Genomic DNA, 57671 nt, shown 5'->3' with positions numbered 1-57671 from the left:
GGCGATACCGCGGCGTTGCCGCCGCGGCTTCGCCTGTGTGCGTCAGTCGGCCTGCTTGCGCAGGAAAGCCGGAATGTCGTACGTGTCGACACCCTTCTCCTGCAGCGCCTGCACGTGCGATGCCGCGGTTTCGCGCGAGTTGCGCCACACCGCCGGCGTGTCGAGCGCGCCGTAGTCGGCCGTGCTGACGTGGTGCGGCTGTGCGTAGCCGTGCGAGACCGCGTTGACCGGCTGGTTGTCGGTACCGGTGCGCAGCAGCGTCATCGGTGCCGACTGCTGCTTCTTCGCCGCACGGCCCAGACCCGTCGCCACGACCGTCACGCGCAGCGCATCGCCCATCGCGTCGTCGTACACCGCACCGAAGATCACCGTCGCGTCTTCCGCCGCGTAGCTCTTGATCGTGTTCATCACTTCGCGCGTTTCCGACAGGCGCAGCGAACGGCTCGACGTGATGTTGACCAGCACGCCGCGCGCGCCCGACAGATCGACGCCTTCGAGCAGCGGGCTCGCCACGGCCTGTTCCGCCGCGAGGCGCGCGCGATCGACGCCGGCGACCGTCGCCGTGCCCATCATCGCCTTGCCCTGCTCGCCCATCACCGTCTTCACGTCTTCGAAGTCGACGTTCACGAGACCGTCGACATTGATGATTTCAGCGATGCCGGCAACCGCGTTGTTCAGCACGTCGTCCGCGCACTGGAAGCACTTGTCCATCTCGGCGTCGTCGCCCATCACGTCGAACAGCTTGTCGTTCAGCACGACGATCAGCGAATCGACGTGATCCTCGAGCTGCTGCGAACCGGCTTCCGCGACGCGCATCCGCTTGCCGCCTTCGAACTCGAACGGCTTGCTGACGACGCCAACCGTCAGGATGCCCATCTCCTTCGCGATCTGCGCGACGACCGGTGCCGCGCCCGTGCCGGTGCCACCGCCCATGCCGGCCGTGATGAACACCATGTGCGCGCCGCGCAGTGCGTCGGCGATGCGCTCACGCGCCTCTTCGGCGGCCGCACGGCCCATTTCCGGCTTCGCGCCGGCGCCGAGGCCGGTGTTGCCGAGCTGGATCACCGACGGTGCACGCGCACGCGACAGCGCCTGCGCATCCGTGTTCATCACGATGAAGTCGACGCCCTGCACGCCGCGGTTGATCATGTGCTGCACGGCATTGCCGCCAGCGCCGCCAACGCCCACCACCTTGATGATGGTGCCGTTGGTTTCGGTTTCCAGCATTTCGAATTCCATTGTTGCCTCCGTCAAGAAAATAACTGCTACTCGGCCGTTATTCGGCAGGAGATCGGGCAACCCCCTGTCGCGCGCCAGCCGCCGGCACCGGCGCGAATTTCGATTCGGTTCGTCAGAAGTTGCTCAGGAACCATTCCTTCATCCGCGAGAAGATCTGCCCCGCGTTGCCGGACTGCACGGCGACCTTGCGGCCGCGCATGCGCTGAGCACTGCCTTCGACGAGCAGGCCCATCGCCGTCGAGTAGCGCGGATTGCGCACCACGTCGGCGAGGCCGCCTGCATATTCCGGCGCGCCGATGCGCACCGGTTTCAGGAAAATGTCTTCGCCGAGCTCGACCATGCCCGGCATCATCGCGGCTCCGCCGGTAATGACCACGCCGGAGCTCAGCAGTTCTTCGTAACCCGACTCGCGCACGACCTGCTGCACGAGCGAGAACAGTTCCTCGACGCGCGGCTCGATCACGGCCGCCAGCGCCTGGCGCGACAGCGTGCGCGGGCCGCGCTCGCCGAGGCCCGGCACCTCGACCATCTCGTCCGGATCGGCGAGCGCCTGCTTGGCGATGCCGTAGCCGACCTTGATGTCTTCCGCATCCGGCGTCGGCGTGCGCAGCGCCATCGCGATGTCGCTCGTGATCTGGTCGCCGGCGATCGGAATCACGGCCGTGTGGCGGATCGCGCCTTCCGCGAAGATCGCGATGTCGGTCGTGCCGCCGCCGATGTCGACCAGCACCACGCCGAGATCCTTCTCGTCTTCGGTCAGCACCGCGAGCGACGACGCGAGCGGCTGCAGGATCAGGTCGTTCACTTCCAGCCCGCAGCGGCGCACGCACTTGACGATGTTCTGCGCGGCGCTCACCGCGCCCGTCACGATGTGCACCTTCACTTCCAGCCGGATTCCGCTCATCCCGATCGGCTCGCGCACGTCTTCCTGGCCGTCGATGATGAATTCCTGCGTGAGGATGTGCAGCACCTGCTGGTCGGTCGGGATGTTGATCGCCTTCGCGGTCTCGATCACGCGCGCGACGTCCGTCTGCGTGACTTCCTTGTCCTTGATCGCGACCATCCCGCTCGAATTGAAGCTGCGGATATGGCTGCCCGCGATCCCCGTAAACACGTTGGTGATCTTGCAGTCGGCCATCAGCTCGGCTTCCTCGAGCGCGCGCTGGATCGACTGCACGGTGGCCTCGATGTTGACCACCACGCCTTTTTTCAGACCCTTCGATTCGCTCTGGCCGAGACCGATCACCTCGTAATGGCCCTCGCCCTTCAGCTCGGCAACGATGGCCACCACCTTCGACGTGCCGATGTCGAGGGAAACCAGCAGATCCTTGTAGTCTTTGCTCATAAAGTGCTCTTGCGTGTGATCTCTCGTTACTTCTTGCGCTTGTCGGTATCGGTCAGGAACCGCATGCCTGCCGCGCGAATCGCGAATCCGTTCGGATAGCGCAGGTCCGCGTACTCGATGTCGTTGCCCCAGCGCTCCGTGACGGCCGGCCATGCGGCGACGAGGCGCTGGCTCCGGTCATGCAGCGTGTCGCTGTTGCGCTCCTTGCCCAGCTCGACCTGCATCCCGTTCGACAGCTTCACCGTCCACGCGTAGCGCGCCGACAGCGTCACTTCTTCCGGCGCCGCCTTCAGCGGCGCAAACCATGTCGTGAAGTCGCGGTAGCGCGTCACGACTTCCTTCGCACTGCCCTCCGGGCCGTCGAACGCGGGCAGTTCGCGGTCCAGTTCGCCCTGGTTCGCGGTGAACAGCTCGCCGTCGACGCTCACGAGCTGGTCGCTGCCCCAGGTCCCGAGCGGTTTGTACTCCTCGAGCGTGACAGCCAGTGCATTCGGCCAGACCCGCCGCACGCTCGCGTGACGCACCCACGGCATCTGCTCGAACGCGGCCCGCGCCGTGTCGAGATCGACCGTGAAGAAATTGCCCTTCAGCCGGCCAACCACGCCGGCGCGCACCGTCGGCGTGTTGATGTGCTCGGTGTCGCCGTCGATCCGGATCTCGCGCAGCGCGAAAGTCGGACGCTGGATCAGCCAGTAGCAGCCGGCCGCCGCCAACACGAGCAGCAGCAGCGCGTACAGCGCGCTGGCGGCAAGGTTGAGTTGGCGAACGTTGTTCCACATACGTCGTTCCGTTCCTGCGTCAGTCGTTGAGCGTGAGCGACAGCACCTTCACGACCAGCTCCGAATAACTGATGCCGACCGAGCGCGCGGCCTTCGGCGGCAGCGAATGGTCGGTCATCCCGGGGGCCGTGTTCACTTCCAGGAAATACGCATTGCCGGCGGCGTCGAGCATGAAGTCCGCGCGCCCCCAGTCGGTGCAGCCGAGCACGTCGAACGCGCGACGCGCGATGCGCTTCAGTTCCGCTTCCTGCACGGCCGGCAGGCCGCACGGGATCAGGTACTGCGTGTCGTCGGCGACGTACTTCGCGTGATAGTCGTAGAACTCGCCGGCCGGCACGATCTTGATCAGCGGCAGGTCGAGATCGCCGGCGATGCATGCGGTGTATTCGCCGCCGCCTTCGATGCTCTTCTCGACGATCACGATCCTGTCGTGCGTCGCGGCTTCCGCGAGCGCAGCCGGCAGCGCGTCGGCCGTCTTCACCTTCAGCACGGCGACGCTCGAGCCTTCGCTCGCCGGCTTCACGAACAGCGGCAGGCCGAGCTTCGCGACGATCTCCGTCGCGCGAGCCGCGTAGTCGTCGCCGCGCAGCACCGTCTCGAACGGCGGCGTCGGCACGCCCGTCTGCTGCCACACGAGCTTGGTGCGGAACTTGTCGAGGCCGAGCGCCGAACCGAGCACGCCGCTGCCCGTGTAGCGGATCCCGTAGAAATCGAGCGCCCCCTGGATCTGGCCGTTCTCGCCGTAGCCGCCGTGCAGCGCGATGAACGCGCGCTCGAAGCCTTCGTCCTTCAGCGCAGCGAGCGGCCGCTCGGCCGGGTCGAACGGATGCGCGTCGATGCCCGCGTCGCGCAGGCCCTGCAGCACGAGGCGGCCCGAGGTCAGCGACACCTCGCGCTCGGCGGATTCGCCGCCGAACAACACCGCCACCTTGCCGAAACGTTTCGGATCGATCCCGCTCATGTCATCCCTTCTGTTGCGTGTTCTGCGCGACCTTCGCCGGCACCCCGCCGATCGAACCCGCGCCCATCGTGATCACCACGTCGCCGTTCTGCGCGACCTTTGCCAATGCGTCCGGCACCTCGTCGACGCTCGCGACGAACACCGGATCGACCTTGCCCGCCGTGCGCAGCGCGCGCGACAGCGCGTCGCCGTTGGCGGTCGCGATCGCCGCCTCGCCGGCTGCATACACTTCCGTCAGCACCAGCGCATCGACCGTCGACAGCACGTTGACGAAATCGTCGAAGCAGTCGCGCGTACGCGTGTAGCGGTGCGGCTGGAACGCCAGCACGAGGCGGCGGCCCGGGAACGCGCCGCGTGCGGCCGCGATCGTCGCGGCCATCTCGACCGGGTGATGGCCGTAATCGTCGATCAGCGTGTAGTGGCCGCCGTCCGCGCTCGGCACTTCGCCGTAGCGCTGGAAGCGCCGGCCGACGCCGTTGAATTCCGCGAGCGCCTGCTGGATCGCGTCGTCCGACACGCCGAGGTCGGTCGCGATCGCGATCGCCGCGAGCGCATTCTGCACGTTGTGCAGCCCCGGCAGGTTCAGCACGACCGCGAGCGGCGCGCGCCTTTCGCGGATCACCGTGAAATGCATGCGGCCGTCGCGCGCGTCGACGTTTTCCGCGCGCACCTGCGCGTCCGGCGACAGGCCGTAGCGCACGACCGGCTTCGAGATAAACGGGATGATCTGCCGCACGTTCGGATCGTCGACGCACACCACCGCGCTGCCGTAGAACGGCAGACGCTGCGTGAATTCGATGAACGCCTGCTTGAGCCGCGCGAAATCGTGGCCGTAGGTGTCCATGTGGTCGGCGTCGATGTTCGTGATGACTTCGATCACCGGATACAGGTTCAGGAACGACGCGTCCGACTCGTCGGCCTCGGCGACGATGAAGTCGCCGGTGCCGAGCCGCGCGTTCGCGCCGGCGCTGATCAGCCGCCCGCCGATCACGAAGGTCGGATCGAGCCCGCCCGCCGCGAGCACGCTCGCGACGAGGCTCGTCGTCGTGGTCTTGCCGTGCGTGCCGGCGATCGCGATGCCCTGCTTCAGGCGCATCAGTTCCGCGAGCATCACCGCGCGCTGCACGATCGGCACGCGCTTCGCGCGCGCGGCCAGCACTTCCGGATTGTCCGAGCGCACGGCCGTCGACACGACGACCGCGTTCGCGCCCTCGATGTTCGCCGCGTCGTGGCCGATCGCGATCCGCGCGCCGAGCGCCTGCAGGCGATCGGTCACCGCGTTGCGCGACAGGTCGGAGCCGCTGACCTCGTAGCCGAGGTTAACGAGCACTTCGGCGATGCCGCTCATGCCCGCGCCGCCGATTCCGACGAAATGAATGTGTTTGACGATGTGTTTCATTGCAGTTCTTCCAGGTTCGCGCCGGCCACCTTCGCGCATACGCGCGCGACTTCGTCGGTGGCCTCGGGCTTTGCCAGCGAGCGCGAACGCTCCGCCATGTCCGCGAGCGAGGCTCGCGACTGGCCGCGCAGCCAGTCGGCGAGCAGTTCCGCCGACAGGTCGCGTTGTTGCACCAGTACCGCCGCCCCTGCCTCGGCGAGGAACGCGGCGTTGGTCGTCTGGTGATCGTCGACCGCGTACGGGAACGGCACGAACAGCGCCGCCACGCCCACCGCCGCGATCTCCGACACCGTCATCGCGCCCGAGCGGCAGATCACCAGATCCGCCGCTGCATACGCGGCCGCCATGTCGTCGATGAACGGCACGAGCCGCACGTCGTCGCCCGCCGCGAAGCCGGCGGCTTCGTAGTTCGCCTTCAGCGCCTCGATATGCTTGGCGCCGGCCTGATGCACGACGCGCGGCCGCGCGTCCGGCGCGAGCAGCGCGAGCGCGCGCGGCACGACTTCGTTCAGCGCGGCCGCACCGAGACTGCCGCCGACGACCAGCACGTTCAGCGGACCGCTGCGCGATGCATAGCGTGCTTTGGGCGGTTCCGTGCGCGCAAGTTCCGCGCGGATCGGATTTCCCGTCCATTCCGCGTGCGGCAGCGCGCCGGGGAACGCGACGAGCACGCGTTTCGCGAACTTGGCGAGCACCTTGTTCGCGAGGCCCGCGATCGAATTCTGTTCGTGCAGCACCAGCGGCCGTCCCGACAGCGCGGTCATCACGCCCGCCGGGAACGTGATGTAGCCGCCCATTCCGAGCACGACGTCGGGGCGCACGCGGCGCAGCGCGGCAAGGCTCTGCCCGCATGCGCGCAGCAGGTTGAACGGCAGCGTCAGCTTGGTCTTCAGACCTTTGCCGCGCAGTCCGCCGAAACGCACGTATTCCATCGGAATGCCGTGCTTCGGCACGAGCGTCGCTTCCATCCCGGCCGGATTGCCGAGCCATACGACGCGCCAGCCCGCCGCTTCCATCCGATGCGCGACCGCGAGCCCCGGGAACACGTGGCCCCCGGTGCCGCCTGCCATCACCATCAGCGTGCGTCGCGACGCGGTCATACCTTCCCTCCCCGCATCAGCACCCGGTTCTCGTAGTCAACGCGCAGCAGCACCGCAAGCGCGATGCAGTTCAGCAGAATGCCCGAGCCGCCGTAGCTGACGAGCGGCAGCGTCAGACCCTTGGTCGGCAGCAGGCCGAGGTTCACGCCCATGTTGATGAATGCCTGCGCGCCGAACCAGATGCCGATGCCCTTGGCCATCAGCCCCGCGAACGTGCGGTCGAGCGCGAGCGCCTGGCGGCCGATCTCGAACGCACGGCGCACGATCCAGTAGAACAGCAGGATCACGACCAGCACGCCGACGAAACCGAGTTCCTCACCGATCACCGCGAGGATGAAGTCGGTATGCGCTTCGGGCAGGTAGTTCAGCTTCTCGACGCTGCCGCCGAGACCGACGCCGAACCACTCGCCGCGGCCGAACGCGATCAGCGAGTGCGTGAGCTGGTAGGCCTTGCCCTGCGCGTAGCGCTCGTCCCACGGATCGAGATACGCGAAGATCCGCTCGCGGCGCCACGGCGACAGCCACACGAGCATCGTGAAGGTGCCGACCGCCGTCGCGACGAGGCCGCCGAACAGCTTGCCGTTCACGCCGCCGAGGAACAGCACGCCCATCGCGATCGCTGCGACCACCATGAACGCGCCCATGTCGGGTTCGAGCAGCAGCAGCGCGCCGACCAGGCCGACCGCGAACGCCATCGGCAGGAAGCCCTTCGCGAAGCTCTGCATGTATTCCTGCTTGCGCACCGTGTAGTTCGCCGCGTAGATCGTCACCGCGAGCTTCATGATTTCCGACGGCTGCATGTTCGTGATGCCGAGCGGAATCCAGCGGCGCGCGCCGTTCACGCCCTTGCCGACGTGCGGAATCAGCACGATCACGAGCCCGACCAGCGCGATCAGGAAAAGGTGCGGCGCGTACTTGTCCCAGGTCGACACCGGCACGCGGAACGCGATCACCGCCGCAATGAACGCGACGACGAGCGACACGACGTGGCGCATCAGGAACGCGTAGTCGTGATACTGCGCGTACTTCGGCGAATCGGGCATCGCGATCGACGCCGAATACACCATCACGACGCCGAGCCCGAGCAGCGCGATCGCGACCCACAGCAGCGAGTAGTCGAAGTCGAGCATCCGCGAGCGGCTCGGCCGCACGCCGTTGACGACGCTGGCCAGCCCGCCCGTCGCGGCGCGCGTGGCCGACGCGACGCGCCCGCCCGCGGCATTGCCGCCGGTGTCGCGCCGATCGTTGAAACGGGAGACGAGGCGATCGGACCAGCTCATGGCGTCGCTCCTTTGTCGATGGCGATTTCATCCACCGCCGCACGGAACACGTCCGCGCGGTGGGCGTAGTTCCGGAACATGTCGAGGCTCGCACACGCCGGCGACAGCAGCACCGCGTCGCCCGGCTCGGCGAGCGCGGCCGCCGCGTGCACCGCGCCTTCGAGCGTCGCGTGGTCGGCGAGCGGCACGCCGGTTTCCGCGAGCGTGTCGCGAAGCGCCGGCGCATCGCGGCCGATCAGCATCACCGCGCGGCACCAGCGCGCGACCGGCGCGACCAGCGGCGCGAAGTCCTGGCCCTTGCCGTCGCCGCCGGCGATCAGCACGATCTTCTGCGCGAGCCCGTCGAGCGCGGCCACCGTCGCGCCGACGTTCGTACCCTTGCTGTCGTCGACGTAGTCGACGTCGTCGATCGTCGCGATCACTTCGACGCGATGCGCTTCGCCGCGGTATTCGCGCAGCCCGTGCAGCAGCGGCGCAGCAGGCAGGTCGATCGCGCGCGCGAGCGCGAACGCGGCCAGCGCGTTCGCGGCGTTGTGCAGCCCGCGGATGCGCAGCGCGTCGGCCGGCATCAGGCGCTTCTGCGCGATGTCGGGCGTATGCGCGGCGTCGCGCTTGCGGCGCCGGCCGGTCGTCGCCGTTTCATCCGGCGCGTCGCGATCGACGGCTTCCACCAGCCATGCGATGCCGTTGTCGCGCGACAGCCCGTAGTCGCCGTCCTGCGTCGGCTCGTTCAGGCCGAACGTGATCGTGCGCGGCGCATCGGCCGCGCCTGCCGCCGGCGCGAACTTCATCACGGCGGCGTCGTCGCGGTTCAGCACGCGCGTCGTCGTCGCGCCGAAGATCCGGCCCTTCGCGGCGGCATACGCGTCGAAACTGCCATGCCAGTCGAGGTGGTCCTGCGTGATGTTCAGGATCGCGGCCGCGTCGGGCGCGAAGCTGCGCGCGGTCTCGAGCTGGAAGCTCGACAGTTCGAGCACCCAGACGTCGGGCAGCGCGGTGTCGTCGATCGCACCCGCGAGCCGGTCGAGCATCGCCGGGCTGATGTTGCCCGCGACCGCGACCTTCTTGCCCGCGCGCTGGCACAACAAGCCGGTGAGGCTCGTGGTCGTGGTCTTGCCGTTGGTGCCCGTGATCGCGAGCACCTTCGGCTGGTAGCCGCTCGTGCCGAGCGCGCGCAGCGCCTGCGCGAAGAATTCCAGTTCGCCCCATACCGCGATTCCGCGCTCGTTCGCGGCCGCGATCAGCCCCGCGAGCGCCGGCTCGAGCGGCGACAGGCCGGGGCTCAGCCCGACGATCTCGACGCCGCCGTCGAGCAGCGCGGGCGTGAACGCCCCGCCGACGAATTCCGCATCGATGCCTTCGGCCTGCAGCGCGGCAAGGTTCGGCGGCGCCTCGCGGGTATCGGCAATGCGTAGCCGGCACCCGTGCCTCGCGCACCACCGCGCGATCGCGAGACCCGATTCGCCGAGCCCCAGCACAAGCACCATCGGCCGTTGCCGATCTCCAAACATCTCGCCAGACATCCTTGTTACCTTTCCTTTACCGCAGCTTGAGGGTGGTCAGACCGAACAGGCACAGCATCAGCGTGATGATCCAGAAACGCACCACCACCTGCGTTTCCTTCCAGCCGGACAATTCGAAATGGTGATGCAGCGGCGCCATCTTGAGCAGGCGCCGCCCTTCGCCGTAGCGCTTTTTCGTGTACTTGAACCACGAAACCTGCAGCATCACCGACAGCGTTTCCGCGACGAAGATGCCGCCCATGATGAACAGCACGATTTCCTGGCGCACGATCACCGCGACCGTGCCGAGCGCGCCGCCGAGCGCCAGCGCGCCGACGTCGCCCATGAACACCTGCGCGGGGTGCGTGTTGTACCAGAGGAACGCGAGCCCTGCCCCGCCCATCGCGGAACAGAAGATCAGCAGTTCGCCCGCGCCCGGGATGTGCGGGAACAGCAGGTATTTTGAATAGACCGCGCTGCCCATCACGTACGCGAACACACCCAGCGACGCGCCGACCAGCACGACCGGCATGATCACGAGACCGTCGAGGCCGTCGGTCAGGTTCACCGCGTTGCTCGCGCCGACGATCACGAAATAGGTCAGCACGATGAAGCCCCACACGCCGAGCGGGTAGCTGATCGACTTCAGGAACGGCAGCATCAGGTCCGCGCGCGCCGGCAGCCCCATCGACAGGCCGCTGCGCACCCAGGCCATGAACAGGTCGAACACGCGCACGTTGTTCGCCTCGGACACGCTGAAAGCCAGATAGACGGCCGCGAACAGGCCGATCACCGACTGCCAGAAATACTTCTCGCGCGACGACATGCCGCGCGGATCCTTGTGGACGACCTTGCGATAGTCGTCGACCCAGCCGATCACGCCGAACCCGAACGTGACGAGCATCACGATCCAGATGAAGCGGTTCGTCAGGTCGCCCCACAGCAGCGTCGCGACCGCGATGCCGATCAGGATCAGCACGCCGCCCATCGTCGGCGTGCCCGACTTGACGAGGTGCGTCTGCGGACCGTCCTTGCGCACGGCCTGCCCGACCTTCATTTGCGTCAGCTTGCGGATCACCCACGGTCCGCACACGAGCCCGATCCCGAGCGCGGTGATGGTGGCCATCACCGCACGGAACGTGAGGTACGTGAACAAGCGCAAAAAGCTTGCGTCTCCTTGCAGCCATTGCGCCAGGGCCAGCAGCATGCTTCCTTCCTTCTACTCAGTGTGCGGCGGGCGTCGTGCCCGCCGCGGGTTGGTTCGTCAGCGCGTCGACCACGCGCTCCATCTTCATGTACCGCGAGCCCTTCACGAGCACGGTCGCCGCTGCGTCGTAGCCGCTCGCGAGCAGCGCTTCGACCAGCGCGCCGACCTCGCCGAAATGGCGGGCCGTGTCGCCGTAAGCCGTGCAGGCGTCGCGCGACGCATCGCCGAGCGCGAACAGCGCGTCGACGCCGCGTTCGCGCGCATACGCGCCGATCTCGCGATGGAAGGCGGGGCCTTCGTCGCCGACCTCGCCCATGTCGCCGATCACCAGCACGCGCGGCGCCGGTTGCCCGGCGAGCACGTCGATCGCCGCGCGCATCGAATCGGGATTCGCGTTGTACGTATCGTCGACGACCGTCGCGCCGGCCAGGCCGCCGACCGTCGCCCGACGGACCTGCAGACGCCCCTTGACCGGCTCGAACGCCTCGAGGCCCTGCTTGATCGCCGGCAGCGCGACGCCCGCCGCGAGCGCCGCGGCCGTTGCCGCCAGCGCGTTGCGCGCGTTGTGCTCGCCCAGCGCACGCAGCCGCACCGTGACCGCGCCGGCCGGCGTATCGATCGCGAGCTCGCCGCCATGCAGGCGGCCCGTCACTTGCGCGTCGGTCTGCCGCTGCGCGTCGTTCAACGCGAAATCGAGGATCCGGTTGCCGGTCGCCGCGACGCGCCAGATGCTCGCGTACGCGTCGTCGGCCGGGAACACCGCGACGCCGTCCGGCGTCAGCGCATGAATCACGGCCGCATGTTCGAGCGCGACGGCTTCGACCGTCGCCATGAATTCCTGGTGCTCGCGCTGCGCGTTATTGACGAGCGCGACCGTCGGCGCGGTCAGGCGCGCAAGCACCTCGGTCTCGCCCGGATGGTTCATCCCGAGCTCGATCACCGCGAGACGGTGCGCGGCCGACAGGCGCAGCAGCGTCAGCGGCAGGCCCACGTCGTTGTTCAGGTTGCCGGCCGTCGCGAGACGCGCGTCGGCGCCGACCGCCGCCGCGAAGATCGACGCGATCATTTCCTTCACGGTCGTCTTGCCGTTGCTGCCCGTCACCGCGACGAGCGGCAGCGCGAATCGCTTGCGCCAGCCGTGCGCGAGCGCGCCGAGTGCCGCGCGCGTCTCGCCGCCGACGATCAGCGGCATCGCGAGGCCCGCCGGCGCATGCGCGACGAGCGCCGCGGCTGCGCCGCGCGCGGCCACGTCGCCGAGAAAGTCATGCGCGTCGAAGCGCTCGCCTTTCAGCGCGACGAACAGGTCGCCCGGGCCGACCGTGCGGCTGTCCGTCGACACGCGCTCGAACGTGACGCCCGCATCGCCGTGCACGGTCGCGCCGGGAATCAGGCGCGCGGCTTGATCGAGGCTCAGCATCGTCATTCGCCGCCTCCCTTGCCGTGCGTCGCGCGCGCCGCGAGGGCGAGCCGTGCGTGATCCTGGTCGGAGAACGTGCGTTTCTTGCCCATGATTTCCTGGGTCGCCTCGTGGCCCTTGCCGGCCAGCACGACGACGTCCTCGCGTGCGGCGCCGCGCACCGCCTGCAGGATCGCGCTGGCGCGATCCTCGATGCGGCGCGCACGATCGGGCGCGGTCATGCCCGCGACGATCTGGTCGATGATCGCCTGCGGATCCTCGCTGCGCGGGTTGTCGCTGGTAACGACGACTTCGTCGGCGAGCCGTTCGGCGATCGCCCCCATCAGCGGGCGCTTGGTTGCGTCGCGATCGCCGCCGCAGCCGAACATGCAGACGAGCCGGCCGCCGCGCGCCGCGGCGATCGGGCGCAGCGCGTCGAGCGTCTTTTCGAGCGCGTCGGGCGTGTGGGCGTAATCGATCACGACGAGCGGCTCGTCGCTCTGCAGCCGGCCGCCGAGACGCTGCATCCGGCCGTTCACCGACTCGAGCCGCGCGACCTCGGTCAGCGCCGCATCGAACGGCACGTCGGCCGCGAGCAGCGCGCCGAGCACGGCGAGCAGGTTGCTGACGTTGAAGGTGCCGAGCGTCCCTACCTCTACATCCGCGTCGCCCCACGAAGAATGCAGGCGGAACGCCGTGCCCGTCGCGGTCGCACGCACGTCGAGTGCGACCAGTTCACGGTCGGCGTCGGGCGCCTGCTGCGCGTCGCCGATGCCGTACGCGATCGTGCGCACACGGCCGGCGAGTTTTTCGAGCAGCCGGCGGCCGGCCGCGTCGTCGCGGTTCACGACCGCCGCGCGCAGCCCGCGCCATGCGAACAGCTTCGCCTTCGCGGCCTCGTACGCGTCGAACGTGCCGTGATAGTCGAGGTGATCCTGCGTGAGATTCGTGAACACGGCGATGTCGAATGCGGTGCCGTTCACGCGCCCCTGATGCAGCGCATGCGACGACACCTCCATCGCGACCGCCTTCGCGCCCGCGGCGCTCAGCTGTGCGAGGCTGCGCTGCAGTTGCGGCGCATCCGGCGTCGTGAAGCCGGTCGGCACGAGCTGACCCGGCATTCCGCTGCCGAGCGTGCCGATCACCGCGCACGGCTGGTGCAGCGCCGTCAGCGCGGTCGCGATCCATTGCGTGCACGAAGTCTTGCCGTTCGTGCCGGTCACGCCGATCGCGAGCAGGCTGTCGCTCGGATCGCCGTACCAGCCGCTGGCGATCTCTCCCGCGAGCTGGTCGAGCGCCGGCACCGCGAGCGCGACGGGTGCAGCCGGCGCAGCGGCCAGCCCTTCGGGCTGATACAGCACCGCGGCCGCACCGCGTGCGACGGCTTCGGCGATGAAGCCGCGATTGTCGGCCCCGTCGACGGCATAGGCGACGAACACGTCGCCGGCGCCGAGGCTGCGCGTGTCCGCATGCAGCTGCGCGGCGGGGGCCACATGCTGGCGCAGCCACGCAAGCGCGGCTGCGATCTGCTGATGCGCCGGATGAGAACTGCGAGCGGCGCTCATCGAACAACTCCTGGTGAATTACGGGTCGTGCTGGACACGATCATATGCTTTGCGCCGCTGCCTGCGGCCAGCTTTTGCGGGCCCGTCGCAGCGGGCGCGGCCGGCGAATCGTCAGACACGACGAGCTGCTTGATCGGCATGTTGGGCGGCACGTTCAGCGCGCGCAGCGTGTCGCCCGCGATCGCCGAGAACACGGGGCCCGACACCTGGCCGCCGAAGTGGCTGCCGGCGGTCGGCTCGTCGACCGACACCGCGACGACGATGCGCGGGTTCGGCATCGGCGCCATCCCGACGAACGACGCGCGGTACTTGCGCGTATAGCCGTGGCCTTCGTGCTTGTAGGCGGTACCGCTCTTGCCGCCGACGCGATAGCCGGGCACCGCCGCGTCCGGCGACGTGCCGCCCGGCGCGACCACCGTCTCGAGCATCGCACGCACCTCGCGCGCGGTGGTCGGCGTAAATACCTGCGTGCCGGTGATCGGCTGATTGGGGTCGGTCTTGAAAATGGTCACGGGCATCAGTTCGCCGTCGTGCGCGATCGCCGTGTATGCGCGCGCGAGCTGGAACAGCGACACCGACAGGCCGTAGCCGTACGACATCGTCGCCTGCTCGATGCGGCGCCAGCTCTTCCACGGACGCAGGCGGCCGGCCGCCGCGCCCGGGAAGCCGACCTTCGGCGCCTGGCCGAGGCCGATGCTGGTATACATATTCCACATCTCTTCGGGCCGCATCGTCATCGCGATCTTCGTCGCGCCGATGTTGCTCGACTTCTGGATCACGCCGCCGACCGTCAGCGTGCCGAAGCCGGCATCGTCGGTGATCGGCGCGCCGTCGAGCACGAAGTGCCCATTGCCCGTCTCGACGAGCGTGTTCGGCGTCACGCGATGCAGGTCGAGCGCGAGCGACACCGTAAACGGCTTCATGATCGAGCCCGGCTCGAACACGTCGGTCAGGATCCGGTTGCGCAGCTGCTCGCCCGTCAGGCGCGAGCGGTCGTTCGGGTTGTACGTCGGGTAGTTGACGAGCGCGAGCACCTCGCCGGTGCGCACGTCGACGACCATCGCCGCGCCGGCCTTCGCCTTGAACTTCTCGACGGCGGCCTTCAGGTTCGCGTACGCGATGTACTGGATCTTGCTGTCGATCGACAGGTCGACGTCGGTGCCGTTGTGCGGCGGAATCTGCTCGGCGACATCCTCGACGATGTGCCCCATGCGGTCCTTGATCACGCGGCGCATGCCCGACGTGCCGGCCAGCAGCTTCTGGTCGCCGAGCTCGACGCCCTCCTGCCCTTCGTCCTCGACGTTCGTGAAGCCGATCAGGTGCGCAGTGATCTCGCCTTCCGGATAGAAGCGCTTGTATTCGTTGCGCTGGTAGATGCCGGGAATGTCGAGCGCGGCGACCTTGTCCGCGACGTCGATCGGCACCTGGCGCTTCACGTAGACGAAACCCTTGTCTTCCGACAGCTTGACGCGCAGTTCCTTCTGCGTCATGCCGAGCAGCTTGCCGAGCTGGCCGAGCTTGTCCGCGTCGAGATCGTCGGGCACCGCGTCGGGGATCGCCCAGATCGCGCGCACCGGCAGGCTCGTCGCGAGCACGAGCCCGTTACGGTCGAGAATCTTGCCGCGCGTGGCCGGCAGCTCGAGCGTGCGCTGGTAGCGGCTCTCGCCCTGCTTCTGATAGAACGCGTTGCCGGGCCCCTGGATCCAGAACGCGCGCGCGGCCAGCGCGACGAACGCCATGAACAGCATGAACACGACCAGCTTCGAGCGCCACATCGGCAGGTGCACGCCCAGCACCGGGCTCGACGCGAATTTCACGTCCTGGCGCTTCTGCGACGGTTTCATCGCGCGCCCCCCTTGCCCTTGCCGGCGGTATCGGCCGATGCCGGGATCGGCGCGTCGATCGCCTTCGCGGCGCCCGGCGGCAGCGTCAGGTATTGCGTGCGGCCCGTCGTGATCGGCTGCATCTTCAGCGAATCGTTCGCGAGCTGCTCGATGCGCGAGGTCTTCGACAGCGCGCTCTGCTGATATTGAAGCTGCGCGTAATCCTGCTGGAGCTGGCGCTCCTGCGACTGCGCACGCTGCAGCTGGATGAAGATCTGGCGCTGCTGGTTCGTCGAGTTGACGACCGACAGTGCGCAGCCCATCACGATGATCAGCAGGAAGATATTGAAGCGGCTCATGGCGTGACGCGCTCCGCGATGCGCATCACGGCCGACCGGGCACGCGGATTGGCGGCCACTTCCGCTTCACCCGGAAACTGGCGGCCGATGATCTTGAGCGGCGGGCTCGGGAGGTCGACGGCACGGATCGGCAGGCGACGATCGACCGCAGGCGCACTCGCGTGCGCCTGCATGAATCGCTTGACGATCCGGTCCTCGAGTGAATGAAAGCTGATGACCACCAGCCGCCCCCCTTGCTCCAGCAACGACAATGCCGCGTCTAGTACGACTTGCAGGTCCGCAAGCTCTTGATTGACGTGAATCCGTATAGCCTGAAAGGTGCGGGTTGCCGGATCCTTGCCCTTCTCACGGGTCTTGACGGCGTGACCCACGATTTGGGCAAGCTCGCCCGTGCTGTCGAGCGGCCCGAGACGATCGGACTCTGCCCGGCGAGCAACAAGCGCCTTTGCAATCTGAAAAGCAAACCGTTCTTCCCCATAATCTCTTATCACCTCCGTCAGTTCCTGCAGCGAAGCCCGCGCGAGCCATTCGGCCGCCGACTCGCCGCGCGTCGGATCCATTCGCATGTCCAGCGTGCCATCGGCGCGGAAGCTGAAGCCGCGCGCCGGATCGTCCACCTGCGGCGAGGACACGCCCAGGTCCAGCAACACACCCGACACCTTCTCGACGCCGCGCGCCGCAAGCGCGTCGCGCATCGATGCAAAGCTGTCATGCACGATCGAAAAGCGCGCATCGCCGATGCCCTGCGCCGTCTCGATCGCCCTCGGATCCTTGTCGAACGCGATCAGCCGGCCGCCCGGCCCGAGCCGTGCGAGCACCGCGCGACTGTGACCGCCACGCCCGAACGTGCCGTCGACATAAACGCCGTCCGGCCGCGTCACGAGCGACTCGACCGCTTCGTCCAACAGCACCGTCCGATGCTGCAATTCGTTTCCCATCGCGGGCGTCTCCGTCACCGCAATCAGAACGTGAAATTCTTCAGCGCGTCGGGCATGCCCTGCGCCATCGCTGCCTGCTCCTTCGCGATGTAGGTCTGCGAATCCCACAGCTCGAAGTGACTTCCCATTCCCAACAACATGACTTCCTTTTCCAGCCCGGCCGCCATACGCAGCTCGGGCGATACGAGAATCCGGCCCGCGCTGTCGAGATCGACATCCATCGCATTGCCGAGAAAAATCCGCCGCCACCAGTGCGCATCCATCGGCAGCGCGGCGATCTTGGCGCGGAACACCTCCCATTCGGGGCGCGGAAACAGCAACAGGCAGCCGTCCGGGTGCTTGGTCACAGTCACCCGTCCTTCTGCCTGTCCTTGCAGCGCTTCGCGATAGCGAGCCGGCACCGACATCCGCCCTTTCGCATCGAGCGTCAGCGCCGACGCCCCTTGGAACACGTTCCGCTCTCCCGTTCAGGGCACCGAAGCACCCAGCCCAATGCTGAGAATTTAGCCGGAATAGCCCGCCAAATCACACAAAAATACACTTTCTCACACTGTCTCCCACTTTAGAGGAAGGGTGTGGCACGGTCAAGGGAGCGGCCCGCTTTTTTGACGAATTTTGTTAGTTAGAACAAGGACTTACGCGCACATGCTCATGCAGCCCCTTATTCCAAAAACCGTTAAAAATGAATGAGCTAGTGCAACTTGTGAAGGTGATACGTGAGAAGGACGGGCCAGACAGGCGTGCGGACAGGGCTTTCGGGGGCGGGAAAACGCGGAGAAAACGGGCGATATCGGCAGCGGCTGCCGGAGCGGCGCGAGACGGCGCTCCGGCCTCGATTTCAGAGATAGTACGCAGTGCTGGTCATGACTTTCGACGCGGCGCGCATCAGCATCCGGGCCGGCAGCGGCAGCTCGATGCCGCCGGCATCGGTGGCCGCCTTGCCGTGCTTCACCTCGTCGACGCGCATCTGCTCGACGATCGCGCGCGACGCGGCGTCGGCCGGCGGCAGTTCCGCCAGGTGGCTGTCGAGATGGCTCTCGACCTGGCGCTCCGTCTCGGCCATGAAGCCGAGGCTGACCTTGTCGCCGAGCGCGCCGGCGGCGATGCCGATCGCGAGCGAGCCCGCGTACCACAGCGGGTTCAGCAGGCTCGGGCGCGAATCGAGCTCCTTCAGGCGGTGCGCGGTCCACGCGAGATGATCCTCCTCCTCGCGTGCGGCCTCCGCGAACATCGCCTTGGCCGACGGCGACCGCGCGGTCAGCTTCTGCGCCTGGTAAAGCGCCTGCGCGCAGACTTCGCCGACATGGTTCACGCGCATCAGCCCGGCCGCATGCGTGCGCTCCGCGGGCGTCAGCTCGACGGCAGGCGCCTCGGCCGCCGCTTCTACCGGCGTCGGCACCGGCACCGGCCGGCTCATCCGGCTGATGCCGGTCAGCGACCGCAGGCCGCGATCGAATTCGCTGATCAGTTCGTCCAACACCATCCTGTTTCTCCTGGCTGCGTGTGCCTGCCGTGGGAGGCGAAGGCACGTGTCCGCTGCGTAACCGACTTGATTATTCAGCGGAAATTGCGGTTAACCCGTGATTTTAACCATTGTTGCATAAAGGAAACATGGCGACCTTGAGCGACGGCATTTCGCTTTGTGGCAAAAAACGGTTTTGCTACATTACGTGCGACTTCTTGCGAAGTTGATGCGGGGCCCTCGCCAGAACATAACTATCCGCCCCGCCAGAAAAATTCAGTGATTCTTGGAGATCCGTTAATGAAAAAGTCGCTTCTCGCGCTCGTCGCGCTGGGCGCGTTCGCTGGCGCTGCCCATGCGCAAAGCAGCGTGACGCTTTACGGCATCATCGATGAAGGCCTTCTGTTCAACAACAACTCGGGCGGCAAGCACCTGTACAGCATGGCCAGCGGCGTCATGCAAGGCAGCCGCTTCGGCCTGCGCGGCACCGAAGATCTCGGCGGCGGCCTGAAGGCGATCTTTACGTTGGAAAACGGCTTCGACGTGAACAGCGGCAAGCTCGGCCAGGGCAGCCTGATGTTCGGTCGTCAGGCTTACGTCGGCCTGTCGAGCAACTTCGGTACGGTCACGCTGGGCCGCCAGTACGACTCCGTCGTCGACTTCGTCGGCCCGCTCGAGGCAGGCGACCAGTGGGGCGGCTACATCGCCGCTCACCCGGGCGACCTCGACAACTTCAACAACGCGTACCGCGTGAACAACGCGATCAAGTACACGAGCCCGACGTATGCAGGCTTCTCGTTCGGCGGCCTGTACAGCCTCGGCGGCATCGCCGGCCAGTTCGCGCGGAACCAGGTCTGGTCGCTCGGCGCAGGCTACAACAACGGCCCGCTCGTCCTCGGCGTCGGCTACTTGAACGCACGTACGCCGGGCAACGCCGGCGGCATGTTCAACAACGGTTCGACGGCTGCGGCCGTTCCGGTCACGTCGCCGGTCTACGGTGCGTACGCGAACAACGCGAACACGTACCAGGTCATCGGCGCGGGCGGTGCGTACACGTTCGGCGCAGCGACGATCGGTGCGACGTACTCGAACACGAAGTTCAAGGGCTTCTCGGTCGGTCCGTACGTGAACCAGACCGCGACGTTCAACAACGGCGAAATCAACTTCAAGTATCAGCTGACCCCGGCGCTGATCCTCGGCGCGGCGTACGACTACACGCAAGGCAGCAAGATCGACGGCAACTCGGCAGCCAAGTACCACCAGGGCTCGCTCGGCGTCGACTACTTCCTGTCGAAGCGCACGGACGTCTACGTGATCGGCGTGTACCAGCACGCATCGGGCAATGTGCTCGACGCGAACGGCGACGTCGTCAAGGCGACGGCAGCGATCAACGGTCTCAGCGGTTCGAGCACCAGCAACCAGGTCGCGGCACGCGTCGGTATCCGTCACAAGTTCTAATCAGCTTGTCTGACAAGCCGCAGTATATTGAAGGCGCCTCCGGGCGCCTTTTTCTTTTGTGCGGCGGGGATCCGGCGTTTCGCCTGAAGAAAGAAGGCAGATGTCGACGCTCGTCGGCGCGCTTGCTCGCGATTCAATCCCGTACGCATGTCGTATCGGCAAATTGAGGTGGAGTTGCCGTTAGTTGCAGAATCGACAGCCGACGGGATTCGCCCCCTTCCCATCGCGCAGGCTCCGCGTCGATTCCGGCCGCCCGATCGATCGGGCGATGCCTTTTCCCGCCCTCCGCTCCAGACGAAAAAAAACCGGCACACGCCGGTTTTTCCTTCCCGCTCCGGGATCGCGCCGTCAGGCGCGGCCGTCGCGCAACTCGCGTCGCAGGATCTTGCCGACGTTCGTCTTCGGCAGTTCCGTCCGGAACTCGACGAACTTCGGCCGCTTGTACCCGGTGAGCCGCTCCTTGCAGTAAGCGAGAAGATCCTTGTCGGTGAGCGCCGGATCCTTCTTCACGACGAACAGCTTCACGGCTTCGCCCGAATGCTCGTCCGGCACGCCGACCGCCGCCACCTCGAACACGCCCGGGTGCGATGCCACGACGTCCTCGACCTCGTTCGGATACACGTTGAAGCCGGACACGAGGATCATGTCCTTCTTCCGGTCGACGATCTTCACGTAGCCGCGCGCATCCATCACGCCGACGTCGCCCGTCTTGAAGAAGCCGTCCGGGCACATGACCTTCGCGGTCTCGTCCGGCCGGTTCCAGTAGCCGGCCATCACCTGCGGCCCGCGGATGCAGATTTCGCCGGGTTCGCCGAGCGCGACGTCGTTGCCCGCGTCGTCGCGGATCGCGACCTCGGTCGACGGCAGCGGCAGGCCGATCGTCCCGCTGTATTCGGTTGCCGTCACCGGATTGCAGGTCGCGACCGGCGAGGTCTCGGACAATCCGTATCCCTCGACGATCGCCGTATGGGTCTTCTCATACCAGCGCTTCGCGACGCCTTCCTGGATCGCCATGCCGCCGCCATTGGCGATGACGAGCTTCGACAGGTCGAGCTGGTTGAATTCGGGATGGTTCAGCAGCGCGTTGTACAAGGTGTTGACGGCCGGGATCGTCGAAATCTGATAGCCCTTCAGCTCCTTGATCATTCCGCCGATGTCGCGCGGGTTCGGGATCAGGACGCCCATGCCGCCCGTGCGCATCGTCAGGAAGCCGCAGACGGTCAGCGCGAACACGTGATAGAGCGGCAGCGCGACAACCGTCACAAACTGTTTCACGTCAGGGTATTTGACGTGCGCGGGATGGTGCCAGGCCTCGGCCTGCAGCACGTTCGACACGATGTTCCGGTGCAGCAGCGTCGCCCCCTTCGCGACGCCGGTCGTGCCGCCCGTGTATTGCAGGAATGCAACGTCGTCGGGGCCCAGCTTTTGCGGCTTGAAGGTCTGCCGCGCCCCTTCGGCGAGCGCGGCGTTGAAACGCGTGAACGACGGCAGCTGCCACGCCGGCACCATCTTCTTCACCTTGCGCACGACGTAGTTGACGAGCCAGCCCTTGACACCCAGCAGGTCGCCCATCGACGCGACGACGACATGCTTGACCGCCGTATTGCCGATGACGGCCTGCAGCGTCGACGCGAAGTTCTCGAGGATGACGATCGCTTCGGCGCCGCTGTCCTTCAGCTGGTGTTCGAGTTCGCGCGGCGTATAGAGCGGGTTGACGTTGACGACCGTATAGCCGGCGCGCAGCACCGCGGCGATCGCGATCGGGTACTGCAGTACGTTGGGCATCATGATCGCGACGCGCGCGCCACGCGCGAGGCCGCGCGACTGCAGCCACGCGCCGAACCGACGCGACAGCGCGTCGAGTTCGCCATACGTGAGCTTCTTGCCCATGCAGACGAACGCCGTGCGGTCGCGATACTGGCGGAAGCTCTCGTCGAGCAGGTCGGGAACGGAGGGATACGGAGACGCGTCAATTTCGGCTGGAACGCCGGGCGGGTACGATTTCAGCCAAATTCTGTCCATACTGCGCGTCTCCTCACGGATTTTCGAATGGTCGTGCTAAAACGCATCGTAGCGGCTCGCTCGTCCCGAGACAACAGGGTTAGATGTCCCCTTCCAACTTCGGGAGCGATATGCCGCTGCGTGCCGACCGGTTTCATCAGGCTCGTTCGACTTCGACGAGACAGTCGTAAAACGTCGCCGAGTTGCCCAGATCGGTCAGCGCCTGGCTCGTCACCTCGTTCGCGTTGCGCCCGTCCGGCGACAGCTTCTTCCACCAGATCGACAATCCGACCACCAGTCCCGGGCGGGCCCGGTCGGTCACCCTTGCGAGCGCCTGCATCGAGCCGCGGTCGTTGAAGATGCGCACGACGTCGCCCTCGGCGATCCCGCGCGCTTGCGCATCGGTCGGGTGCATGTCGAGATGCGGCTCGCCTTCCGTATTGCGCAGGCTGTCGACGTTCACGAACGTGCTGTTCAGGAAATGGCGTGCAGGCGGCGAAATCATCGCGAGCGGGTAGCGCGCGGCGAGTTCGGGCGCGGCCTCGGCCGATTCGAACGGCGGCAGATAGTCGGGAACGGGCTCCATGCCCATTTGCTCGAGCCGCGCGCTGTAGAACTCGCACTTGCCGGACGGCGTGCGAAAGCCGCCGTTCGCAAACGGCGCATCGGGCAGCTTGAGCTTCAGCCAGCCTTCGCGCTTCAGCGTCTCCCAGTCGCTGTCGAGCGACGGGTCGTCCCATCGCAGCGCCGCGCGCGCGACCTCTTCATCGGAGTGATACAGCGCGGGTTCGTCGAGCGCCATGCTGCGCGCGATGCCCCGAAAGATTTCGGTATTCGGTCGCGCGTCGCCCACCGGGGGAATCGCCGGCAGGTTCGCCATGACGTAGGTGTGGCCGTACGATTTGTGGATGTCCAGATGTTCGAGCTGGGTGGTCGCCGGCAGCACAATGTCGGCGAAATCCACCGTATCTGTCTTGAAGTGCTCGAGAACGACCGTGAACAGATCCTCGCGCGCGAACCCGGCGGCCACTTTCGACGAATCGGGCGCGACCGCCACGGGGTTCGAGTTGTAGACGATCACCGCTTCGACTTTCGGCCCGAAAGCGGCATCGCCGGGGTGCAGCAGCGCGTCGCCAATCGCATTCATGTTGATGATGCGCGGCAGCGTGTGCGGCCAGCCCGGCATCAGGTCGGGGCGCAGCAATGCCGAGTGGTCGATCGGCGCGGATTCCGACGACGAAAGCAGCAGCCCGCCTGCCCGATCGCGCCAGGCGCCGGTCAGCGCGGGGAGGCTTGCGATCGCGCGCACCGCATTGCCGCCGCCGCGCACGCGCTGCATCCCGTAATTGAGGCGGATCGACGCCTTGCGGGTGGCGCCGTAACGACGCGCGAGCTCGACCAGTTCCTCGGCGTCGATGCCGCAGATCTGCGCGACACGCTCGGGCGGATAGGACATCGCCCTCGCCTTGAGCGCATCGAACCCGAGCGTATGGTCGGCAATATAGTCGTGGTCGAGCAGGTTCTCGGTGATCAGCACGTGCATCATGCCGAGCGCGAATGCACCGTCGGTGCCGGGTTTCAGCGCGATGTGCTGATGGCATTTTTCCGCGGTCAGCGAACGGTACGGGTCGATTGCGACCAATCGGGCGCCGCGGCGCTTCGCCTCCTGCGCACGAGTCCAGAAGTGCAGGCTGGACGCGATCGGGTTGGCGCCCCAAATCAGAATCAGCTCGCTCTCCTCGAAATGCTCGAGGTGCATGCCGAGACTTCCGCCGTATGTATAGCGCAGGCCCGCCGCGCCGGCCGCGGCGCAGATCGTACGCTCGAGCCGCGATGCGCCGATCTTGTGGAAGAACCGTTGCGCGATGCCTTCGCCTTGCACCAGCCCCATCGTCCCCGCATAGCTGTACGGCAAGATCGCCTCCGGCGCGCGCGCGGCAATTTCCCCGAGACGGCGGCCGATCTCGTCGAACGCTTCGCTCCAGCTGATCGGCACGAAGCGCCCTTCTCCCTTGGCACCGACGCGCTTGAGCGGAACGGTCAGGCGGTCCGGATGATGCACCCGGTCGGCATATCGGCTGACTTTCGTGCAGAGCACGCCTTGGGTCGGCGGATGATCGGGATCGCCCATGACCTTGATGGCCTTGCCGTTCTCGACGGTGACGCGCATCGCGCACGTATCCGGACAATCGTGCGGGCAAACGGCCCGAGCTATCTGGGTGGCGGCGTTCATTGATCTGGATGTAAAGATGGGGATACGCAAATTTTACGTGGACGCGCCGCGTAAAGCGCCCGATTTGTGTGGATATAGGGTTATTTGAAGGTGCCGCGGGATACGACGACGATGGGACGCCTTTGCACGCTTGCGATTCGGGCGCGCAATTGCAGGAGATGTGCGGAGATAGAGGCTTTTTCCCGGGAAAATGGCGGGATCTGGCTGAGCGGAGGACGCCCTTTTCCGCGCCACAAATGCAAAAACCCCCGCCTTGTCGGGCGGGGGTTTCTGGCTTAGGGAGCCTGACGATTACCTACTTTCACACGGGAATCCGCACTATCATCGGCGTGGAGTCGTTTCACGGTCCTGTTCGGGATGGGAAGGGGTGGGACCGACTCGCTATGGTCATCAGGCAAAGAGGGTTGTTGCGTTGCTTCGCAGCGCAACCAATCTTGGAAGAAGCAGTAATTTGGTTGGGTTGTGAGGTTGTATCTCACACATACGCGGTACTTCAACCGCAGTACGTCGAGTGCCTCGCACTCGACGCTCGATATCCGTAAGCGCTGAAGCGCTAACGGCTATCGAGACAGACTTGTTATAGGATCAAGCCTTACGGGCAATTAGTATCGGTTAGCTGAACGCATTACTGCGCTTACACACCCGACCTATCAACGTCCTGGTCTCGAACGACCCTTCAAGGAGGTCAAGCCTCCAGGGATATCTCATCTTAAGGCGAGTTTCCCGCTTAGATGCTTTCAGCGGTTATCTCTTCCGAACATAGCTACCCGGCGATGCGACTGGCGTCACAACCGGTACACCAGAGGTTCGTCCACTCCGGTCCTCTCGTACTAGGAGCAGCCCCCTTCAAATATCCAACGCCCACGGCAGATAGGGACCAAACTGTCTCACGACGTTTTAAACCCAGCTCACGTACCTCTTTAAATGGCGAACAGCCATACCCTTGGGACCGGCTACAGCCCCAGGATGAGATGAGCCGACATCGAGGTGCCAAACACCGCCGTCGATATGAACTCTTGGGCGGTATCAGCCTGTTATCCCCAGAGTACCTTTTATCCGTTGAGCGATGGCCCTTCCATACAGAACCACCGGATCACTATGACCTGCTTTCGCACCTGCTCGACTTGTCGGTCTCGCAGTTAAGCACGCTTATGCCATTGCACTATCAGCACGATTTCCGACCGTACCTAGCGTACCTTCGTACTCCTCCGTTACCCTTTGGGAGGAGACCGCCCCAGTCAAACTGCCTACCATGCACTGTCCCCGATCCGGATCACGGACCAAGGTTAGAACCTCAAACAAACCAGGGTGGTATTTCAAGGACGGCTCCACCGAAACTAGCGTTTCGGTTTCATAGCCTCCCACCTATCCTACACAGATCGGTTCAAAGTCCAATGCAAAGCTACAGTAAAGGTTCATGGGGTCTTTCCGTCTAGCCGCGGGTAGATTGCATCATCACAAACACTTCAACTTCGCTGAGTCTCGGGAGGAGACAGTGTGGCCATCGTTACGCCATTCGTGCAGGTCGGAACTTACCCGACAAGGAATTTCGCTACCTTAGGACCGTTATAGTTACGGCCGCCGTTTACCGGGACTTCAATCAAGAGCTTGCACCCCATCATTTAATCTTCCGGCACCGGGCAGGCGTCACACCCTATACGTCCACTTTCGTGTTTGCAGAGTGCTGTGTTTTTATTAAACAGTCGCAGCCACCAGTTTATTGCAACCCCTTCACCCTCCTGGCGCAGGCCAGTCAAGCTACAAGGGCGTACCTTATCCCGAAGTTACGGTACCAATTTGCCGAGTTCCTTCTCCCGAGTTCTCTCAAGCGCCTTAGAATACTCATCTCGCCCACCTGTGTCGGTTTGCGGTACGGTCATCGTTAGACTGAAGCTTAGAGGCTTTTCTTGGAACCACTTCCAATTGCTTCGCTCCCGAAGGAGCTCGCGCCACACCCTTGAATTCCGCGCCCGGATTTGCCTAAGCGCCTTCTCCAATGCAGCGACCGGGACTTCCAACACCCGGACAACCTTCCGCGATCCGTCCCCCCATCGCATCTAACGACGGTGCAGGAATATTGACCTGCTTCCCATCAGCTACGCATTTCTGCCTCGCCTTAGGGGCCGACTCACCCTACGCCGATGAACGTTGCGTAGGAAACCTTGGGCTTACGGCGAGGGGGCCTTTCACCCCCTTTATCGCTACTCATGTCAGCATTCGCACTTCCGATACCTCCAGCACCCTTTACAAGGCACCTTCGCAGGCTTACGGAACGCTCTCCTACCATGCGAGCAAGCTCGCATCCGCAGCTTCGGTATATGGCTTAGCCCCGTTACATCTTCCGCGCAGGACGACTCGATCAGTGAGCTATTACGCTTTCTTTAAAGGGTGGCTGCTTCTAAGCCAACCTCCTGACTGTTTTAGCCTTCCCACTTCGTTTCCCACTTAGCCATATTTGGGGACCTTAGCTGGCGGTCTGGGTTGTTTCCCTCTTGACACCGGACGTTAGCACCCGATGTCTGTCTCCCGTGATTGCACTCTTCGGTATTCGGAGTTTGCTATGGCGGGGTAATCTGCAATAGACCCCCCAACCATGACAGTGCTCTACCCCCGAAGGTGAGACACGAGGCACTACCTAAATAGTTTTCGGAGAGAACCAGCTATTTCCAGGTTTGTTTAGCCTTTCACCCCTATCCACAGCTCATCCCCTAACTTTTCAACGTTAGTGGGTTCGGACCTCCAGTACGTGTTACCGCACCTTCATCCTGGCCATGGATAGATCACCTGGTTTCGGGTCTACGCCCAGCAACTGAACGCCCTATTCGGACTCGCTTTCGCTACGCCTGCCCTATACGGTTAAGCTTGCTACTGAACGTAAGTCGCTGACCCATTATACAAAAGGTACGCCGTCACCCCTTACGAGGCTCCGACTGTTTGTATGCATGCGGTTTCAGGATCTATTTCACTCCCCTCCCGGGGTTCTTTTCGCCTTTCCCTCACGGTACTGGTTCACTATCGGTCGATCACGAGTATTTAGCCTTGGAGGATGGTCCCCCCATCTTCAGACAGGATTTCACGTGTCCCGCCCTACTTGTCGTACACCTAGTTCTTTCATACTGTTTTCGCCTACAGGGCTATCACCTGCTATGGCCACACTTTCCAGAGCGTTCGGCTAACAATACAAATAAAGAGTACAAGGCTCATCCCATTTCGCTCGCCACTACTTTGGGAATCTCGGTTGATTTCTTTTCCTGCGGTTACTTAGATGTTTCAGTTCACCGCGTTCGCTTCACATGACCTATGTATTCAGCCATGGATACTCCATAAGGAGTGGGTTTCCCCATTCGGACATCCCCGGATCAAAGCTTGTTTGCCAGCTCCCCGGGGCTTTTCGCAGGCTACCGCGTCCTTCATCGCCTGTGATCGCCAAGGCATCCACCACATGCACTTGTTCGCTTGACCCTATAACGAGTCTGTCTCATCGACAGTCGCTACAGGTTGAGTTCTCGCGTTGTGCCGTATTCCAATTAGAGTCGAACAATGAAGTTCGAATCATCTTGAGATACATCGATACAATCACAACCCGGATAGTTTCCACGTCCATCTCAAAGACGCTTCCGCTATCCAAATTACTTACTTCTTCCAGATTGTTAAAGAACGACAGCCGATACAGTTTCCTGCATCACTCTGACTGGCTCAATCGCCAATGCCAAATCCTCGGTTCGCTTTCGAACCAAGCACTTCGCATTGAAGATTGGTGGAGGCAGACGGGATCGAACCGACGACCCCCTGCTTGCAAAGCAGGTGCTCTCCCAGCTGAGCTATGCCCCCATACAGAGACGCCCCAGGTTTCTTCGCCTGTCGGCATGGGGCACTCGTAAGCGCTAAAGCGCTAACGATCGCCGACACGCCAGACAACTTGGTGGGTCTGGTTGGATTCGAACCAACGACCCCCGCCTTATCAAGACGGTGCTCTAACCGACTGAGCTACAGACCCCTGAGTCTGTCTTGATTTACAGCCGATAAGCGTGAGCGCTCAACTTCGCGAGCTAGCTCTGGAAAGGAGGTGATCCAGCCGCACCTTCCGATACGGCTACCTTGTTACGACTTCACCCCAGTCATGAATCCTACCGTGGTGACCGTCCTCCTTGCGGTTAGACTAGCCACTTCTGGTAAAACCCACTCCCATGGTGTGACGGGCGGTGTGTACAAGACCCGGGAACGTATTCACCGCGGCATGCTGATCCGCGATTACTAGCGATTCCAGCTTCATGCACTCGAGTTGCAGAGTGCAATCCGGACTACGATCGGTTTTCTGGGATTAGCTCCCCCTCGCGGGTTGGCAACCCTCTGTTCCGACCATTGTATGACGTGTGAAGCCCTACCCATAAGGGCCATGAGGACTTGACGTCATCCCCACCTTCCTCCGGTTTGTCACCGGCAGTCTCCTTAGAGTGCTCTTGCGTAGCAACTAAGGACAAGGGTTGCGCTCGTTGCGGGACTTAACCCAACATCTCACGACACGAGCTGACGACAGCCATGCAGCACCTGTGCGCCGGTTCTCTTTCGAGCACTCCCGAATCTCTTCAGGATTCCGACCATGTCAAGGGTAGGTAAGGTTTTTCGCGTTGCATCGAATTAATCCACATCATCCACCGCTTGTGCGGGTCCCCGTCAATTCCTTTGAGTTTTAATCTTGCGACCGTACTCCCCAGGCGGTCAACTTCACGCGTTAGCTACGTTACTAAGGAAATGAATCCCCAACAACTAGTTGACATCGTTTAGGGCGTGGACTACCAGGGTATCTAATCCTGTTTGCTCCCCACGCTTTCGTGCATGAGCGTCAGTATTGGCCCAGGGGGCTGCCTTCGCCATCGGTATTCCTCCACATCTCTACGCATTTCACTGCTACACGTGGAATTCTACCCCCCTCTGCCATACTCTAGCCTGCCAGTCACAAATGCAGTTCCCAGGTTGAGCCCGGGGATTTCACATCTGTCTTAACAGACCGCCTGCGCACGCTTTACGCCCAGTAATTCCGATTAACGCTTGCACCCTACGTATTACCGCGGCTGCTGGCACGTAGTTAGCCGGTGCTTATTCTTCCGGTACCGTCATCCCCCGATCGTATTAGGACCAAGGATTTCTTTCCGGACAAAAGTGCTTTACAACCCGAAGGCCTTCTTCACACACGCGGCATTGCTGGATCAGGCTTTCGCCCATTGTCCAAAATTCCCCACTGCTGCCTCCCGTAGGAGTCTGGGCCGTGTCTCAGTCCCAGTGTGGCTGGTCGTCCTCTCAGACCAGCTACTGATCGTCGCCTTGGTAGGCCTTTACCCCACCAACTAGCTAATCAGCCATCGGCCAACCCTATAGCGCGAGGCCCGAAGGTCCCCCGCTTTCATCCGTGGATCGTATGCGGTATTAATCCGGCTTTCGCCGGGCTATCCCCCACTACAGGACATGTTCCGATGTATTACTCACCCGTTCGCCACTCGCCACCAGGTGCAAGCACCCGTGCTGCCGTTCGACTTGCATGTGTAAGGCATGCCGCCAGCGTTCAATCTGAGCCAGGATCAAACTCTTCAGTTCAAACCTGTTACTGTTTTCGGTTCTTTCGAACCGGTCGCTCACTCAAAGCTGACAGGTCAATGAATTACTTCATAAACCTGACTTACTTTAGTGTGAGACTCTTGATACTTTTGCTATCCCGATCCGAGGATCGGGTCTCGCTCACATCAAGCGCCCACACTTATCGGCTGTTAGTTTTTAAAGAGCATTCTGCGAGAGGCATCAGGCCTTCCAGCAGCGCTGCGTTTTCAGCAGCAGAGAAGCGAGATTATGAACCGTGTTTCGCAGATCGTCAACAACTTTTTGCTACTCAGCGTTGCGACTGCGGGGTTCTTCTTCCTTCGTCGCCAGGGCGCTCCATGCTGCAGCACACCGTCGACTCCGCTTCCCCCTTCCGCGCCGCGTTGCCGTCAGCGCGAAAGAGGCGTGATTCTAGGCACCCGCAGCCAAACACGCAAGCGCTTTGTGAAAATAGTCTGAAAAAGCCGCCGTGCGCTGCCGCGCACGGTGGCGCGCACCGGGCAGGCGGCCCGGACGGCCACGCCGATGCATCGCACCGGCGAGCAGTCCACGGGCGCCATCCCCGCTACCGCACCCTCAACGGTTCTTGAACTCCGGCTTCCGCTTTTCGACGAACGCCGCCATCCCTTCCTTCTGATCCTCGGTCGCGAACAACGAATGGAACAACCGGCGCTCGAAGTGAACGCCCTCGGCCAGCGTCGTCTCATACGCCCGATTCACCGACTCCTTGACCATCATGACCGCCGGCAGCGAAAACTCGGCGATCGTCGCCGCGGCCGCCAATGCCTCGTCGAGCAGCCTGTCCGCCGGCAGCACGCGCGACACGAGCCCCGCACGCTCCGCCTCGTCGGCATCCATGAAGCGCGCGGTCAGGCACATGTCCATCGCCTTCGCCTTCGACACCGCGCGAGGCAGGCGCTGCGTACCGCCCGCGCCCGGCATGACGCCCAGCTTGATCTCGGGCTGGCCGAACTTGGCCGTATCCGCCGCGAAGATGATGTCGCACATCATTGCGAGCTCGCAGCCGCCGCCCAGCGCAAAACCCGACACCGCGGCAATGATCGGCTTGCGGATCTGGCGAACCGTCTCCCAGTTGCGCGTGATGTAGTCGCCACGATAGACATCCATATAGGAATAGGTCGCCATCATGCCGATGTCGGCACCCGCCGCGAACGCCTTCTCGCTGCCCGTCACGACGATCGCCCCGATCGCGTCGTCCGCGTCGAATGCCTTCAGCGCGGCGCCCAACTCATCCATCAGCGCGTCGTTCAACGCATTCAGCGCCTTCGGACGGTTCAGCGTCACCAGCCCGACACGCCCCCGGGTCTCCACCAGGATGTTCTCGTAAGCCATCTATTTCTCCTCGATCAATGAATTGAGAAACGCCTCGCACATGCGAATAGTTTGATGCTACCATTCTCCGACCAACCGGTCGGTTAATTAATCGATCCAACCCCTCTCCACGTCCATCAGGCCGCCGTCATGACCCATGCACTGTTCACGAAGCACGAAGACACGCTGAAACACGCACTCGCCGCCATCGAGAGTCGCGGGTACTGGAGCCCGTTCGCGGAAATGCCGAGCCCCAAAGTGTACGGGGAAAGCGCCAGTGCAGACGGCGAAGCGGCGTTCAAATCGCATCTCGGCCAGACTTTCCGGATGGATCAGCCGGCGACCGGCGAGACGGTCGGCGCGGAGCAGTCACCGTATGGCATCGCACTGGGCATTCGCTATCCGAAATCGACGCCCGACGCACTGATCGCGGCGGCCGCCGCCGCGCAGCGCTCGTGGCGCGAAGCCGGGCCGAGTGCATGGATCGGCGTCAGCCTCGAAATCCTTGCGCGCCTGAATCGCGCGAGCTTCGAGATCGCGTACAGCGTGATGCACACCACGGGCCAGGCCTTCATGATGGCGTTCCAGGCCGGCGGCCCCCACGCGCAGGACCGCGCGCTCGAAGCAGTCGCCTATGCCTGGGACGAACTGCGCCGCATCCCCGCCGATGCGCACTGGGAAAAACCGCAGGGCAAGAACCCGCCGCTCGCGATGCACAAGCGCTACACGATCGCCCCGCGCGGCACCGGGCTCGTGCTCGGCTGCTGCACCTTCCCGACCTGGAACGGCTATCCGGGCCTGTTCGCCGATCTGGCGACCGGCAATACCGTTATCGTCAAACCTCATCCGGGCGCGATCCTGCCGCTCGCGATCACCGTCCGGATCGCCCGCGACGTACTGCGCGAAGCCGGCTTCGACCCGAACGTCGTCACGCTGCTCGCGACCGAGCCGAACGACGGCGCGCTCGTGCAGGACCTCGCGCTGCGCCCCGAGATCAAGCTGATCGACTTCACCGGCAGCACGCAGAACGGCACGTGGCTCGAACGCCATGCGCATCAGGCACAGGTCTATACCGAAAAGGCGGGCGTCAACCAGATCGTCATCGACTCGACCGACGACCTGAAGGCGGCGGTCAAGAACATCGCGTTCTCGCTGGCGCTGTATTCCGGCCAGATGTGCACGGCGCCGCAGAACATCTACGTGCCGCGCGACGGCATCCGGACGGCGGACGGCCATGCGAGCTTCGACGAAGTCGCCCAGGCAATCGCAGGCGCCGTGCAGAAGCTCACCGGCGACCCCGCCCGCTCGGTCGAACTGATCGGCGCGATCCAGAACGACGGCGTGACGGCGCGCATCGACGCCGCCCGCCAGCTCGGCCGCGTGCTCGCCGACAGCGCGACGCTGCAGCACCCCGCCTTCCCCGATGCCCGCGTGCGTACGCCGCTCGTGCTGCAGCTCGACGTGGCCGACCGCGAGAAATACACGCAGGAGTGGTTCGGCCCGATCTCGTTCGTGATCGCGACCGATTCGACCGCCCAGTCGCTCGATCTCGCCGGTGAAATCGCGGCGGAACACGGCGCGCTGACGCTGTCCGTCTACAGCACCGACGATGCCGTGATCGACGCCGCGCACGAGGCCGCGGTGCGCGGCGGCGTCGCGCTGTCGATCAACCTGACGGGCGGCGTGTTCGTCAACCAGTCGGCCGCGTTCTCCGACTTCCACGGCACCGGCGCCAACCCGGCAGCCAACGCGGCGCTGGCCGACGCCGCCTTCGTCGCCAACCGGTTCCGCGTGGTGCAAAGCCGCGTCCATGTTGCGCCGAAGGCCGCACCGGCGGAAGCCGGCCAAACGGCATAACCCGAACGGCCGACGTGCAAACGCCGCCAGGTTCTCTACCATGAACGAATCCGCCACCCGGCGGGTTCGCTGCTTACCGATACGCCCATGACTGACGCCTACATCTGCGACGCCATTCGCACCCCCATCGGCCGCTACGGCGGCGCCCTGAAAGACGTTCGCGCCGACGACCTCGGCGCGGTGCCGCTCAAGGCGCTCGTCGAGCGCAACCGCGACGTCGACTGGACGGCAATCGACGACGTGATCTACGGCTGCGCGAACCAGGCCGGCGAAGACAATCGCAACGTCGCGCGCATGTCCGCGCTGCTCGCCGGCCTGCCGACCGCCGTGCCGGGCACCACGCTGAACCGGCTGTGCGGCTCGGGCATGGACGCGGTCGGCACCGCCGCGCGCGCGATCAAGGCAGGGGAAGCGCGCCTGATGATTGCGGGCGGCGTCGAGAGCATGACGCGCGCGCCGTTCGTGATGGGCAAGGCCGCGAGCGCGTTCGCACGCCAGGCCGACATCTTCGATACGACGATCGGCTGGCGCTTCGTCAATCCGCTGATGAAGCAACAGTATGGCGTCGACTCGATGCCCGAGACCGCCGAGAACGTCGCGGTCGACTATGAGATCAGCCGCGCCGACCAGGATCTGTTCGCGCTGCGCAGCCAGCAGAAGGCCGCACGCGCGCAGCAGGACGGCACGCTCGCCGCGGAGATCGTCCCGGTCACGATTGCGCAGAAGAAAGGCGACCCGGTCGTCGTGTCGCGCGACGAACATCCGCGCGAGACGTCGCTCGAGGCGCTGGCGAAGCTGAAGGGCGTGGTACGCCCGGACGGCTCGGTGACGGCCGGCAACGCGTCGGGCGTCAACGACGGCGCATGCGCGCTGCTGCTCGCCAACGCGGAAGCGGCCGACCAGTACGGCCTGCGGCGGCGCGCGCGCGTGGTCGGCATGGCGACCGCCGGCGTCGAGCCGCGCGTGATGGGCATCGGCCCCGCGCCGGCCACGCAGAAGCTGCTGCGCCAGCTCGGCATGACGATCGATCAGTTCGACGTGATCGAGCTGAACGAGGCGTTCGCGTCGCAGGGCCTCGCGGTGCTGCGCATGCTCGGCGTCGCCGACGACGATCCGCGCGTGAACCCGAACGGCGGTGCGATCGCGCTCGGCCACCCGCTCGGCGCGTCGGGCGCACGGCTCGTGACCACGGCCCTGTACCAGCTCGAACGCACCGGCGGCCGCTTCGCGCTCTGTACGATGTGCATCGGCGTCGGCCAGGGCATCGCACTGGCCATCGAGCGCGTATAGCCAATCGACGCGCGCGCCGCCTATAACGAATTCATCAAGGAGACACTGCATGTCCTATCAGGCGATTCAGCTGGATATCGATCGGGACGCCCGCGTGGCGACGATCACCCTCAGCCGTCCCGACAAGCTGAACAGCTTCACGCGGGCGATGCATCGCGAGCTGCAGTCCGCGCTCGATGAAGTCGAAGCGTCCGGCGCGCGCGCGCTGATCCTGACCGGCGCCGGGCGCGGCTTCTGCGCCGGGCAGGATCTCGCCGATCTCGACTTCACGCCGGGTGCGTCCACCGACCTCGGCACGCTGATCGACGAGCATTTCAATCCGCTGATCCGCCGCCTGCAACGCCTGCCGATCCCGGTGATCGCCGCCGTCAACGGCACGGCCGCCGGCGCCGGCGCGAACCTCGCCCTCGCATGCGATCTCGTGCTCGCCGCGCGATCGAGCAGTTTCATCCAGGCATTCGTCAAGATCGGGCTCGTGCCCGATTCGGGCGGCACGTGGTTCCTGCCGCAGCGCGTCGGCATGGCGCGCGCGCTGGGGCTCGCGCTGACCGGCGACAAGCTCGGCGCCGAACAGGCCGAGCAATGGGGCCTGATCTGGCGCGCGGTCGACGACGACGCACTCGTCGCAACGGTCCGTCAACTCGCTGCGCAGCTTGCGCAGCAGCCGACGCTCGCGATCGCGTCGATCAAGCAGTCGATGCGCGAAAGCGTCACGCACACGCTCGACCAGCAGCTCGACCGGGAGCGCGACCTGCAACGCAAGCTCGGCCAGTCGCACGACTATGCGGAAGGCGTGAAGGCCTTCATCGAGAAGCGCGCGCCGCGCTTCGAGGGGCGTTGAGATGACGATCGCCACCGACACGCTCGATCCCGATGCGCTCGCCCGCGCGACCGCGCAGGCGATGTACGACGCCGATGCCTGCAGCCGCGCGCTCGGCATCGAAATCGACGAAGTGCGCGCCGGCTATGCGCGCCTGCGCATGCCCGTGCGCCCCGATTTCCTGAACGGCCACCAGATCTGCCACGGCGGCCTGATCTTCACGCTCGCCGATTCGACCTTCGCGTTCGCGTGCAACTCGTACAACGTCAACACGGTCGCGGCCGGCTGCTCGATCGAGTACCTGCGCCCCGTACACGGCGACGACGTGCTGACCGCCGAGGCGACCGAGCAGACGCGCCACGGCCGGCAAGGCATCTACGACATCCGCGTCACGAACCGCGCCGGCGAAACGGTCGCAATGTTTCGCGGCAAGTCCGCCCAGATCAAGGGCACCGTCATTCCCGAAGACCGCTGACGTCAACGGCTCGCATCGCACATAACAAACACTGGAGACAGGCATGACACCCCCGCTACCGCTCGAGCCGATCGAGACCGCCTCACGCGACGAGCTGACCGCGCTGCAGCTCGAACGCCTCAAGTGGTCGCTCCGGCATGCGTATGACAATTCCCCGGTCTACCGGCGCAAGTTCGACGACGCGGGCGTCCATCCCGACGACCTGACGACGCTCGCCGACCTGTCGCGCTTCCCGTTCACGACCAAGAGCGACCTGCGCGACAGCTACCCGTTCGGGATGTTCGCGGTGCCGCAGGAGCGCGTCTCGCGCATTCATGCGTCGTCCGGCACGACCGGCAAGCCGACGGTGGTCGGCTACACGGCGCGCGACATCGATACCTGGGCCAATCTCGTCGCGCGCTCGATCCGCGCGGCCGGCGCGCGCCCGGGCGACAAGGTGCACGTCAGCTACGGCTACGGGCTGTTTACGGGCGGGCTCGGCGCGCATTACGGCGCGGAGCGCGCGGGCTTGACCGTGATCCCGTTCGGCGGAGGCCAGACCGAGAAGCAGGTGCAGCTGATCCAGGATTTCCGGCCCGACATCATCATGGTCACGCCGAGCTACATGCTGTCGATCGCCGACGAAATCGAACGCCAGGGACTCGATCCCGCGCAGAGCTCGTTGCGCATCGGCATCTTCGGCGCGGAGCCGTGGACCAACGACATGCGCGCCGCGATCGAGCAGCGAATGGGGATCGACGCGGTCGACATCTACGGGCTGTCGGAGGTGATGGGCCCGGGCGTCGCGTCCGAGTGCGTCGAGACCAAGGACGGCCCGACGATCTGGGAGGATCACTTCTATCCCGAGATCATCGATCCCGACACCGGCGAGGTGCTCCCCGACGGCGAGTTCGGCGAACTCGTGTTCACGTCGCTGACGAAAGAAGCGCTGCCGATCATCCGCTACCGGACGCGCGACCTGACGCGCCTGCTGCCCGGCACCGCACGCACGATGCGGCGGATGGAAAAGATCACCGGCCGCTCGGACGACATGATGATCGTGCGCGGCGTCAACGTGTTTCCGACGCAGATCGAGGAACAGCTGCTGAAGCAGCGCGCGCTCGCGCCGCACTACCAGATCGTGCTGACCAAGGAAGGTCCGCTCGACGTGCTGACGCTCAACGTCGAACCGTGCCCCGAGACGGCGCCGGACACCGCGACGATCCAGGCGGCCGGGCAGGCGCTCGCGCACGACATCAAGTCGCTGATCGGCGTGACGGCCGTCATCAACGTGCTGCCCGTCAACGGGATCGAGCGCTCGGTCGGCAAGGCGCGGCGCGTGATCGACAAGCGCAAGGGCTGACGCGCGCAGCGCCCGGCAGCGCGGCGCACCAAACCGCGCGGCCGCTCAACGAAAAACAGCTCGACGGGCCTGCGCCTGTCGAGCTGTCTTCTTTTCGGGATGCCGAGGTGTTCCTGTCGGTCGAACGGTCCGGTCATCCGGCGCAGCGAACCGCACCGGCCTCCCCGGCTCACCTCACGAGTTCGGAAACAGCAGCCACATCCGGCCGACCTGCTTCATGCGCCCGGCCTGATCGCCGGCGTCGTAGCCGAGCCCCCAGAAATAGTCGGCCCGCACGCCGCCCTTGATCGCGGTGCCCGTATCCTGCGCGAACACCAGCCGGTTCATCGGCGTGTTCGTCAGCGGGCGCGTCGTCTGCAGGAACACCGGCGTGCCGAGCGGGATCGACGACGGATCGACCGCGATCGAGCGCTCCGGCGTCAGTGGCACGCCGAGCGCGCCGATCGGGCCGTCCGCGCCGCCGTGCGGCGCCTCTTCCTTCGACGGCATCTCGCGGAAGAACACGAAGCGCGGATTCGTGTCGAGCAGCGCATCGACGCGGCCCGGATTCGCCTTCGCCCAGGCCTTGATGCCCTGCATCGTCGCCTGCGCCGGCGTCAGCTCGCCGCGATCGAGCAGCCACTTGCCGATCGATCGGTACGGCTGGTTGTTGGTGCCGCCGAAGCCGACCCGCATCACCGAGCCGTCGTCGAGCAGCACGCGCCCCGAGCCCTGCACCTGCAGGAAGAACGCTTCGATCGGATCGTCGACCCACACGAGTTCGTTGCCGTTCAGCACGCCGCTGCGCTCGAGTTGCGCGCGCGCGGGCAGCGCGGCGCCGGCGCGATAGCCGGCCGGCCAGCGGTACAGCGCATATTGATAGGGGCCGCGCCGCACGCGCGAGCCGTGCAGCAGCGGCTCGTAATAGCCGGTCACGAGCCCGTCGAGCGTGCCGTCGGTGTTGGCGAGCTGGAACGGCGTGAAATAGGTTTCGAAGAACGCGCGCGCGCTGCTGGCGTCGAGTTCGTCGAGCCGGTCGGCGGCCGCGCACGCGCGCTGCCACGCCGGCTGACGCGCGAGCCGCACGCAGTTCTGCCGCAGCGCGGCGGTCGCGCCGATCAGCGAATCGTCCTGCCAGCCCGGCACCTGCTGCCACGCAACCGGCGTGAGCCGCTTCGCGGCAACCTGCCCCGGCACGATCGCCGCGCCGGTCGGCGGCTTCAGCGACGAAGTGCGCGTCGGCGCGCCGCCGCACGCGGCGAGCAGCGCGGCCGTCGCGACCGCCGCCGCCCAGCCGGCCACCCTGGGCCCAAACCACATACAATGTCCGTTCTTGATGGAAACCGCCATGTCAGATTTTCTCGACCAATATCCGATGCTCATCTTTGCGCTGGAAGCCTTTCTCGCGCTCGCCCTGCTGATCTTCATCGTCGTGTGGACAGCCTCGGGCCGGAAGAAACACGCCCGCAGCAACGACCGTCAGCCGCGCTGACCGCCCTGCACGCTCAATGCAGCGTGCGCGGCATGTGCAGCGCGAACTCGTCGACCGGCGCCTCGAAACGCTCGCCGTCCTCCGCCACGCAGAAATACGCGCCGCGCATCGTGCCGACCGGCGTCGCGATCACCGCCCAGCTCGTGTACTCGAACTGTTCGCCCGGCTGCAGCAGCGGCTGGTGCCCGACGACGCCGAGCCCCTTCACTTCCTGCACGTGGCTTTCGCTGTCCGTGATGATCCAGTGACGCGCGATCAGCTGCGCCGCGACCCGTCCGGTGTTGCGGATCGTCAGCGTGTATGCGAATGCATATTGACGGCGTTCGGGGTCGGATTGTTCCGGCAGGTAGCTGGTTTTCACCGAAACGGTGAACTGATACTGACTCATGGTGTTTCCGCTGGAGGATGATCGCCCGTGCCGGCAATGCGAACGACGGGGCCGCGGACGCGCCGCTTTGGTTCGGCATTCTGCTTGATGCGGAATCGGGCTGCAACCGCGCGGGCCGCCGGCGCGCGCCGGCCGGCGGACGGTAGAATGGCGGTTTTGCGCCGCAGCGTCCCCGCTCCCCTGTCATGACTCAATTCCGCATCGCTCCCAGCATCCTGTCGGCCGACTTCGCACGGCTCGGCGAAGAAGTCCGCAACGTGGTCGCCGCCGGCGCCGACTGGATCCACTTCGACGTGATGGACAACCATTACGTGCCGAACCTGACGATCGGCCCGCTCGTGTGCGAGGCGATCCGCCCGCACGTGCAGGTGCCGATCGACGTGCACCTGATGGTACGCCCGGTCGACCGGATCGTCCCCGATTTCGCGAAAGCCGGCGCGAACCTGATCAGCTTCCACCCGGAAGGCTCCGATCACATCGACCGCACGCTGACGCTGATCCGCGATCACGGCTGCAAGGCCGGCCTCGTGTTCAACCCGGCCACGCCGCTGAACTACCTCGACCACGTGATGGACCGGCTCGACTACGTGCTGCTGATGTCGGTGAACCCGGGCTTCGGCGGCCAGTCGTTCATTCCGGAAACGCTGAACAAGCTGCGCGAAACGCGCGCGCGCCTCGACGCGTACACCGAGCGCACCGGCCGCGAGATCCTGCTCGAGGTCGACGGCGGCGTGAAGACCGACAACATCGCGGAAATCGCGGCAGCCGGCGCGGACACCTTCGTCGCAGGCTCGGCGATCTTCGGCAAGCCCGATTACCGCAAGGTGATCGACGACATGCGCGCGGCGCTCGCCACCGTCGAGCGGAGCTGACGCCGTGTCCGACTCGCCGCTCGCCGGGCAAGCGCCGGCCGCCGCCGCGGCCGAAGGCCCGATCCGCTTCGCCGCGCCGCGCATCGACGCGGCGCTGATCGATCTCGACGGCACGATGGTCGACACGGCCGACGATTTCACGGCCGGCCTGAACGGCATGCTCGCGCAGCTCGACGCGCCGGCCACCTCGCGCGACGAGGTGATCGGCTATGTCGGCAAGGGCTCCGAGCACCTGATCCACAGCGTGCTGAAGCCGCGCTTCGCGGCCGACGACGCGCACGCGCGCTTCGACGAGGCGCTCGCGATCTACCAGACCGAATACGCGAAGATCAACGGCCGCCACACGCGCCTCTACCCCGACGTCGCGGCCGGCCTCGATGCACTGCGCGCGGCCGGCATCCGGCTCGCGTGCGTGACCAACAAGCCGCACCGCTTCGCGGTCGAGCTGCTCGAGCAATACGGGCTGATCGATCATTTCGGCATCGTGCTCGGCGGCGACAGCGTCGCGCGCAAGAAGCCCGATCCGCTGCCGATGCTGACTGCCTGCGATGCGCTCGGCGTCGCGCCGGACGCGGCCGTTGCGATCGGCGACTCGGAAAACGATGCGCTCGCGGGCCGCGCGGCCGGGATGGCGACGCTGACGGTGCCGTACGGCTACAACCACGGCAAAGCTATACAAACGATAAATTCGGATGGTATAGTCGATTCGTTGCTGGTCGCAGCCTGCGCGATCGTCGCGCACAACGCCGGCCGGCCAACCGTCTGATTATTTCTTCCATCCGCATGTTTCTGAATAAAAAACGGAGTCTGAGCAGCATCGACCGGGGAGCCTGGCCCTGGCGTCGCTGGTCGCGCTAACCTCTTCGATGAGGTACGCTGAAGCACGTCTTCAGCGCCGTTTTTTATCTCGCTGCGCATCCGCGCGCCGATCGTCGCACCATCCTGAGTTTTACCGCGCCCGAACGCCTGCGTTCAGGGGCGGTCGCAGGCTCGTGACGTTCACGCCCGGAGCGCCGGCCGGCAACAGGCACTTCTCGATCGACCGCCCTTTCGCCGACGGCCACCCGCGCAGCGTCAAGTGATCCCTGGCGCACGCGCCGCTCGTCCCGAACAGGACCGGAACATGACCGAACTCGAATTCCAATCGCTTGCGAACGAAGGCTACAACCGCATCCCGCTGATCGCCGAAGCCCTCGCCGACCTCGAAACGCCGCTGTCCCTCTACCTGAAGCTGGCCCAGCCCGAACGCGCGGGCGCCAACTCGTTCCTGCTCGAATCGGTGGTCGGCGGCGAACGCTTCGGCCGCTACTCGTTCATCGGCCTGCCGGCGCGCACGCTCGTGGGCACCCGCAACGGCGTCTCCGAAGTCGTGCGGGACGGCCAGGTCGTCGAGACGCACGACGGCGACCCGTTCGAATTCATCGCCTCGTTCCAGGCCCGCTTCAAGGTCGCGCAGCGCCCGGGCCTGCCGCGCTTCTGCGGCGGCCTCGCCGGCTACTTCGGCTACGACGCGGTGCGCTACATCGAGAAGAAGCTCGCACACACCGCGCCGCGCGACGATCTCGGCCTGCCCGACATCCAGCTGCTGCTGACCGAGGAAGTCGCGGTGATCGACAACCTCGCCGGCAAGCTGTACCTGATCATCTATGCGGACCCGAGCCAGTCCGAGGCGTACACGAAGGCGAAGCAGCGCCTGCGCGAGCTCAAGCAGCGGTTGCGCGCGACCGTGCAGCCGCCCGTCACGTCGGCGAGCGTGCGCACCGAGACGTTCCGCGAGTTCAAGAAGGAAGACTATCTGGCCGCCGTGCGCCAGGCGAAGGAATACATCGCGGCCGGCGAGCTGATGCAGATCCAGGTCGGCCAGCGCCTGACGAAGCCGTACCGCGACAATCCGCTGTCGCTGTACCGCGCGCTGCGCTCGCTGAATCCGTCGCCGTACATGTACTACTACAACTTCGGCGACTTCCACGTGGTCGGCGCGTCGCCGGAAATCCTCGTGCGCCAGGAAAAGCGCGGCGACGACCAGATCGTCACGATCCGCCCGCTCGCCGGCACGCGCCCGCGCGGCAACACGCCCGAGCGCGACGCCGAACTCGCGACCGAGCTGCTGAACGATCCGAAGGAAATCGCCGAGCACGTGATGCTGATCGACCTCGCGCGCAACGACGTCGGCCGCATCGCGGAAATCGGCTCGGTGCAGGTGACCGACCAGATGGTGATCGAGAAGTACTCGCACGTGCAGCACATCGTCAGCTCGGTCGAAGGCAAGCTGAAGCCCGGCATGACGAACTACGACGTGCTGCGCGCGACGTTCCCGGCCGGCACGCTGTCCGGCGCGCCGAAGGTGCGCGCGATGGAGCTGATCGACGAGCTCGAGCCGGTCAAGCGCGGGCTGTACGGCGGCGCGGTCGGCTACCTGTCGTTCTCCGGCGAGATGGATCTCGCGATCGCGATCCGCACGGGCCTGATCCACAACGGCAACCTGTATGTGCAAGCGGCGGCCGGCGTCGTCGCGGATTCGGTGCCCGAATCCGAATGGCAAGAGACCGAGAACAAGGCGCGCGCGGTGCTGCGTGCGGCCGAACAGGTCCAGGACGGCCTCGATAGCGACTTCTGACGGAGACTGACCATGCTGCTCATGATCGACAACTACGACTCGTTCACCTACAACCTGGTCCAGTACTTCGGCGAACTGGGCGAGGACGTGCACACCTACCGCAACGACGAAATCACGCTCGACGACATCGCGCGCCTGAATCCCGACGCGATCTGCCTGTCGCCGGGCCCGAGCAACCCGCAGCACGCGGGCATCACGCTCGACGTGCTGCGCGAATTCGCGGGCAAGAAGCCGATCCTCGGCGTGTGCCTCGGCCACCAGGCGATCGGCGAGGCGTTCGGCGGCCGCGTCGTGCGCGCGAAAACCATCATGCACGGCAAGGTGAGCAGGATCGAAACCGACTGCCGCGGCGTGTTCGCCGACCTGCCGAAGCACTTCGACGTCACGCGCTATCACTCGCTCGCGGTCGAGCGCGAATCGCTGCCCGACTGCCTCGAGGTGTCCGCGTGGACTGACGACGGCGAGATCATGGGCCTGCGCCACAAGACGCTGCCGATCGAAGGCGTGCAGTTCCATCCGGAATCGATCCTGTCCGAGCATGGCCATGCACTGCTCGAGAATTTCCTCAAGCAGGCCCGCGCGGCCGCGCATGCCGCCTGACGGAGCCCGACGATGACGATTACCCCGCAGGAAGCGTTACAGCGCACGATCGAGCACCGCGAGATCTTCCACGACGAGATGCTGCACCTGATGCGGCTCATCATGCGCGGCGACATGTCGCCGGTGATGGCGGCCGCGATCATCACCGGGCTGCGCGTGAAGAAGGAGACGATCGGCGAGATCGCCGCCGCCGCGACCGTGATGCGCGAATTCGCGAACCACGTCGAGGTGCAGGACAACTCGAACTTCGTCGACATCGTCGGCACCGGCGGCGACGGCTCGCACACGTTCAATATCTCGACCGCGTCGATGTTCGTCACGGCCGCGGCCGGCGCGAAGGTCGCGAAGCACGGCAACCGCGGCGTATCGAGCAAGTCCGGCAGCGCCGACGTGCTCGAGGCGCTCGGCGTGAACATCGACCTGCAGCCCGACCAGGTCGCGGCGTCGATCGCCGAGACCGGCATGGGCTTCATGTTCGCGCCGAACCATCATCCGGCGATGAAGAACATCGCGGCCGTGCGCCGCGAACTCGGCGTGCGCACGATCTTCAACATCCTCGGCCCGCTCACCAATCCGGCCGGCGCGCCGAATCAGCTGATGGGCGTGTTCCACCCCGATCTCGTCGGCATCCAGGTGCGCGTGATGCAGCGCCTCGGCGCGCAGCACGTGCTCGTCGTGTACGGCAAGGACGGGATGGACGAGGTGTCGCTCGGCGCCGCGACGCTCGTCGGCGAACTGCGCGACGGCCAGGTGCACGAATACGAGATCCATCCGGAGGACTTCGGCCTGCAGATGGTGTCGAACCGCACGCTGAAGGTGGAAAATGCCGAGGAATCGCGCGCGATGCTGCTCGGCGCGCTCGACAACCAGCCGGGCGTCGCACGCGAGATCGTCACGCTGAACGCGGGCACCGCGTTGTACGCGGCGAACGTCGCCGCGTCGATCGCGGACGGCATCCAGCTGGCCCGCGAGGCGATCGCGACCGGCAAGGCGCGCGCGAAAGTCGACGAACTCGTGCGCTTCACGCAGCAGTTCAAGCGCTGACTCCCCTTACGAATCAAGCAGGAAACCCCATGAGCGACATTCTCGACCGAATCATCGCCGTCAAGCACGAAGAAGTCGCGGCGGCCATGCGCAGCACGCCGCTCGAGGCACTGAAGCTGGAAGCGTCCGCGCGCGACCGGCGCGACTTCGTCGGCGCGCTGCAAGCGAAGCACGCGGCCGGCCACGCGGCGGTGATCGCCGAAATCAAGAAGGCCAGCCCGTCCAAGGGCGTGCTGCGCGAGCATTTCGTGCCGGCCGACATCGCGCGCTCGTATGCGGCGCACGGCGCCGCGTGCCTGTCGGTGCTGACCGACGCGCAGTTCTTCCAGGGCGGCGCGCGCTATCTCGAGGAAGCGCGCGCGGCCTGCGCGCTGCCGGTGCTGCGCAAGGACTTCATCGTCGACGCGTACCAGATCGTCGAAGCGCGCGCGATGGGCGCCGACGCGATCCTGCTGATCGCGGCCGCGCTCGACACGCCGCTGATGCAGGATCTCGAGGCGTACGCGCACTCGCTCGGCCTCGCGGTGCTGGTCGAAGTGCACGACCGCAACGAAATGGAACAGGCGCTGACGCTCAAGACGCCGCTGCTCGGCATCAACAACCGCAACCTGCGCACCTTCGAGACGTCGATCCAGACGACGCTCGACATGCTCGACATGATTCCGCAGGACCGCATCGTCGTGACCGAATCGGGCATCCTGTCGCGCACCGACGTCGACACGATGCGCGCGGCGAACGTCAACACGTTCCTCGTCGGCGAGGCGTTCATGCGCGCCGACCAGCCGGGCGAGGAACTCGCACGGATGTTCTTCTGATGGCGATCGAAAAGGAAATCAAGCTCGCGCTGCCGGACGGCCAGGCCGACGCCGCGCGCCGCTTCTTCGAGACGCTGACCGGCGAGCCCGGCCGCGAGATCGCGCTCGCAAACGTCTATTACGACACGCCCGAACTCGCGCTGGCCCGCTCGAAGAGCGCGGTGCGCGTGCGCCGCACGCCGCAGGGCTGGCTGCAGACGTTCAAGACGGTCGGCAGCGCCGAAGGCGGCCTGCATCGTCGGCATGAATGGGAACTGCCGGTCGCCGGCGACGCGCTGGAAGTCGATGCGCTCGTCGCCGCCTGCGACGTGCCGGACGCCGCCGCCGCGCTGCGCGACGCGGCGCAGACGCTGCATGCGCTGTTCCGCACGGATTTTTCGCGTACGCTGTGGCGCATCGCGATCGGCGGCGCGACTGTCGAAGCCGCGGTGGATCTCGGCGAGATCGTCGTGCAGGCGGAGCATGAAACGCGCCGCGAACCGATCAGCGAGATCGAACTCGAATTGATCGACGGCCCGGAAGCGGCGCTCGCGACGCTTGCCGCCGAACTGCAGCAGGCGCTGCCGGGTCTCGCTCCCGAAAACATCAGCAAGGCGCAGCGCGGCTACCGGCTGCGCACGCAATAAACACGCATCACGCATGGCAACCCGCAAGACTTCCCGCGCGCCGCAACAGGCGTCGCTATTCGATGATCCCGTGCCGGAAACGGCACCGGCCGACACGTCGGCCGCCCCGGCTCCAGCATCGCCTTCGGCCGGACGCAAAGCCGCGAAGCAGGCCGCCGCTTCGGCCCCGGCCTCACCGCAGCCGGTCGCGAGCGACATCCCGCACCTCGCCGCGCAGTTCGACGCGCTGCCGGCCGCCTGGCGCGACGTGCTGAAACCGTTCACCGACAGCGACGCCTACGCGCCGCTGTGCCGCTTCGTCGACGACGAGCGCGCGGCCGGCAAGACCGTCTACCCGACCGACGTGTTCCGCGCGCTGCGACTGACGAGCCCCGACGACGTGAAGGTGGTGATCCTCGGCCAGGACCCGTACCACGGCGACGACCGCGGCACGCCGCAGGCGCACGGCCTTGCGTTCTCGGTGCCGCCGGCGGTCCGCACGCCGCCGTCGCTGCGCAACATCTTCAAGGAAATCGCCGCGAACTTCGGTCACGACACGCCGCGCCACGGCTGTCTCGACACCTGGGCACGCCAGGGCGTGCTGCTGCTCAACACCGTGCTGACGGTCGAGCGCGGCGCGGCCGCAAGCCATGCGAAGCGCGGCTGGGAACAATGCACGGACACGCTGATCCGCGAACTCGCCAGCCGCCATCGTGGACTCGTGTTCATGTTGTGGGGCGCGCATGCGCAGGCGAAGCGCGCGCTGTTCGACGCAAGTGCGCACTGCGTGCTCGAAGCGCCGCACCCTTCGCCGCTGTCCGCGCATCGCGGCTTCCTCGGCTGCCGTCATTTCGCGCTCGCGAACGACTATCTCGCCGAACAGCACCGCGAGCCGATCGACTGGCGCCTGCCGGAGGTCGCGGAGACGCTCGCGTAACGGCGACTGCGCCGCGTCCTGCGTCGGCCGCAACGCAAAAGCGCCGCGCCCCTGTCGGGACGCGGCGCTTTTTGTTTTCAGATCGAGCCGCGGGCGCACGACGCCCGCGTCCAGTCTTACGCGGCGGCGATCGCCTCGCGTGCGCCGGCCAGCGCCGCGCTTTGCGATTCCGGGCCCATGTTCAGGCCTTCCGCGTAGATGAAGCTCACGTCGGTCATGCCGACGAAGCCGAGGAACGAACGCAGGTACGGCGTCTGGCTGTCGTGCGGGGTGCCCGCGTACTTGCCGCCGCGCGCCGACACGACGTACACCTTCTTGCCCTTGATGAGGCCTTCCGGGCCGTTCTCGGTGTAGCGGAACGTGACGCCGGCGCGGGCGATCCAGTCGAAGTAGGTCTTCAGTTGCGACGAGATGCCGAAGTTGTACATCGGCGCGCCGATCACGATGACGTCGGCGGCCTGCAGCTCGGCGATCAGCGCATCGCTCTTCGCGACGATCGCATTCTGCTCCGCGCTGCGGTTCTCGGCCGGCGTGAAGAACGCGCCGAGCACCGATTCGTCCAGATGCGGCAGCCCGTCGGTCAGCAGGTCGCGGACCACGACCTTCGCACCGGGATTCGATTGTTGCAGCTTTGCCGTCAGTTCGTTGGACAGCAGCGTGGATTGCGCGCCTTGCGAACGCGCCGCGGAATTGATTTGCAGAATGGTCGTCATGTCAGGCTCCGGTTGGGGTGCGCTTCGGTAGCGCGAGTGACGCCATTGTGCGTGGCCGCATTTGCGCGAAAAAGCGGGCTCAGGGCGACGGATTGTTGCAACAGCAGAACAATTACAGATCGCGCCCTGAATCCCGCCCAGCCGGTCTCACCCCTTCAGCCAGGCTTCGCGCGCCTTCAGCAGCGCGGCCGGCTTCGCGGCGGCCGTCAGCCGGTAGCGCGACACCTCCGGGCCGTCGAGCTTCAGCTTCGCGGTGCGCAGCTCGTCGCGACGGAATGCATGCGCCTCGACCTTGTCGCCCGGCCGGTAGCGCGCGAGCAGCGCGTCGAGGTTCGTGCCCGTCACGCGCAGCCCGTCGAGCGCGATCAGCGTATCGCCGGCCGACAGCCCCCCGCGATGCGCGGCGCCGCCTTCGTAGACGGCCGCGAGCGTGCAGTCCGCGCCGCCGCGCAGACGCGCGCCGATCGTCGGCTTCGCGGCCGCGCCGTTGGCCAGCTCGGGCGCGAGCGTCACGCCGAACGGCGCGAGCAGCTCGGCAAGCGGCAGGTCGCGCGTGCCGTGCACCGCATCGGCGAACAGCCTGCCGAGCGCGACGCCCGTCGCTTCCTCGATCAGCGCTTCGACTTCGTTTTCGTCGACGCCCGCCTGCTTGCCGCCGCGGTAGAAATCGCGGCCGTAGCGTTGCCACAGCAGCCGCATCACGTCGTCGAGCGACTTGCGGTGGCGCGTCTGCGCGCGAATCGCGAGATCGAATGCGAGCGCGACGAGCGAGCCCTTCGTGTAGTAGCTGACGATCGCGTTGGTCGCGTTCTCGTCCTGGCGGTAGTACTTGATCCACGCGTCGAACGAGCTTTCCGCGACGCTCTGCTTCAGGCGGCCCGTGCCGCGCAGCACGCCGCCGATCGTGCGGCCGAGCGCCGCGAAGTATTCGTCCTGCGACATCAGCCCGCTGCGCACGAGCATCAGGTCGTCGTAATACGACGTGAAGCCCTCGAACAGCCACAGCAGCGACGTGTAGTTTTCCTTCGTCAGGTCATACGGCACGAACGCCGCCGGCTTGATGCGCTTCACGTTCCACGTGTGGAAGTATTCGTGGCTGCACAGGCCGAGATACGTGCGATAGCCCTCGGACGTCTCGGGGCGGCCCTTCACCGGCAGATCGGTGCGATTGCAGATCAGCGCGGTCGAAGCGCGGTGCTCGAGGCCGCCGTAGCCGTCGCTGACAGCGAGCGTCATGAACACGTAGCGATCCATCGGCGCCTTCTTCGACTTCGGCTCGAACAGCGCGATCTGCGCCTCGCATACGCGCTTCAGGTCCGTGCGCAGCCGTTCCATGTCGAGCTGCGTCACGCGCCCGGCGATCACGATGTCGTGCGGTACGCCGTGGGCGTCGAACGTCGCGAGCGCGAACTCGCCGATCGTCACCGGGTGGTCGCTCAGCTCGTCGTAGTTCGACGCACGATACGCGCCGAACCCGTAGCGCTTCGTGCCGCGCGCCTCGGGCAGCGCGGTGGCCACGCGCCATGCGCGGAACGCCGCGCCCGGCGGCTTCGCGATTTCGACGTCGCACGGCGCATCCTCGCGGCCCGCGACGCTCAGGAACACGGCCGTGCCGTTGAAGAAGCCGCCCGATTCGTCGAGATACGCGGAACGTACCGACAGATCCCACGCATACACGTCGTAGCGCAGCGTCAGCGCGCCGTTCACGGGCGCGGCCTGCCACGTGTGCTTGTCGGTCTTCGCGATCCGCACCTTGCGGCCCGCTTCGTTGAACGCGGCGAGCGTGACGATGTTGCGCGCGAACTCGCGCACCAGATAGCTGCCCGGAATCCACACGGGCAGCGAGAAGCGCTGGCCGTCGGGATCGGGATCGGCAACCGTCACCGATACTTCGAACAGGTGCGCGGCAAGATCTTTCGGGACAATCGAATAGCGGATCGGCTGGGTCATCGTGGCAATCGGTCGAAAATCGGTCGGAATGCGACCTCGGAAACGAAGAGAGGCGCCGGCGGAAATCGCGGGCGCCCCTCGCTGGCCGGGCGCGCGGCCCGGCGTGTCGGTCGGTTACTTGCTCGACGCGAGCGCCTCGTTCAGCTGCTCGGCGGACACCGCGCCGGGCAGGCGGCGGCCGTCGGGCAGGAAGATCGTCGGCGTGCCGGTGACGTTCATGCCGCGGCCGAGCGCGAGGTTCTTGTCGAGCGCGGTGGTGTCGCAGTTGCCGGCACCGGACGGTGCGCGATGGTCGAGCATCCAGCCCTGCCACGTCTTCGCACGGTCGGTCGCACACCAGATCGCCTTCGACTTCGCGTTCGAATCGGGCGACAGCACCGGATACAGGAACGTGTAGACGGTGACGTTGTCGACCGACTGCAGCGTGGTTTCGAGACGCTTGCAGTACGGGCAGTTCGGATCGGAAAACACCGCGATCTTGCGCGCGCCGTTGCCCTTCACGACCTTGATCGCGTTCGCGAACGGCAGGCTCGCGAAATCGATCTTGTTGAGCTCCGACAGGCGTGCGTCGGTCAGGTTCTTGTGCGTCTTCGCGTCGACGAGATCGCCGAGCAGCACGTAGTCGCCTGCCGCATCGCTATAGATGATCTGCGAGCCGAGGTTCACTTCATACAGCCCCGCGACCGGCGATTTCGACACGCTCTTGATCGGTGCGTCGTTGCCGAGACGGGCTTGCAGCGTGGCTTTCAGCTTGTCGGTGGTCTGATCGGCCTGCGCGGTGCAGCCGAGCGTCGCCATCGTGACGGCCAGCGCCAGCGAGGCGATGCGGATCGTTTTTTTCATCGAGTTGTTCCTTCAGCTCTATCGGAATGCACGGCACAGTGTACGCCGTAACGGAACCGAGTCCGACCGGCGAGGCGGCCGAAGGTTCGCTCAACCGAGCGCCGCGGATACCAGCCAGCGTTTCACGAGCGGCTGTGCGCCGACGAACGCCATGCCCGCGTTGCGCACCGCCTTCGCGAGCGAGCCCGGCACCGCGAACAGACGCTGCAGCCCGTCGGTCGCGACCATCAGCGCGCGGATGTCCTCGCGGCGCGAGCGCTCGTAGCGGCGCAGCAGCACCGTATCGCCGAGGTTGCGGAAGCTTTCCTTGTTCGCGATCGCATCGGCGAGCGCCGCGACGTCGCGCAGCCCGAGGTTCATCCCCTGCCCCGCGAGCGGGTGGATCAGATGCGCGGCATCGCCGACCAGCGCGACGCGCGGCGCGATCAGCTTGTCGACCGTCTGCAGCGCGAGCGGGAAGCCGGCTGCCGGCGTCACGCATTCGAGCGCGCCGACCTGACCGTGCGACACGCGCTCGACTTCGGCCGCGAGCTGCGCCGGATCGAGCGCGAGCAGTTCGTCCGCATGCGCGGTGTGCGCGGACCAGACGAGCGACACGTGGCCGTCGGGCAGCGGCAGCAGCGCGACGATCTCGCCGTCGCGGAACCACTGATATGCGGTCTCGCGATGCGGCAGCGACGCCTTGAAGTTCGCGACCACGCCGGTTTGCCGGTAGTCGCGCCGCTCGACCCTGGCCCCCATTTGCGAACGGACCCACGAATGCGCGCCGTCCGCGCCGACGACCAGATCGGCTTCGAGCACCTGTCCCGACGACAACGTCAGCACGGCCGCATCGGCGCGCACGTCGAAACCCTGCGCGCGCGCGTCGAACCACGTGAGATTGGGCTGGAAACGCAGCGCGGCGTCGAGCGATGCCTCGATCAGCGACGATTCGGCGATCCACGCGAGCTGCGGCACCGACGCCTGGTACGCGGAGAAATGCAGCTCCGCGTGTGCATCGCCGTACACGCGCATGTCGTAGACGGGCGCGAGCCGGCCGTGGTCGAGCGCCTGCCAGACCCGCAGCCGCTCGAGCAGCGCCTGCGAGCTGGACGACAGCGCGTAGACGCGCGTGTCGAACGCGAGATCGGCGGGACGCGGCGTGGCCGGCTGCGCGAGCAACGCGGTCTTGTAGCCGGACTGGGTCAGCGCGAGCGCGGCCGTCTTGCCGACGAGCCCGCCGCCGACCACGGCGACGTCGAAGGTGTGGTGGGCAGTCATGGCGGGCATTATAGCCGCGGCGCCAAACCCTTACGCGGCCGGACTTTGCGGGAAATCAGCGGAATCGCGACGGCGCGCGGATCCGGGTGCGGCCGCTCGCCGCACGGAGCTCGTGGCCCGATCGGCGGCGCCCGTCTGCGCGCGCTGCCGCCCGCGCGAAGCGGCGCGCGCGCGCGCGTTCGGCCGGCGGCCGGAAACCGGCGCGTCGGCACGGTACAATAGCGTCTTTGCACACCGGCCCGTTGCGCTGCCCCAGCGCCGGCCGCCCTCTTTGTCCCGCGCCGCCGCGCCCTGCCCGGCCGCGCCGCTTCACCCGTCCGAAGGATTCCATGAGTCTCAAATGCGGCATCGTCGGCTTGCCCAACGTCGGCAAGTCCACCCTGTTCAATGCGCTGACCAAGGCCGGCATCGCCGCCGAGAACTATCCGTTCTGCACGATCGAGCCGAACGTCGGCATCGTCGAAGTGCCTGATACGCGCCTGAAGGCGCTCTCCGAGATCGTCAAGCCCGAGCGCATCGTGCCGGCGGTCGTCGAGTTCGTCGACATCGCGGGCCTCGTCGCAGGCGCGAGCAAGGGCGAGGGCCTCGGCAACCAGTTCCTCGCGAACATCCGCGAAACCGACGCGATCACGCACGTCGTGCGCTGCTTCGAGGACGACAACGTGATCCACGTCGCGGGCAAGGTCAGCCCGATCGACGACATCGAGGTGATCAACACCGAACTCGCGCTCGCCGACCTCGGCACCGTCGAGAAGGCGCTCACGCGCTACTCGAAGGCCGCGAAGTCGGGCAACGACAAGGAAGCGGTGAAGCTCGCCGCGGTGCTCGAGAAGGTGCGCGCGCACCTCGACCAGGGCAAGGCGGTGCGCGGTCTCGCGCTGTCGGACGACGAGCAGGCGCTGCTCAAGCCGTTCTGCCTGATCACCGCGAAGCCGGCGATGTACGTCGCGAACGTGAAGGACGACGGCTTCGAGAACAATCCGCACCTCGACGCGGTGCGCAAGTACGCGGAAAGCGAGAAATCGCCGGTGGTCGCGGTGTGCGCGGCGATCGAAGCGGAAATCGCCGATCTCGACGACGCGGACAAGGAAGCGTTCCTCGCCGACATGGGCATGGCGGAGCCGGGCCTCGACCGCGTGATTCGCGCGGGCTTCAAGCTGCTCGGGCTGCAGACCTACTTCACCGCGGGCGTGAAGGAAGTGCGCGCGTGGACGATCCATATCGGCGACACCGCGCCGCAGGCGGCCGGTGTGATCCACACCGACTTCGAGCGCGGCTTCATCCGGGCGCAGACGATCGCGTTCGACGATTTCATCGCGTACAAGGGTGAGCAAGGCGCGAAGGAAGCCGGCAAGATGCGCGCGGAAGGGAAGGAATATGTCGTGCACGACGGCGATGTGATGAACTTCCTGTTCAACGTGTGAGCGTCGTTGCGATGCTGGTGTGAGAAAGCCCGCTCGATGCGGGCTCAGATTGCTGACAAACCCTCGCCAAGTGCGGGGGTTTTGTTTTTTAATGGCGTGATGCTGAAGACGCCCATGCCCACGCAGCACGAACTCGAGATGGTGACGCTCGAGGAACTCGTGCCGAAGGACCACCTGCTGCGCCAGATCGACGCGGCGGTGGATTTCGAGTTCATCCGCGCGAAGGTGGCGCATCTGTATTGCGCGGATAACGGGCGGCCAGCGCTCGATCCCGTGGTGATGTTCAAGCTGCTGTTCATCGGCTACCTGTTTGGGGTGGGCAGCGAGCGGCAACTGATGCGTGAGGTCCAGGTCAACGTCGCCTATCGGTGGTTCGCGCGGTTCCGGCTGACCGACAAGGTGCCGGATGCGTCGACGTTCTCGCAGAATCGCCGCCGCCGCTTCCCGGACACGGTGGTGTATCAGGAGATCTTCGACGAGATCGTGCGGCAGGCAATGAAGCGCGGGTTGGTCGATGGTCGGGTGCTGTACACCGACAGCACGCACCTGAAGGCGAATGCGAACAAAGGCAAGTTTGATGTCGTGAAGCTGGAGCAGACGCCTGCGGCGTACACGGAGGCGCTGAATGCGGCGGTGGATGCGGACCGGGCCGCGCATGGCAAGAAGCCGCTGGATCGCGACGACGACGAGCCGCCGCCGAGCAAGGACACCAAGATCAGCCGAACCGATCCGGACAGCGGCTACATGGTTCGGGACGACAAGCCCAAAGGGTTCTTCTATCTGGACCACCGCACGGTGGATGCCCGGCACGCGATCATCACCGATACGCATGTGACGCCGGCCTCGGTGCACGACAGCCAGCCGTATCTGGATCGGCTGGATCGGCAGCGCGAGCGCTTCGAGTTCAAGGTCGATGCGGTGGGGCTGGATGCGGGCTACTTCACGCCGGCGGTGTGCCAGGGGCTGGAGGAGCGAGGGATTGCCGGGGTGATGGGCTATCGCACGCCGAACCACAAGCCGGGCATGTTCTACAAACGGCAGTTCAAGTACGACGCGTATCGCAACGAATACGTGTGCCCGCAGGGGTAGGCACTGCCTTACAGCACGACCAATCGAGTCGGCTACCGGGAATACAAATCCAACCCGCAGATCTGCCGGCGTTGCCCGGTACGCGCGCAGTGCACGAACAGTGCGAACGCGGTGAAGGTGGTGACGCGCCACGTGTGGGAGCGCGCCAAGGAGAAGGTGGACGCGCGGCGCTTGACCGAATGGGGCCAACGCATTTACGCGCGGCGCAAGGAGACGGTGGAGCGTAGCTTCGCCGATGCCAAGCAACTGCATGGGCACCGTTATGCGCGTATGCGTGGGCTACGCAAGGTGGCCGAGCAGTGCTTGCTGGCCGCGGCGGCGCAGAACATCAAGAAGATCGCGATGCTGGTGGCGCGGAAGCGGAAAAAGGGGCCAGCGGGTCCCGATTGGCGCTTCGTGCGCATGCTGCTGCGTCTGGTGAGCGGTTTGCGCTGCAGCTTCGACTACCCGCTCGCGGCGAGCTCGCAATCCTGATCCCAGAAAGACAAAACCCCACGCTTCCAAAAACGTGGGGTTCGTCAGCAATCTGAGCCCGCTCGATGCGGGCTTTTTCTTTTTTGGGCGTTGGCGTTGTCACCCTCCTCCGATGAGTTCCGGCCACAACGACGCATGTTCTCGCCGGAACATCCCGACGTGGCCGATGGCTCGTCCGCCGCAGCTTTGCGGACTGACGAAATGGATGCGGCTTCGGGCGCGCGGCAGCAATCGCAGCCAGTCCTCGATATTGGCTGGCGTCGCAAGCGGATCGTCGGTTGCGGCGACCACGGTCACGGGAGCCGAGAATTCGTTGTAGTAGTGGCGCGAGACCCCGACCCCGAACTCATTCGCGACGTATCTGGGACGGCGACACCACTGCGCCCACTGATGCCCGACTTGCGCGGGCAAATCGTCGCCCCGGCCGAGCGCCTTCGCCGGCACGTACCCGAGCAGCCGTGCTGCAACCAGCACGTAGACATTGGCCAGCAACGACGCGGCAAAACGCGTCGGCCAGCGGATATTGCCGACATATCCCGACGATGCGGAGATCGCGCTGAGCGAGCGAACCGCCGCGTGGTTCGGCATCAGGCCGGCCAGTTGCGCTCCGGCGCTATGGCCGATCAGATGCACATCGCGCGCGCCGGTCCGGCCGAGCAGCCAGTCGAGTGCGGCCGGCATGTCGAGTTGCCCCCAGTCCTGCTTGCGGGCGCGTGACTGACGAACATGACGCACGTCGAGAGACGCGCCGATACCCCGGTAATCGAATACGAACGTCGAATGACCGTTGTCGCGCAGCCAGTCGGCGAACGGGAAGTAGAAAGTCTGACGAAGTCCGGTTGCCGGACAGAGAAGCACCGGCGTACTCGCCCCGGTGGTGTCAGGGATCGCGGGGAAATAGGTGCCGGTCAACGGAAACCCGTCGCTGGTGCAAAATTCGATGCGCAGGCGGGAAGCCGGTCGCCCGCTCATCGCTTCAACGGCGCTTCACGCCCGAATAAACAGGCCCGCTCGGAAATGCCGAGGCGTAACAGCAGACACCCAGTCGATTCGCCCATCGATTCACCCCGATTGTCGAAGCGATCAATGTAGGGAGTTGTCGCCGCCGATGAAATCAGACGAGTTCGATTTTTCGGCCGAATATCGTTGCGATCGCGCTGGAAGCCCACCCCAAAAAGAAACCCGACCGGCACATGCCGATCGGGCCTCGATTCTTCCGGGCCTACCCCGCGCAGCGAACACCGGGCGCAACCGCGCCCGTCCCGCTCGCGCTCGTTACGTCGCCGACACGCGCCGCCCGTCGCTCGCCTGCGCATCGCGGCTGCGCTTGTTCAGCCACGAAGCGAGCAGCACGAGCAGCGCCAGCACGGCCGTCGCACCGACTTCCATCCGGTGCTCCTCGCTCACCAGCATCACGGTCAGCGTGCCGCAGATGAACAGAATCACCGCCCAGGTGAGCCACGGGAACATCCACATCCGCAGCGTCAGGTCCGCGCCGGTCGCTTCGAGCGTCCTGCGCATCCGCAGCTGCGAGATCGCGATCACGAGATACACGAGCAGCGCGATCGCACCCGACGTCGCGAGCAGGAAGCCGAACACCTGCTCCGGCATCAGGTAGTTCGCGATCACGGTCACGAAACCGAACGCGGTCGATGCGAGCACGGCCGCACGCGGCGTGCCGGTCGAATCGGTGCGGTGCAGGAACGCGGGCGCATCCTTGCGCTTGGACAGCGAGAACAGCATCCGCGACGCGGTGTACAGCGCCGAATTCAGGCAGCTCGCGACCGACACGAGCACGATCACGTCGATGATCGCCTTCGCGTTCGGCACGCCGATCAGTTCCATCGCGCGCTGATACGAGCCGTGCGCCGGCAGCAGCGGGTCGTTCCACGGCACGATCGCCGCCACGACGAGGATCGAGCCGAGGTAGAACAGCGTGATGCGCCAGATCACCGAATTCGTCGCGCGCACGATCTGGCGTTGCGGGTTGTCGGATTCGGCGGCCGCGATCGTCACGATCTCGGTGCCGAGGAACGAGAACATCGTGGTCAGCATCGCCGCGAGCACCGCGCCGGCGCCGTTCGGCATGAAGCCGTGATGCGCGAACAGGTTCGACACGCCCGACACGGCCGGCGCCGGCACGATGCCGACGATCGCCGCACCGCCGATGCACAGGAACACGACGATCGCGACGACCTTGATCAGCGCGAACCAGAATTCGAATTCGCCGTAGTTCTTGACCGAGAACAGGTTGGTGATGGTCAGCAGCAGCGTGATGCCGAGCGCGAACATCCAGGTCGCGATGCCGGGGAACCACGCGTTGAGGATGGTCGCGGCAGCCGTCGCCTCGATCGGGATCACGAGCACCCAGAACCACCAGTACAGCCAGCCGATCGAGAAGCCGGCCCAGTGACCGATTGCGCGGTCGGCATAGGTGGAAAACGAGCCGCTGTCCGGATGCGCGACGGCCATTTCGCCGAGCATGCGCATCACCAGCACGACCAGCACGCCCGCGATCGCATACGCGAGGATCGATGCCGGGCCGGCTTCCGCGATCGCGTGGCCGGAACCGACGAACAAGCCCGCGCCGATCACGCCCGCAATGGACATCATCGTCACGTGGCGCTGCTTCAGGCCGGTGCCAAGGCCTGTCTTGCTTTCCTTCATCTGTCTCTCTCCAAAAAACGGTTCCGGTACGACCGGGTGTCGCGTGAAGGCGGCGTGGGGAATTGTCGTTGTTGAGCCGGGTTCGGAGTCACGCGTGCGCAGCGCACGCGAATCCGCCGGGCCGCTCCGGGATGGCGCGCCGCGCAGTCTGCGAGGCTGCGGGTGCGATGCGGCGCATCGCGAGCGCCCATTCCGTCGGCTTTCGGTCAGCCGCCTTCGAAGCGATGCAGTGTAAGCATCAAACGGTTCTTCACTAAGAACCAATTGAATAATTTCGATGGAACCACTTGTTGCATCGATGCGAATCGATGCAACGCGTGATCCGGTTCGGCGGGCGCGCCGACAACGATCGACGCGTCAGCGCGCGTCGCCCGCTTCCCGCCATTTGGCCGGCACGATCGCCTCCCATTCCCGCCGAAGCAGGTTTCTCACCGCGTCAGGATCCGCAGCCGACAGGCGCACCAGCACGATCGGCCAGCCGACGTAGTGATCGGTCACGTAATACACGTCGGGTTCCGATTCGATCAGCCACGCGCGCTCGTCGGGGCCCACGCCCTTTACGACCAGCGTGTCGCCGTCCTCCCGCAGCCGCGCGAGCATCTTGCGCCTCACCTTCAGCGCGGGCGTGCCGTATGACGTGCCTTCCTCGACGCCCTGCCACGCAAGCGCGATTTGCCGAACATCGTCGAACGTCATGACACCTCCTCCGCGTTTCGTCGCCGGTTCACGATCCGGCAACCCTACCGGAAATCGTGCGGCGCGCCTATCCGCCCGCCGCGCGCGCCGCCGACGGCGTGCGTCCGGTCGTCGCGACGATCGCGCACGCGATCGCGTTCGCGGCGGCGCTGGCCAGGATCGGCACCAGATAGCCGCCGCCCGCGTCGTAGATGAAGCCGGCCGCGGCCGGCCCGATTAGCGTGCCGAACGCGACGCTCGTATAGAGCACGCCGATGATCGCGCTCACGTTGCGCCCGCCGAAGGCGTCCATCACGACCGCGGGCAGCACGGCAACCCAGCCGCCGTAGAACACGCCGAACACGAGCGCGAACGCGGCGAGCGTCGCGACGGTGCCGGCGCCCGCCCACGCGACGAGCGCGACGGCCATGCCGGCGAACATCGCGAGCAGCGACGCGCGGCGGCCGAAGCG

General features: G+C 65.7%; 45 protein-coding genes, 2 tRNA genes, 3 rRNA genes and 1 pseudogene (1 of these 51 only partly in view). 17 read left to right on the top strand and 34 right to left on the bottom strand.

All coding sequences use genetic code 11. The features are described 5' to 3' along the window. Window positions 1-42: 42 nt before the first annotated feature. From ftsZ to coq7, 16 genes are all read right to left on the bottom strand, one after another. The gene (gene ftsZ, locus WS57_RS20315) at window positions 43-1239 is read right to left on the bottom strand and encodes a cell division protein FtsZ (RefSeq protein ID WP_009695787.1); all 1197 of its coding nucleotides are present in this window, start codon (window positions 1237-1239) and stop codon (window positions 43-45) included. Window positions 1240-1351: 112 nt separating this feature from the next. Further along, a complete protein-coding gene (ftsA, locus tag WS57_RS20310) occupies window positions 1352-2584 on the bottom strand; it encodes a cell division protein FtsA (protein WP_006400437.1) in 1233 nt (410 codons plus the stop codon). 26 nt (window positions 2585-2610) lie between these two features. Further along, on the bottom strand, window positions 2611-3363 hold the full coding sequence (locus WS57_RS20305) for a cell division protein FtsQ/DivIB (protein ID WP_009695788.1): 753 nt from the start codon (window positions 3361-3363) through the stop codon (window positions 2611-2613). Between the two features lie 19 nt (window positions 3364-3382). Further along, window positions 3383-4324, bottom strand: a complete 942-nt coding sequence (locus WS57_RS20300; protein ID WP_009695789.1) for a D-alanine--D-alanine ligase — start codon at window positions 4322-4324, stop codon at window positions 3383-3385. Between the two features lies 1 nt (window position 4325). After that, window positions 4326-5723 (bottom strand): UDP-N-acetylmuramate--L-alanine ligase, encoded by a 1398-nt coding sequence (gene murC / locus WS57_RS20295; protein ID WP_009695790.1) that lies wholly within the window; start codon window positions 5721-5723, stop codon window positions 4326-4328. Then, entirely contained in the window at window positions 5720-6823 is a 1104-nt protein-coding gene (gene murG / locus WS57_RS20290; RefSeq protein ID WP_040126585.1) for an undecaprenyldiphospho-muramoylpentapeptide beta-N-acetylglucosaminyltransferase, read from the bottom strand. The genes murC and murG overlap by 4 nt, the downstream gene beginning before the upstream one ends. Further along, on the bottom strand, window positions 6820-8103 hold the full coding sequence (gene ftsW, locus WS57_RS20285) for a putative lipid II flippase FtsW (RefSeq protein ID WP_040126584.1): 1284 nt from the start codon (window positions 8101-8103) through the stop codon (window positions 6820-6822). Before ftsW ends, murG begins: the two co-directional genes overlap by 4 nt. Then, on the bottom strand, window positions 8100-9614 hold the full coding sequence (murD, locus tag WS57_RS20280; RefSeq protein WP_069244767.1) for a UDP-N-acetylmuramoyl-L-alanine--D-glutamate ligase: 1515 nt from the start codon (window positions 9612-9614) through the stop codon (window positions 8100-8102). The genes ftsW and murD overlap by 4 nt, the downstream gene beginning before the upstream one ends. Before the next feature lie 28 nt (window positions 9615-9642). Then, on the bottom strand, window positions 9643-10812 hold the full coding sequence (gene mraY, locus WS57_RS20275) for a phospho-N-acetylmuramoyl-pentapeptide-transferase (RefSeq protein WP_006477019.1): 1170 nt from the start codon (window positions 10810-10812) through the stop codon (window positions 9643-9645). 16 nt (window positions 10813-10828) lie between these two features. After that, window positions 10829-12235, bottom strand: coding sequence for a UDP-N-acetylmuramoyl-tripeptide--D-alanyl-D-alanine ligase (locus tag WS57_RS20270; RefSeq protein ID WP_059478608.1), 1407 nt, complete (start codon window positions 12233-12235; stop codon window positions 10829-10831). Further along, window positions 12232-13773, bottom strand: coding sequence for a UDP-N-acetylmuramoyl-L-alanyl-D-glutamate--2,6-diaminopimelate ligase (locus tag WS57_RS20265; protein ID WP_069244766.1), 1542 nt, complete (start codon window positions 13771-13773; stop codon window positions 12232-12234). The genes WS57_RS20270 and WS57_RS20265 overlap by 4 nt, the downstream gene beginning before the upstream one ends. Continuing rightward, entirely contained in the window at window positions 13770-15617 is a 1848-nt protein-coding gene (locus WS57_RS20260) for a peptidoglycan D,D-transpeptidase FtsI family protein (RefSeq protein ID WP_009694565.1), read from the bottom strand. The genes WS57_RS20265 and WS57_RS20260 overlap by 4 nt, the downstream gene beginning before the upstream one ends. Further along, entirely contained in the window at window positions 15614-15955 is a 342-nt protein-coding gene (gene ftsL / locus WS57_RS20255; protein WP_009694564.1) for a cell division protein FtsL, read from the bottom strand. Before ftsL ends, WS57_RS20260 begins: the two co-directional genes overlap by 4 nt. Next, entirely contained in the window at window positions 15952-16893 is a 942-nt protein-coding gene (gene rsmH, locus WS57_RS20250) for a 16S rRNA (cytosine(1402)-N(4))-methyltransferase RsmH (RefSeq protein ID WP_069245458.1), read from the bottom strand. The genes ftsL and rsmH overlap by 4 nt, the downstream gene beginning before the upstream one ends. Before the next feature lie 23 nt (window positions 16894-16916). Next, window positions 16917-17345, bottom strand: coding sequence for a division/cell wall cluster transcriptional repressor MraZ (mraZ, locus tag WS57_RS20245; RefSeq protein WP_006400450.1), 429 nt, complete (start codon window positions 17343-17345; stop codon window positions 16917-16919). A gap of 386 nt (window positions 17346-17731) precedes the next feature. Next, on the bottom strand, window positions 17732-18376 hold the full coding sequence (gene coq7, locus WS57_RS20240) for a 2-polyprenyl-3-methyl-6-methoxy-1,4-benzoquinone monooxygenase (RefSeq protein WP_009694562.1): 645 nt from the start codon (window positions 18374-18376) through the stop codon (window positions 17732-17734). Between the two features lie 279 nt (window positions 18377-18655). Here coq7 and WS57_RS20235 point away from each other — a divergent pair, with 279 nt between their 5' ends. Next, entirely contained in the window at window positions 18656-19813 is a 1158-nt protein-coding gene (locus tag WS57_RS20235; RefSeq protein WP_009694561.1) for a porin, read from the top strand. Between the two features lie 348 nt (window positions 19814-20161). Here WS57_RS20235 and WS57_RS20230 read toward each other — a convergent pair whose 3' ends face one another. The 8 genes from WS57_RS20230 to WS57_RS20190 form a co-directional block, all read right to left on the bottom strand. Continuing rightward, window positions 20162-21835 (bottom strand): long-chain fatty acid--CoA ligase, encoded by a 1674-nt coding sequence (locus WS57_RS20230; RefSeq protein ID WP_059604045.1) that lies wholly within the window; start codon window positions 21833-21835, stop codon window positions 20162-20164. 136 nt (window positions 21836-21971) lie between these two features. Beyond that, window positions 21972-24047 carry a molybdopterin-containing oxidoreductase family protein gene (locus WS57_RS20225; RefSeq protein WP_059604048.1) on the bottom strand — a complete coding sequence of 692 codons (2076 nt, stop codon included), beginning with the start codon at window positions 24045-24047 and terminating at the stop codon, window positions 21972-21974. A gap of 282 nt (window positions 24048-24329) precedes the next feature. Then, window positions 24330-24442, bottom strand: a 5S ribosomal RNA gene (rrf, locus tag WS57_RS20220). 186 nt (window positions 24443-24628) lie between these two features. Continuing rightward, window positions 24629-27509: ribosomal RNA gene (locus tag WS57_RS20210) — 23S ribosomal RNA — on the bottom strand. A gap of 293 nt (window positions 27510-27802) precedes the next feature. Further along, window positions 27803-27878: transfer RNA gene (locus tag WS57_RS20205), tRNA-Ala, on the bottom strand. Window positions 27879-27967: 89 nt separating this feature from the next. Beyond that, a tRNA-Ile gene (locus WS57_RS20200) sits at window positions 27968-28044 on the bottom strand. Between the two features lie 62 nt (window positions 28045-28106). Then, window positions 28107-29639 (bottom strand): 16S ribosomal RNA (locus WS57_RS20195). Together the 16S, 23S and 5S rRNA genes with 2 tRNA genes alongside form the textbook arrangement of a ribosomal RNA operon. A gap of 576 nt (window positions 29640-30215) precedes the next feature. Then, window positions 30216-30992, bottom strand: a complete 777-nt coding sequence (locus WS57_RS20190; RefSeq protein ID WP_009689124.1) for an enoyl-CoA hydratase — start codon at window positions 30990-30992, stop codon at window positions 30216-30218. 129 nt (window positions 30993-31121) lie between these two features. Here WS57_RS20190 and paaN point away from each other — a divergent pair, with 129 nt between their 5' ends. From paaN to paaK, 5 genes are all read left to right on the top strand, one after another. Next, window positions 31122-32828, top strand: coding sequence for a phenylacetic acid degradation protein PaaN (paaN, locus tag WS57_RS20185; protein WP_059514690.1), 1707 nt, complete (start codon window positions 31122-31124; stop codon window positions 32826-32828). A gap of 87 nt (window positions 32829-32915) precedes the next feature. Then, entirely contained in the window at window positions 32916-34118 is a 1203-nt protein-coding gene (gene pcaF, locus WS57_RS20180; protein ID WP_059514689.1) for a 3-oxoadipyl-CoA thiolase, read from the top strand. Between the two features lie 49 nt (window positions 34119-34167). Beyond that, on the top strand, window positions 34168-34959 hold the full coding sequence (gene paaG, locus WS57_RS20175; protein WP_060297119.1) for a 2-(1,2-epoxy-1,2-dihydrophenyl)acetyl-CoA isomerase PaaG: 792 nt from the start codon (window positions 34168-34170) through the stop codon (window positions 34957-34959). A gap of 1 nt (window position 34960) precedes the next feature. Beyond that, on the top strand, window positions 34961-35413 hold the full coding sequence (gene paaI, locus WS57_RS20170; protein ID WP_040126573.1) for a hydroxyphenylacetyl-CoA thioesterase PaaI: 453 nt from the start codon (window positions 34961-34963) through the stop codon (window positions 35411-35413). 43 nt (window positions 35414-35456) lie between these two features. Continuing rightward, a complete protein-coding gene (gene paaK / locus WS57_RS20165) occupies window positions 35457-36755 on the top strand; it encodes a phenylacetate--CoA ligase PaaK (protein ID WP_059514685.1) in 1299 nt (432 codons plus the stop codon). A 174-nt stretch (window positions 36756-36929) separates the two neighbouring features. On the opposite strand, the gene WS57_RS20160 is transcribed toward paaK, so the two are convergent. Then, complete coding sequence (locus tag WS57_RS20160; protein ID WP_069244765.1) at window positions 36930-38054, bottom strand: murein transglycosylase A; 1125 nt, start codon at window positions 38052-38054, stop codon at window positions 36930-36932. Between the two features lie 28 nt (window positions 38055-38082). Between WS57_RS20160 and WS57_RS38085 the strand changes: the two genes are divergently transcribed. After that, window positions 38083-38226, top strand: a complete 144-nt coding sequence (locus tag WS57_RS38085) for a hypothetical protein (RefSeq protein WP_040128705.1) — start codon at window positions 38083-38085, stop codon at window positions 38224-38226. Window positions 38227-38239: 13 nt separating this feature from the next. On the opposite strand, the gene apaG is transcribed toward WS57_RS38085, so the two are convergent. Beyond that, window positions 38240-38614 carry a Co2+/Mg2+ efflux protein ApaG gene (gene apaG / locus WS57_RS20155; protein ID WP_069244764.1) on the bottom strand — a complete coding sequence of 125 codons (375 nt, stop codon included), beginning with the start codon at window positions 38612-38614 and terminating at the stop codon, window positions 38240-38242. Between the two features lie 185 nt (window positions 38615-38799). Between apaG and rpe the strand changes: the two genes are divergently transcribed. The 8 genes from rpe to WS57_RS20115 all read left to right on the top strand — a co-directional run bounded on the left by rpe (window position 38800) and on the right by WS57_RS20115 (window position 46104). Next, window positions 38800-39486 (top strand): ribulose-phosphate 3-epimerase, encoded by a 687-nt coding sequence (gene rpe, locus WS57_RS20150; protein ID WP_009691562.1) that lies wholly within the window; start codon window positions 38800-38802, stop codon window positions 39484-39486. A 4-nt stretch (window positions 39487-39490) separates the two neighbouring features. Continuing rightward, complete coding sequence (locus tag WS57_RS20145; protein ID WP_009691561.1) at window positions 39491-40252, top strand: phosphoglycolate phosphatase; 762 nt, start codon at window positions 39491-39493, stop codon at window positions 40250-40252. Window positions 40253-40609: 357 nt separating this feature from the next. After that, complete coding sequence (gene trpE / locus WS57_RS20140; protein WP_069244763.1) at window positions 40610-42103, top strand: anthranilate synthase component I; 1494 nt, start codon at window positions 40610-40612, stop codon at window positions 42101-42103. Window positions 42104-42115: 12 nt separating this feature from the next. Then, the gene (locus tag WS57_RS20135; protein ID WP_059603898.1) at window positions 42116-42703 is read left to right on the top strand and encodes an aminodeoxychorismate/anthranilate synthase component II; all 588 of its coding nucleotides are present in this window, start codon (window positions 42116-42118) and stop codon (window positions 42701-42703) included. Between the two features lie 12 nt (window positions 42704-42715). Further along, window positions 42716-43747, top strand: a complete 1032-nt coding sequence (gene trpD / locus WS57_RS20130) for an anthranilate phosphoribosyltransferase (protein ID WP_059603895.1) — start codon at window positions 42716-42718, stop codon at window positions 43745-43747. A 29-nt stretch (window positions 43748-43776) separates the two neighbouring features. Then, a complete protein-coding gene (gene trpC, locus WS57_RS20125; protein ID WP_059478299.1) occupies window positions 43777-44562 on the top strand; it encodes an indole-3-glycerol phosphate synthase TrpC in 786 nt (261 codons plus the stop codon). Beyond that, window positions 44562-45188, top strand: a complete 627-nt coding sequence (locus WS57_RS20120; RefSeq protein ID WP_069244762.1) for a CYTH domain-containing protein — start codon at window positions 44562-44564, stop codon at window positions 45186-45188. The genes trpC and WS57_RS20120 overlap by 1 nt, the downstream gene beginning before the upstream one ends. A gap of 13 nt (window positions 45189-45201) precedes the next feature. Continuing rightward, window positions 45202-46104 carry a uracil-DNA glycosylase gene (locus tag WS57_RS20115; protein ID WP_009691555.1) on the top strand — a complete coding sequence of 301 codons (903 nt, stop codon included), beginning with the start codon at window positions 45202-45204 and terminating at the stop codon, window positions 46102-46104. A gap of 116 nt (window positions 46105-46220) precedes the next feature. On the opposite strand, the gene WS57_RS20110 is transcribed toward WS57_RS20115, so the two are convergent. From WS57_RS20110 to WS57_RS20095, 4 genes are all read right to left on the bottom strand, one after another. Further along, window positions 46221-46817 (bottom strand): FMN-dependent NADH-azoreductase, encoded by a 597-nt coding sequence (locus WS57_RS20110; protein WP_009691554.1) that lies wholly within the window; start codon window positions 46815-46817, stop codon window positions 46221-46223. A gap of 147 nt (window positions 46818-46964) precedes the next feature. Beyond that, complete coding sequence (locus WS57_RS20105) at window positions 46965-48767, bottom strand: M61 family metallopeptidase (RefSeq protein WP_069244761.1); 1803 nt, start codon at window positions 48765-48767, stop codon at window positions 46965-46967. 114 nt (window positions 48768-48881) lie between these two features. Continuing rightward, a complete protein-coding gene (locus WS57_RS20100; RefSeq protein ID WP_060239880.1) occupies window positions 48882-49610 on the bottom strand; it encodes a DsbC family protein in 729 nt (242 codons plus the stop codon). A gap of 90 nt (window positions 49611-49700) precedes the next feature. Further along, on the bottom strand, window positions 49701-50879 hold the full coding sequence (locus WS57_RS20095; RefSeq protein ID WP_069244760.1) for a UbiH/UbiF family hydroxylase: 1179 nt from the start codon (window positions 50877-50879) through the stop codon (window positions 49701-49703). Window positions 50880-51199: 320 nt separating this feature from the next. On the opposite strand from WS57_RS20095, the gene ychF reads away from it, so the two are divergent. Further along, on the top strand, window positions 51200-52294 hold the full coding sequence (gene ychF, locus WS57_RS20090; protein WP_069244759.1) for a redox-regulated ATPase YchF: 1095 nt from the start codon (window positions 51200-51202) through the stop codon (window positions 52292-52294). A gap of 99 nt (window positions 52295-52393) precedes the next feature. Next, window positions 52394-53857, top strand: a pseudogene (locus tag WS57_RS20085) (IS1182 family transposase). 99 nt (window positions 53858-53956) lie between these two features. Here WS57_RS20085 and WS57_RS20080 read toward each other — a convergent pair. From WS57_RS20080 to WS57_RS20065, 4 genes are all read right to left on the bottom strand, one after another. Next, the gene (locus WS57_RS20080; protein ID WP_236871950.1) at window positions 53957-54769 is read right to left on the bottom strand and encodes an alpha/beta fold hydrolase; all 813 of its coding nucleotides are present in this window, start codon (window positions 54767-54769) and stop codon (window positions 53957-53959) included. A 363-nt stretch (window positions 54770-55132) separates the two neighbouring features. Further along, on the bottom strand, window positions 55133-56524 hold the full coding sequence (gabP, locus tag WS57_RS20075) for a GABA permease (RefSeq protein ID WP_069244757.1): 1392 nt from the start codon (window positions 56522-56524) through the stop codon (window positions 55133-55135). A gap of 357 nt (window positions 56525-56881) precedes the next feature. After that, entirely contained in the window at window positions 56882-57220 is a 339-nt protein-coding gene (locus WS57_RS20070) for an MmcQ/YjbR family DNA-binding protein (RefSeq protein WP_009692365.1), read from the bottom strand. Window positions 57221-57287: 67 nt separating this feature from the next. Continuing rightward, window positions 57288-57671: the final stretch of an MFS transporter gene (locus tag WS57_RS20065; protein ID WP_069244756.1), read on the bottom strand. It continues 930 nt past the right edge of the window; only the last 384 of its 1314 coding nucleotides appear in the window; its start codon lies off the right edge, out of view; the stop codon is at window positions 57288-57290.

This window comes from Burkholderia pseudomultivorans (assembly GCF_001718415.1).
Classification (GTDB): Bacteria; Pseudomonadota; Gammaproteobacteria; order Burkholderiales; family Burkholderiaceae; genus Burkholderia; species Burkholderia pseudomultivorans_A.
The sequence above is the reverse complement of the archived record's forward strand: the minus strand, read 5'-3'. Positions and strand labels throughout refer to the sequence as shown.

Coding starts and splice junctions, on each gene's coding strand:
- ftsL (WP_009694564.1), bottom strand. CDS start 15,955: ATGAGCCGCTTCAATATCTTCCTGCTGATCATCGTGATGGGCTGCGCA.
- WS57_RS38085 (WP_040128705.1), top strand. CDS start 38,083: ATGTCAGATTTTCTCGACCAATATCCGATGCTCATCTTTGCGCTGGAA.
- WS57_RS20305 (WP_009695788.1), bottom strand. CDS start 3,363: ATGTGGAACAACGTTCGCCAACTCAACCTTGCCGCCAGCGCGCTGTAC.
- WS57_RS20235 (WP_009694561.1), top strand. CDS start 18,656: ATGAAAAAGTCGCTTCTCGCGCTCGTCGCGCTGGGCGCGTTCGCTGGC.
- ychF (WP_069244759.1), top strand. CDS start 51,200: ATGAGTCTCAAATGCGGCATCGTCGGCTTGCCCAACGTCGGCAAGTCC.
- paaG (WP_060297119.1), top strand. CDS start 34,168: ATGTCCTATCAGGCGATTCAGCTGGATATCGATCGGGACGCCCGCGTG.
- WS57_RS20225 (WP_059604048.1), bottom strand. CDS start 24,047: ATGAACGCCGCCACCCAGATAGCTCGGGCCGTTTGCCCGCACGATTGT.
- trpD (WP_059603895.1), top strand. CDS start 42,716: ATGACGATTACCCCGCAGGAAGCGTTACAGCGCACGATCGAGCACCGC.
- murC (WP_009695790.1), bottom strand. CDS start 5,723: ATGAAACACATCGTCAAACACATTCATTTCGTCGGAATCGGCGGCGCG.
- paaI (WP_040126573.1), top strand. CDS start 34,961: ATGACGATCGCCACCGACACGCTCGATCCCGATGCGCTCGCCCGCGCG.
- WS57_RS20230 (WP_059604045.1), bottom strand. CDS start 21,835: ATGGACAGAATTTGGCTGAAATCGTACCCGCCCGGCGTTCCAGCCGAA.
- mraY (WP_006477019.1), bottom strand. CDS start 10,812: ATGCTGCTGGCCCTGGCGCAATGGCTGCAAGGAGACGCAAGCTTTTTG.
- WS57_RS20260 (WP_009694565.1), bottom strand. CDS start 15,617: ATGAAACCGTCGCAGAAGCGCCAGGACGTGAAATTCGCGTCGAGCCCG.
- WS57_RS20105 (WP_069244761.1), bottom strand. CDS start 48,767: ATGACCCAGCCGATCCGCTATTCGATTGTCCCGAAAGATCTTGCCGCG.
- WS57_RS20300 (WP_009695789.1), bottom strand. CDS start 4,324: ATGAGCGGGATCGATCCGAAACGTTTCGGCAAGGTGGCGGTGTTGTTC.
- WS57_RS20190 (WP_009689124.1), bottom strand. CDS start 30,992: ATGGCTTACGAGAACATCCTGGTGGAGACCCGGGGGCGTGTCGGGCTG.
- ftsW (WP_040126584.1), bottom strand. CDS start 8,103: ATGAGCTGGTCCGATCGCCTCGTCTCCCGTTTCAACGATCGGCGCGAC.
- WS57_RS20095 (WP_069244760.1), bottom strand. CDS start 50,879: ATGCCCGCCATGACTGCCCACCACACCTTCGACGTCGCCGTGGTCGGC.
- WS57_RS20115 (WP_009691555.1), top strand. CDS start 45,202: ATGGCAACCCGCAAGACTTCCCGCGCGCCGCAACAGGCGTCGCTATTC.
- WS57_RS20265 (WP_069244766.1), bottom strand. CDS start 13,773: ATGAGCGCCGCTCGCAGTTCTCATCCGGCGCATCAGCAGATCGCAGCC.
- paaN (WP_059514690.1), top strand. CDS start 31,122: ATGACCCATGCACTGTTCACGAAGCACGAAGACACGCTGAAACACGCA.
- gabP (WP_069244757.1), bottom strand. CDS start 56,524: ATGAAGGAAAGCAAGACAGGCCTTGGCACCGGCCTGAAGCAGCGCCAC.
- WS57_RS20135 (WP_059603898.1), top strand. CDS start 42,116: ATGCTGCTCATGATCGACAACTACGACTCGTTCACCTACAACCTGGTC.
- rsmH (WP_069245458.1), bottom strand. CDS start 16,893: ATGGGAAACGAATTGCAGCATCGGACGGTGCTGTTGGACGAAGCGGTC.
- WS57_RS20110 (WP_009691554.1), bottom strand. CDS start 46,817: ATGACGACCATTCTGCAAATCAATTCCGCGGCGCGTTCGCAAGGCGCG.
- WS57_RS20120 (WP_069244762.1), top strand. CDS start 44,562: ATGGCGATCGAAAAGGAAATCAAGCTCGCGCTGCCGGACGGCCAGGCC.
- WS57_RS20160 (WP_069244765.1), bottom strand. CDS start 38,054: ATGTGGTTTGGGCCCAGGGTGGCCGGCTGGGCGGCGGCGGTCGCGACG.
- paaK (WP_059514685.1), top strand. CDS start 35,457: ATGACACCCCCGCTACCGCTCGAGCCGATCGAGACCGCCTCACGCGAC.
- coq7 (WP_009694562.1), bottom strand. CDS start 18,376: ATGGTGTTGGACGAACTGATCAGCGAATTCGATCGCGGCCTGCGGTCG.
- rpe (WP_009691562.1), top strand. CDS start 38,800: ATGACTCAATTCCGCATCGCTCCCAGCATCCTGTCGGCCGACTTCGCA.
- ftsZ (WP_009695787.1), bottom strand. CDS start 1,239: ATGGAATTCGAAATGCTGGAAACCGAAACCAACGGCACCATCATCAAG.
- apaG (WP_069244764.1), bottom strand. CDS start 38,614: ATGAGTCAGTATCAGTTCACCGTTTCGGTGAAAACCAGCTACCTGCCG.
- WS57_RS20100 (WP_060239880.1), bottom strand. CDS start 49,610: ATGAAAAAAACGATCCGCATCGCCTCGCTGGCGCTGGCCGTCACGATG.
- trpC (WP_059478299.1), top strand. CDS start 43,777: ATGAGCGACATTCTCGACCGAATCATCGCCGTCAAGCACGAAGAAGTC.
- WS57_RS20070 (WP_009692365.1), bottom strand. CDS start 57,220: ATGACGTTCGACGATGTTCGGCAAATCGCGCTTGCGTGGCAGGGCGTC.
- murG (WP_040126585.1), bottom strand. CDS start 6,823: ATGACCGCGTCGCGACGCACGCTGATGGTGATGGCAGGCGGCACCGGG.
- ftsA (WP_006400437.1), bottom strand. CDS start 2,584: ATGAGCAAAGACTACAAGGATCTGCTGGTTTCCCTCGACATCGGCACG.
- WS57_RS20270 (WP_059478608.1), bottom strand. CDS start 12,235: ATGACGATGCTGAGCCTCGATCAAGCCGCGCGCCTGATTCCCGGCGCG.
- murD (WP_069244767.1), bottom strand. CDS start 9,614: ATGTTTGGAGATCGGCAACGGCCGATGGTGCTTGTGCTGGGGCTCGGC.
- trpE (WP_069244763.1), top strand. CDS start 40,610: ATGACCGAACTCGAATTCCAATCGCTTGCGAACGAAGGCTACAACCGC.
- pcaF (WP_059514689.1), top strand. CDS start 32,916: ATGACTGACGCCTACATCTGCGACGCCATTCGCACCCCCATCGGCCGC.